The sequence below is a fragment of the Streptomyces gelaticus genome (genome assembly GCF_014649535.1).
Lineage (GTDB): Bacteria > Actinomycetota > Actinomycetes > Streptomycetales > Streptomycetaceae > Streptomyces > Streptomyces gelaticus.
Genome location: NZ_BMTF01000037.1, coordinates 1 through 43757 on the forward strand (window position 1 = coordinate 1; position 43757 = coordinate 43757).

Below are 43757 nucleotides of genomic sequence, written 5' to 3' on the forward strand. Positions count from 1 at the left end.
TCGATGCCGATCGGGAAGACCAGCGAGAAGTCCCCGAAGCCCTTCTGGAGGGCGAGCTCACGCACCGCCGCGTACGATCCCGCGAATCCGATCGCGGCGATGAGCACCGCACCGGCGACCACGAGACCGATGAGTATCCGGTGGGTGCGTGTCAGCTGCATCGCGGCCACCCGCGTTCCCCTCCCCGTTCTCCCGTATCCGGCGTCGTGTTCCGGCGCCGTGCTTCGACGTCCTGTTCGGCGTCCTGCTGCGAATTCTGGCGGGCACAGCCTGGCACACGGGAACGCGGCGTGTTGCGTGGGGAGGGGCGAAGCCCGGCGCTCGGGGGGAGCGCCGGGCTTCGTCGAGCCGCCTCTGGGCAGGGGTGTTGCTCGGGCTGTCCGGCGGATCAGGGCCGAACGGGTCCTAGCTCGTCTTCTTGACGGACGACTTGTTGGCGGAGGTCTTCCTGTTCGTCGACTTGCCGTCCGAGGAGTCCTTGTCGGAGGACTTGGGGGAGTCCTCCTTGTCCGTGGCCTTCTCGCTCGGAGCGGTCGAGCCGGACGGCTTGTCCGACTCCGTGCCGGCGACGGCGGCCACCGCTTCCTTGGCCGCCTTCTCGGCGCCCTTCAGGATGTCGGTGGCGGAGGGGGTCTTCGCGCCCGCGTAACCCGCGCCGTTGTAGGTGAGGGTGACGACGACGTTCTCGGTCCGGGCCACGATCGTCGCGTACTTGAAGTCCTCTTTGGTCTTGCTGAGGTCGTAGGTGATTTTGGTGGCCTGCTCGCCGATGCCGCTGACGGGCGCCTCGGCGATCTTCTTGGCGCCCTCGGCCACCTTGGCCTTGGCGACCTGCTTGTCGAAGTCCTGCCGGGCGCGCTCGGCGCCGCTGCCCAGGGACTGGTCCGAGTCGAAGCGGGTGAAGCCGACGTCGAGCCAGCGGTACTGCGAGCCCTTCACGCCGTTGTCGTCGAGGCCGTTCCAGGAGCAGCCGGCGCGGTACGAGGTGTCGCTGGAGGTGGCGGCCGTTCCGCTCTTGGACTTCGCCGAGGGAACCAGGGAGGTCACCGTCTTCTTGGCGATCGACTTGCACGGGTCGGGCAGCGCGGCGAACTTCGCGGGCTCGACGGTCGGTTCCGCCTTCTTGCTCGCGCTCGCCGATGCGGACGACTCGGACGAGTCCGGTTCCTTCTTGTCGCCGGAGTCCGACGAGCAGCCGGCGACGACGAGCATCACCGGGACGGCGGCGCAGGCGAGTATGCGGGAGAGTCGCGGGGCTGAACGGTGCATGGTTCCTTCACTCGGGTGGCGCGGCGGGCGGGCTGCCAGGCGGTCGGGCGGGTGGTCGGCAGGTGTTCCGGAGGGTGGCCCGGAAGATGCTCCGGAGGGTTTCCGGAGGGCCACGGTACGACGGACCGGGACCGGATGCCGCCTCGGCCGGGGTCCCGGCGACCGGTGGCGACGCGTGCCAGGGGCGCCCGGGACGGGGTTCATTCGCTGAACTCGTCGACCAGCTGCCGGGCCAGTGCCTGGGCCTTCTCCTGCAGTTCCTTGCTCTCGGGGACCACGGTGGAGACGGTCGGCTGCTCGGTGAAGTCGACGGTCACGATGACGTTCGATGTGCGGAATACCACGCTCACCGTGCGGTGCTGTGCGGTGGAACCTGCCCGGGTGAGCAGATCGTTCAGAAATGCGCTGTCACCGAGGTCGTCGAGGACGCGCGGCTGGAGGTCGCCCGGGTCTTCGTCGGTGTTCGTGACGCCGTCGGTGTCCCCGGTGTCCCCGGTGTCCCCGGTGTCCCCGGTGTTTCCGGCGTCGTCGGTGCTTCCGGTCTCGCTGCTTCCGGCTTCGGAGGAGAGGCCGGTCAGGGCGTGCGAGGGGGCGTCGGAGCCGGAGGTGGTGGCGTCGTCGTCGGAAGCCGCGGGGTGCGTCGGCTTCTTCGTGTCCTTTGCCTTCTCCGTGCTGCTGTCCGCGGCGTCGGGGGTCGGGGAGGGCGAGGACAGACCGGCGGCGGTCTCCTTCTTCGTGTACACCTCGCGGGCGCGGTCGTCGTCGCTCACCGCGGGGTCGTAGGACACGACACGCTCGAAGTCGATGGACAGGGAGCGTGAGGAGGAGGGGCCCTCGGACTTCCAGCGGCAGCCGACCCGGCGGTCGGTGTTGTAGGTGACGGCGGCGGTGCCCTCGTACACCTTCTTCTGCTGTTCCTCGGACAGTTCGGCGGCGCCCGGGAGCAGGTCCTTCAGCGTCGACGTCGCGATGGCGCGACAAGGGTCGGGAAGTGTCTGGTACTTGCCGGGGGCCGCTGCGGTGACGGCTGTCTCGCCGGACTTGCCGTCGCCGACGGAATCATCGGTTCCGGTGTCGGCGCTGCAGCCGACGACGAGCGATGCCAGCAGCGCGGTGCCGGATACATAGGCCATTCGTCGCACGGCCCTGGGCTCCCTTCGTGCGAAAAACGGTTGCCGCTCGATGGCGACCGGTGGACACAATGTGTATCGCACGCGCCGCTGTGATTGCCGGTCGACCGACTCGTTTGCCGACCTTGGCACCGGTTTTGCGCTTTCAGACTTTTCGGGGGAATCGAGGAACTATGTCTTATGTAGAGGTGCCGGGGGCGAAGGTCCCCATCCGCATGTGGGCCGACCCGGCTTCGGTCGAGGACGTCGCGATGCAACAGCTGCGCAATGTGGCCACGCTGCCCTGGATCAAGGGTCTCGCCGTCATGCCGGACGTCCATTTCGGCAAGGGGGCGACGGTCGGTTCGGTGATCGCGATGCAGGGCGCGGTCTGTCCTGCGGCGGTCGGGGTGGACATCGGCTGCGGAATGTCCGCGGTGAAGACCTCGCTGACGGCCAATGACCTGCCGGGCGACCTGTCCCGGCTCCGGTCGAAGATCGAGCAGGCCATTCCGGTGGGCCGCGGGATGCACGACGAGGCCGTGGCGCCGGACCAGCTCTACGGCTTCCGGGCGCCGGGCTGGGACGACTTCTGGGGACGGTTCGACGGGGTGGCCGATGCGGTCAAGTTCCGTCAGGAACGGGCCACGAAGCAGATGGGAACGCTCGGATCGGGCAACCATTTCATCGAGTTCTGCCTCGACGAGGCGGGTTCGGTCTGGCTGATGCTGCACTCCGGATCGCGGAACATCGGCAAGGAACTGGCCGATTTCCACATCGGGCAGGCGCAGAAGCTGCCGCACAACCAGGATCTGATCGACCGCGACCTGGCGGTGTTCATCGCCGACACCCCGCAGATGGCGGCGTACCGGAACGACCTGTTCTGGGCGCAGGAGTACGCGAAGTACAACCGCGCCATCATGATGGCGCTCTTCCAGAACGTGGTCCGCAAGGAGTTCAAGAAGGCCAAGGTCACTTTCGAGCCGGTCATCTCCTGCCACCACAACTATGTGGCGGAGGAGCGGTACGAGGGTATGGACCTGCTGGTCACGCGGAAGGGCGCGATCCGTGCGGGGGCCGGGGACTTCGGGATCATCCCGGGTTCGATGGGCACCGGCTCGTACATCGTGAAGGGCCTCGGGAACGAGAAGTCGTTCAACTCGGCCTCGCACGGCGCCGGCCGGAAGATGAGCCGGAACGCCGCGAAGCGGCGCTTCTCGACGCGCGATCTGGAGGACCAGACGCGCGGTGTGGAGTGCCGTAAGGACTCCGGTGTCGTGGACGAGATTCCGGCCGCGTACAAGCCGATCGAGAAGGTCATCGAGCAGCAGCGGGACCTGGTGGAGGTCGTCGCGAAGCTCAAGCAGATCGTGTGCGTGAAGGGCTGAGGTCCGCTGCGCACGGCTGACGGAAGAGCCTCGGACGCGGGTGGTGTGTCCGGGGTTCTTCTTTCTTTCTTTCTTTCCTGGTGTCTCCAGGTCTTTCCCGGTCGCGCTTGTCTCCGGGCGCCCTGCTTTCTGCGGTCGCCGGGGTCAGCTGGTGCGGTGGACCTTGGAGTTGGAGGCCTGGGCGCGGGGGCGGACCACCAGGAGGTCGATGTTGACGTGGCTGGGCCGGGTGACGGCCCAGGTGATGGTGTCGGCCACGTCGTCGGCGGTGAGGGGGGCGTCGACGCCCGCGTAGACCTTGGCCGCCTTCTCGGTGTCGCCGCGGAAACGTGTGGTGGCGAACTCCTCCGTCCTGACCATGCCGGGGGCGACCTCGATGACACGGACGGGGGTGCCGACGATCTCCAGGCGGAGGGTCTCGGCCAGGACGTGCTCGCCGTGCTTGGCGGCCACGTAACCGCCGCCGCCCTCGTAGGTGGAGAGGCCCGCGGTGGAGGAGAGGACCACGATCGTGCCGTCGCCGCTCCCGGTGAGGGCGGGGAGCAGGGCCTGGGTGACGTTGAGCGTGCCGATGACGTTCGTCTCGTACATCTGGCGCCAGTCGGCGGGGTCGCCGGTGGCGACGGGGTCGGCCCCGAGCGCGCCGCCCGCGTTGTTGACGAGGACGGCGAGGGTACGGAACGCCGTGGCGAACTCGTCCACCGCGGCGCGGTCGGTGACGTCCAGCGCGTAGGCCGTTGCCTGGTGGCCCGCCTCGTTGATCTCGGCGGCGAGCGCCTCGATGCGGTCCTTGCGGCGGGCGGTCAGTACGACGCGGTAGCCGGCTGCGGCCAGCTGCCGGGCGGTCGCGGCGCCGATGCCGCTGCTCGCTCCGGTGACGACGGCGATCGGGGTGGCGGCCATGGCGGACTCCTCGGACAGCTGATCGGTACCGGGCCAGGATAGGCAGGCGCGGGGTCAGTGGTTGCGAGGGGCGTACATGATCACGGCCATGCCGGCCAGGCAGATCAGCGCTCCGATCACATCCCACCGGTCGGGGCGGTAGCCGTCGGCGACCATGCCCCAGGCGATCGAGCCGGCGACGAAGACGCCGCCGTACGCGGCGAGGATGCGGCCGAACTCGCCGTCCGGCTGGAGCGTGGCGACGAAGCCGTAGGCGCCGAGGGCGAGGACGCCCGCCCCGATCCAGATCCAGCCCCGGTGCTCACGCACGCCCTGCCAGACCAGCCAGGCGCCCCCGATCTCGAAGAGTGCGGCGACGACGAACAGGGCGACGGAACGGGTGATGGGCATGGAGCCAGCGTTTCATGGGGGAAGCGAGGGGCCGAATGAGTGGGGGAGCATGACGAACCGGTCGGTGAATTCCTGAGCCCGGGTGGGTGGTGCGGGCCTCGTGGACGGTGATGCGGTCTCGCGGCCGGTGATGCGGATCCGGGGCTCATAGGGTGAGGGCGGCCCGCAGGTCCGCCGGGTCGGGGTGCTCGCTCGCCCAGGCGATATAGCCGTCGGGCCGGACGAGCAGGGCGGTGGTGCGGTTGCTCCGCCAGTGGGCGTGCACCAGCGGAGCCGGTGATGCCGGGGTGGCGGTGCCGGCGGGAGTGACGAGGACGAACGTCCCGTCGCGCAGCAGTTGGTGCAGACGGCCCTCGCGCAGGCTCAGGTCGGGGGCGCGCTTCGAGGTCAGGGGATGTGCGCCGCGCGGCGCCTGGTAGGCGATCGAGATGCCGGAGACCAGGCCGATGGCCTTGCCGGAGGCGGGCCGGACTATGGACAGCGCCGTGGCCGCGAGGGTTCTGACCGCCCGCTGGAGCGGGGTGCGGGCCATGGCGAGGCGGACGAGCGCGCCGCTGGAGCGGAGCACCTTCGTGCCGACCGGGTGCCGTTCGGCGTGGTAGCTGTCGAGGAGTGCCTCCGGGTCGGCCGTCCGTCCCCGCAGTACGGCGGCGAGCTTCCAGGAGAGATTGGCGGCGTCCTGAAGGCCGGTGTTCATGCCCTGGCCGCCCGCGGGCGAGTGGACGTGGGCGGCGTCCCCGGCGAGGAAGACCCGGCCGGTGCGGTAACGCGGAACTTGCCGTTCGTCGCTGTGGAAGCGGGAGATCCAGCGGGGATCGTGCATGCCGAAGTCGGTGCCGAGGGCGAGGCGGGCGATCTCGCGCACCTCTTCGAGATCGACGGGGTCGGAGGGGCTGCTGTCGGCGGCCTGGTGCCTGTGGCTCCACCCCATCACGCGGTACCAGCCGTCGCCGAAGGGCACGATGAAGGCGAAGGTGTTCCCGCGGCCGTTGACCGTGAGGATGTCGTCCGGCTCCTCGGTGAGCCGGACATCGGCGAGGGCCATCGACCGGATCACGGATTTGCCGGGGAAGGGCAGCCCGAGCGCCTGGCGCACGGGGCTGCGCATACCGTCGGCGCCCACGAGATAGCGGGCGGTGAGAGTGGTCCGGCCGCCGTCCGGCTCGCGCAGTTCGGCCGTGACGGATTCCGATGCGGCGCTCTGGTGCAGCCCGGTCAGCTCCGTGTCGTACCGGAAGCGGACCCCGGCGGTGCGGGCTCGGCGCTCCAGCAGCTGCTCCACCTCGTACTGCGGGGTGATCAGCACGAAGGGGAAGCGGGTGCGCAGCCGGTCGAGGTCGAGCGAGAGCCTGCCGAAGAAGCGCAGGGAGCTGAGGGGGGTGCCCGTCTTGATCAGCTCGTCGGCCAGGCCACGGCTGTCGAGCAGTTCGAGTGTGCGGGCGTGTACGGCGAAGGCGCGGGTCATATTGCTCGTCCGGTGCGGGCGGCGCTCCACGAGCGTCACGGAGACGCCCTGGGCGGCGAGATCTCCCGCGAGCAGCAGGCCGGTGGGGCCCGCGCCCACGACGAGTACGTCGACGAGCTCGGGTGCGGTGCTCGGGGTGGTGGTCATGGCTGCCTCCTGGGCCCGGTCATCGGCTGTCACCTTCATGCCAACGAGCGTTGGTCAACGCTTGTTGGCAACGGTACTCCCGGCGCGGCTGGCATGTCAACGCACGTTGGCCTACATTTGTTGGCATGACAAAGCCCGCCACCGCGCCCCGCCGTTCGGATGCCACCAAGGCCGCGATTCTCGTAGCCGCGCGTGAGCGGTTCGCCGCCGACGGGTACGAGCGCGCCACCATCCGGGCCATTGCCCGGGACGCCAGCATCGACCCGTCGATGGTCATGCGCTACTACGGCAACAAGGAGGGGCTGTTCGTCGCCGCCTCCGCGATCGATCTGCGGATTCCCGAGCTGGGGGCGTTGCCGGGCAAGCACGTCGGGTCGGTGCTCGTCACGCACTTCCTCGACCGCTGGGAGAACGACGACGTGCTCACGGCCATGCTCAGGGTCGGTGTCACCAACGAAGCGGGCGCGGAGCGGATGAGGGCCGTGTTCGCCGAGCAGATCGGCGCGGTCACGGTCGGCGTCTGCCCCGTTCCGGCCGAAGCGGCCCACCGTGCGGCGCTCGTCGCCTCGCAGATACTCGGAATGGCGCTCGCGCGCTACGTGCTGCGGTTCGGGCCCGCCGTCGAGATGTCGCGCGATGAGGTGATCGCCTGGCTCGCGCCCACCGTCCAGCGCTACTTGACCGCCGAGACGCCGTAGCCGGTCGGCAGGGCAGGCCTTGCTCATGGCCGCGTACGGACTCTGCGCCAGGCCGTCGCCGACCGTCTGCGGCTCCATCCGGCCGATCAGGCGTTGCGGGAGGCCACAGACGCGACCGCCGTGTGCGGTGCGACGGCTGCCGGGCCTTCGGACGCCGGCCCCGGGCGAGGCCGATTACGCGCCCCCGGCGAGGCTTATTACGCGCCATCCCCGGGCGAGGCCGGCGCGTCAGCCCTCCCCGGAACTACGCCCTGTCCGCCCGCGCGGGCGCGAATTCGTGGAGCGCCTTCGTGACGATCGCTTCCAGATGGGTGTGGTGGGCGCCCCGCCAGTAGACCCGGTCGCACTCCGTGCACTGCGCGAAGACGTCGTACGAGCGCCGGGTGCCGTGCTCCAGGTGATCGCTGACCGAGTCCTTGTCGGCCGTTCTCAGCGGGCCGTTGCAGGCGGTGCACCTGGTCCAGGGAGCCAGATGCGGGGCGAACCGCCCCAGCACATCGCGCAGTTGGTCCTCCGGGCGGTCGCTGTAGATGTACGCCCCGGCCCAGATCTCCCGGCGGTGCAGCAGCCCGCGGTCCCGCGAGAGCAGTACGCGCCGCTCGTCCGCCGACCGGGCGGCCAGCGCGGCATCGCCGATGTCCTCGCTCTCGTACGCCGCGTCGACGCCCAGCAGCCGCAGCCGCCGGGCCAGCGTGCCGAGGTGGACATCGAGCAGGAACCGCAGCGGCGCGCCCGGGACGTACTGGGGGCGCTGCACGGCCCGTACCTCGACCAGTTCGCCGGCCCCCGGGATGTGCGAGACGGGCACGGGCCGGCCGTCGACCAGGAGCTGTCCGGCCTCGGTGAGCGGGATGCCGAGCGACTCCACGACATGGCCGAGGGTGGAGGAGCCGTCGGTGATCACGGCCGTGCGTCCCCGGCGGCGTTCATGCGCGACGAAGAGCCGCAGCTCGGGGGCGACTTCGAGGTGGATCTCCGGTCCGTTCACCCCGTCAGCATGTCATCGGCCGGGGTGCGTCAGCCAGGGGGTTTCGACTGCCGCGTGCGCCGGGTGTGCCGGGTGCCCGCGGGCGTCGCGCGGTCAGGGGCGGAGCGGGGGCGCCCCTAGAGTTCCGGTATGAAGATCACCGACCTCGAACCCGGCGACGCCAGACTCACCGACGACCTGCTTCCCGTCCTGCGTGAACTCCGCCCCCACCTCACCGAGGACCTCTTCCGGGAGGTGTACGAGCGGGGGTACGGGCAGGGCCTGCGGTTCAGCGCCGCCTACGACGACCGGGGCGTCTGCGTGGGCGCGGCCGGGTGGCGCGTCGTCGACAACACCAGCCAGATCCGGCAGCTGTACGTCGACGACCTGGTCACCGCCGAGGGCGCCCGCTCCACCGGGGTCGGCCGAAGGCTCCTCGGCCACCTGGAGGAGCGGGCCAGGGAGGCTGGCTGCCTCCACCTCAACCTGGACTCGGGCACGCACCGCACCGATGCCCACCGCTTCTACCTGCGGGAGCGGCTGGACATCGTCGCGTTCAACTTCGACAAGGCCCTCGATTCGCACTGAGCGGCGGGCGCCGGACCCGGCCGGCGCTCAGCGCGGCGCGAACGCCGTCGGGGGTACGCCGACCGTGGTCGTGAAGTCCCTGGTCAGGTGGGCCTGGTCGCTGTAGCCGAGCTCCGCCGCGAGCGCCGCCCAGTCCACCTGCCGGTCCGACTCGGCCCGCTCCAGCGCTTCGTGGATGCGGTAGCGGAGGATGACCCACTTGGGTCCGACACCGACGTACGCGGCGAACAGCCGCTGGAGCGAGCGCGACGACACCCCTTCCACGCGGGCGAGTTCGCCGACGCGGCGCACCGTGCGGTCCGTACGCACCAGGTCGACCAGGGCCATCGCGCGTTCGGCCTGCGGGTCCGGTTCCGGGGCGAGCGCCAGCAGGTATGCGTCGAGCGCCGCCACCCGCGCGTCCTCGTCCGCCGGGCCGAGCACCGCCGACGGCGGGGCGGGCGGGGTGAACACCTCGTCGGCGGGAAGCCGCCGCCCGGTCCACTCCGCGACCGGTCGGTCCGGTGCGAACGGCCGGAATCCGCCGGGCCGGAACTGCACGCCGCAGACCCGGCCCCGGCCTGACAGCTTCTGCGTGAACAGCTCAAGACCGATGCCCGAGACCTCCGCGAAACCGTCCTCGCCCCCGTACCGCTGGAAGACCAGGTTCACCGACGGGTGGGGCACCAGGTGGGAGGCGTACGGCTGGGACAGGTCCCAGTCGATCAGCCAGTAGTGCTCCAGGTACGGCCGCAGTCCGGCGGCGGGTTCACGGCGGCGGAAACGTACCTGGGCGAAGAGCTCGGGGGCGTCGACGATGCCCCGGGTGTCGCGTCGAGGACCGGCCATGACGGCGATCCTACGGGCGCCGCCGCCGGCTTTCGCACTGCGCGGAAGCCGCTGGAGACCGTTCTTCGGCCCCATGAACGGCCGGACGGGGCGTGCCTGCCCCGCCCCGTGCCGCCGGGCTACCGGCTCCACACGTACAGGGTGTCGCCCGCCTCCGACACCGTGTACCAGGTGCCGTCGCCGAGGGCCGTGGGGGCGCCGGACACCGGGAACGGGTACGTGAGCTGCGCGGCCGGCCGCATCCGCGCCCCGGCCGTGCTCACCAGCCAGTGGCGCGCCTCGCCGTACTCCTCGTCCCGCTCCGACGTACCGGCGACGACGGTCTCCTCGTCGAGGAAGCCGCACGCGTAGTCCCAGAGCGTCTCGTCGGCGTCCTGGTCGTCGGGGTCGGCCCCGGGGTGGCGGGGGACGGTGTGCTCGGTGTCGAGTTCGGACAGCACGGAACCGTCGTCCACCCGGTGCACGCCGAGGGTCTCCTGGTAATGGGTCACCGTCAGGAAGCGGTCGCCCGAGGGACTCACATCCGTGAGGATCCGCTCGTCGTCGCAGAACCGCCGGACGGAGAGCTGCTCGCCGTCCCAGCGGCCCCACAGCATCGGCACCCCGTCCTGCCCCTCGCCGACGCACAGTCCCATCCGGGCGGGGTCGGGGTGCGGGACGTGGTCCGATCCGACCGCCGCGGTCTCCGCCTCCGCCCGGCCGAGCACCCGTCCGTCGGCGGCGTCGAGGACCAGCCACTCGTCCAGCGCCTCCGGATCGGGCCCGAACGCGGCGACCGGGCCGCGGACATGGGCCCACACAAGGCTTGCGTCCGCGGAGAACACGGCCGAGCCGCTGTCCGCGTAGAGATGGCGGCGGTCGGTCGCGTACTCCTCGTACGTGGTGTGGAGGGCGCGGCAACCACCCTCCCAGCAGCCGTGCCGGACCTCCCAGCGCACCGCCCCTGTCGGGTCCACCGCACGGACCGCGTGCACCCCGGCGAAGACCGCGAGGTCACCGCCCGGGGCCACCGCGCAGGTGCCGAAGCCGCGGGGCCACGGCGCGGGGAAGCGGACCGCCGCCGCGCCCGGGGAATCGGGGTCGAGAGCGATCAGTTCGGTGTCACCGCGCTGGACGAGCAGGCGCCGGCCTTCTGCTGACCGCCCGTCACCGGGTGCGGGCCACCGCAGGAGATCCGGGGCGTCCGCCGCGTCCCGCACGCGGTCCAGCGGTGCGGCGAGCGTGGCGACAAGACGTGCGACGGCGGCATCGGCCATGGGACGGGTCCTCCCCCTCGTGCATGAGTGCAGCGACTCGAACGTGAGTGCATCGGTACGAGGAGAACCGTACGGCCGTGGCCCGGCCCGCATCAGCTCCGGTACGCCTCCGGGACGACGGCGACCGGGCAGGGCGCGTAATGCAGCACCGCGTGGCTGACCGGGCCCAGCTGGAGTCCGTGCCGTCCGCTGCTCCGCCGGGCGCCGACGACCAGCAGTTCCGCCCCCTCGGCGGCCTCGACGAGTACCTGGTGCGCCGGTCCCTGCGCGACCGAGCGGTGGACGACCGTTCCGGAATCGTCCCCTTCGGTCAGCGCCCCCAGGACCTCTTCGAGATGTTCCTCGGCCCGTCGGCGCTGAGGGGAAGCGGGAGCGCCCGGGAAGGGCGGGTGGGTCAGGAGCTCGTGCGCCGGGCGGCGCCAGGCCCGTACGGCGACCAGTTCGCCGTGGCCTGCCGCGGCCTGGGCCAGCGCGAAGACGGCGGCCGCCGACGGTGCGGGGGCGTCGCTGATCCCGACGACGACGCGGCCGGGTTCCGCCCGTGCGCCAGGCCGGACCGCGGGAACCACCACGACCGGGCAGTGGGAGCGGCCGGCCAGCGAGAGTCCGACGGACCCGAGGAGCATTCCGGCGATCCGGCCCCGGCCCCGGGACCCCAGGACGACGAGTGACGCCTTGTGGCTCTCCCGTACGAGTGCGGCCACCGGGTCCTCGGGCTGAACATCGGCCACCACGACCACCTCGGGCCTGAGGTCCCGGACGCGGTCCCGGGCCGAGGCGACGAGATGCTCGGCGAGGGCCTGCTCCCCGGGGTGATCGTCGTCGAGGCCGGGCCGCAGCCCCTCGTAGCGCTCCCACAGCGAGGCGTGCACGATGCGCAGGGGGAGCCGGGAGCGTGCCGCTTCCGTCGCGGCCCAGTCCAGGGCCCGCAGGCTGCCCTCCGATCCGTCCATTCCGACGACCACGGGGAGCCGCATCGCGCACACCGCCTTCTCTCGGTGCCCCTCTCGGGCGTTCTACGGTTCGATCGTCAGCACCCGGTCCAGGGGGCGGCGCGGCGTGTGCGGCCCGGTGGGTCCGTATCCCAGGCGGATGATCATCTGGGGGTGGCCGGTGCCGTGGACCGGTTCGCGCAGGACCCAGCGCAGCTCCGGCCATTCCAGGGGCTGGGTCGCGAACGAGGTGGACACCTGCTCCAGCGTGGCGGCGAGCAGGACGCGCTCCAGCGCCTGGCCTGCGCGCAGCCAGTCCGCGGGGCGGTCGCCCTCGGTGCTCAGCAGGGCCAGCTGGGGCCGCTGTTCGAACAGGACGCGGGCCCGGCCGGCGAGGGAGGAGGTGCCGTCGAAGTCGCGGTTGGTCGCCCGCTCGGTGGCGTCGCGGGGGCCGAAGGCGTAGTCGGGGATGCCGTCGACCGGCGCGTCGGACTTCGTGTACCGGACCCAGTGCTCCTGCTCGGCCTCCCGTGCCGGGTCCGCCCGGTCGTATCCCTCGGCGTCCCGGATCAGGTCGAGCACGGTCCCCAGATGGGGCTCGGTGAGGAAAGCGAAGTCCGCGCCCTCGGCACGGGCCGCGTCGGAGAGGCGCGCCCGGACATCGTCGGGGATCGCCCGCTCGTCGAACGGGTAGCGGCTGGTGTGCCGGTTCGCGATCGCGGGATGGAGGGCGCGGAGCTCTTCGCCGGCTCGCCCGCGCGGGGTGTCGGGGAGATCGTCCAGGCGCACGGATGCCAGGAGGGCCGGCTCCGACGGTGCGGGCAGCAGGGTGGTGACCGCGTCCAGGCCGTGGTGGGCGGCGGAGACCCGCAGGTTGAGCAGGGCCGCGCCGCAGCCGATGTGGAGGGCACGGGTGGAGGGGTCGGCCTGTGGCATCCGGCGCTCGTAATCGGCCCGGAGGACGAGGGTGCGGCTGCGGCGCCCGTAGTGGAAGAGCCAGGGCTGGGCGTTGTGCATGGACGGCGCGGCGGTGGCGTCGGCGACCAGGCCGGTCACCACGGCGTCGGTGAGTGTCTCGGTGGACATCGGACCCCCGGGGGTCGGGAACTGTCGATGTCTCTCCAGCATGTATCAAGATCCGCCGCGGCGATATGGGTCTTTCCTCTCGAAGCTTGCATTTCCCGCGATTTCGGGTTCCGCCGGGCGGCGGCCGGGGGAGAGGCGGCGGGGCGCCGGGTGGCTATGCGGTCGCTCCGAGCCGGGTGACCAGGTGGTGCCAGGCTTCCTCCAGGCGCTCCAGGGGCATGCCGCGCTCCACGGTGAGGTGGTGGACGAGGGCGGTGTCGATGAAGCCGAGCAGGGTGTGGGCCAGCAGTTCCGGATCGCCGGTCGCGTTCGCCTGCCGCAGCAGCATCGCGATGTGGTTGATGCGCAGATGGAGCGCCGGGACGGCGTAGTTGCGCAGCGGGTCGGTCCGGCTGGCCAGGATCAGCGCGTGCTGATCGCGTTCGTGACGCAGAACGGCGGGCCCGAAGGCGTGCAGCCGCTCCGCCGCGGAGGCGCCGGGGCCCAGCGGTGGCGGACCGGAGAGGAAGGCGGCCTGGAGCTGCTTCTCCCGGTGGTCCAGGAGCGCGATCAGGAGGCCGGCCCGGTCGCCGAAGCGCCGGAAGACAGTTCCCTTGCCCACCCCTGCGGCGGCGGCCACCGACTCCATGGTCAGGTCCGCCGCTCCGCACCCGGACAGGAGCCGGGAGGCGGCGTCCAGCAGGAGCGTGCGGTTGCGTGCCGCGTCCGCTCGTAGCTGATGGGGCTCGTCGGTCGGTGCGAGCGGGAGATTCCTCCGCTCTTCTCCTGGTTCGGGCAGTTTCGAGGTAGGGGCGACGGAGTCGGTCATGGCCTCAGCGTAACGTCCGGGAAGAATAAGTGGACCGTGGTCCGTTTAGGTGGTAGAAATTCAACCGGACCGCGGTCCGTTTGTTTGGATCACCTGCCTCTCCGCCTCCCGGGAGTTCCCATGTCTGTACGCATCCTCGCCCTCGTCGGCAGCCTCCGCGCCGGCTCGCACAACCGTCAGCTCGCCGAGGCCGCCGTCAAGCACGCCCCCGAGGGCGCCGAGATCGAGCTGTTCGAGGGCCTGGCCGATGTGCCCTTCTACAACGAGGACACCGACGTCGAGGGAAGCGTCCCGGCGGCCGCCGTCCGGCTGCGTGAGGCGGCGGCAGGGGTCGACGCCTTCCTGCTGTTCTCGCCCGAGTACAACGGCACCATGCCGGCCGTCCTGAAGAACGCCATCGACTGGCTGTCGCGCCCGTTCGGCGCCGGTGCCATCTCCGGCAAGCCGGTCGCCGTGGTCGGCACCGCCTTCGGCCAGTACGGCGGCGTCTGGGCGCAGGACGACGCCCGCAAGTCCGTGGGGATCGCGGGCGCCGTGGTCCTGGAGGACGTCAAGCTGTCCATCCCCGGCTCCGTGACCCGCTTCGCCGACACCCACCCCGCCGACGACGCCGAGGTCGTCACCGCGATCACCGAGGTCATCGCCCAGGTGCGCTCGGCCGTTCCGGTGGCCGCCTGATCTCCGGGCCCGTCCGACCGGGGCCGGACGGGCCCTGCGCATGCGGCGGCGGCCGGGCGAGGACGCCCGGCCGCCGCCGTCGTCATGTTCCGGGGAGTCCCGGGGCGGGCGCGCCCGGGACGGCAACCCGCCGAACGCGCGCCGGTCAGGGCCACACCAGGCAGTACGCCTGGTGCCCCGCATCGTGCAGCCGGTGCGAGAAGTCCTGCCACTCGTGCAGGAGCTGGTAGACGTTGAACGCGTCGCGCGGGCCGCCGCGGTCCGGGACCGTGGACCAGATGAAGGCCGCGGCGCCCACTGACTCCTCGCCGACGCCGCGCAGCGGGTCGACGACCGTCATCGGCAGCTTGACCACCGCGTAGTCGGGGTGCAGCACGACCAGCTCCAGCGGGGGGACCCGGTGCAGAGGTATGCCCTGTATTCCGGTGAGGACCATCGCCGCCACCGTCTCCGGCTTGATCTTGGTGAACATGCCGCCCATGCCCAGCTCGTCGCCGCCGAGCTCCTCGGGGCGCATCGAAATGGGCACGCGTGCCGCGGTGGCCCCGTCGGGAGCACCGAAGTACTTGTAGGTCACCCCCACCCGGCCACCACTCCTGCTTCCGGCTTCGCCACCCTGCGCACCACTGGCCCGTACGCCCTGCTCGCGCTCCGCCTCACGCCGGTGCCTACCCCGCCGGGCAGGCTCGGGCCCCGGGCCGCCGGTCCCTTCGCCCACTCCGCCACCGCGATGCATATCTCATCCACCCGACTACTACTTAGGAGACACAGCCCCCGCCGCGCAACCCGATCATCGTGTCAGTGACCTCCCCCGCGGGCGGGCGGTGAAACACCTGCCCGCAAGACCGTCCGGGGCTCTGACACCATGGCTTGTGTGAGCTTTCCCTATGACGCCCCAGTTTCGCAGACGCTTTTCGACCGCGCGTCCCTCGTGACGCCCGGCGGCGTGAACTCCCCCGTCCGTGCCTTCCGGGCGGTGGGCGGTACGCCCCGCTTCATGGTTTCCGGCAGCGGGCCGTACCTCACCGACGCCGACGGCCGCGAGTATGTCGACCTCGTGTGCTCGTGGGGGCCGATGATCCTCGGCCACTCCCACCCGGAGGTCATCGCCGCAGTCCAGGAGGCCGTCGCCCGCGGGACCTCGTTCGGTACGCCCGGTGAGGGCGAGGTCGCGCTCGCCGAGGAGATCGTGGCCCGGGTCGAGCCCGTGGAGCAGGTGCGGCTGGTGTCGTCCGGCACCGAGGCGACCATGTCCGCGATCCGGCTGGCCCGCGGGTTCACCGGCCGGGCCAAGGTGGTGAAGTTCGCCGGCTGCTACCACGGCCACGTCGACGCGCTGCTCGCCGCCGCCGGTTCCGGGGTCGCGACCTTCGGCCTCCCGGACACCCCCGGGGTCACCGGCGCGCAGGCCGGCGACACGATCGTGCTGCCGTACAACGACCTGGACGCCGTCCGCGAGGCGTTCGCCGCGCACCCCGGCGAGATCGCCTGTGTGATCACCGAGGCGTCGCCGGGCAACATGGGTGTCGTACCGCCGCTGGACGGTTTCAACGCCGGGCTCAAGGAGCTCTGCGCCGCGAACGGTGCGCTCTACATCTCCGACGAGGTCATGACCGGCTTCCGTACGTCGAAGGCCGGCTGGTTCGGCGTCGACGGGGTGCGGCCCGACCTGATGACCTTCGGCAAGGTCATGGGCGGCGGCTTCCCGGCCGCGGCCTTCGGCGGACGCGCGGACGTGATGGCCCACCTCGCTCCGGCCGGCCCCGTCTACCAGGCGGGCACCCTCTCCGGGAACCCCATCGCCACCGCCGCCGGTCTCGCCCAGCTGCGGCTGCTCGACGACGCGGCCTACGCCAAGGTGGACGCGGTCTCCGCGGAGATCCGCGGCCTGGTCAGCGAGGCGCTGGCCAAGGAGGGCGTGGCGCACACCGTGCAGGCGGCGAGCAACATGTTCTCCGTCTTCTTCACCGACCGCCCGGTGCGGAACTACGAGGACGCCAAGCAGCAGGAAGCTTTCCGCTTCACCGCCTTCTTCCACTCGCTGCTGTCGCAGGGTGTCTACCTCCCGCCGTCGGCCTTCGAGTCCTGGTTCGTCTCCACCGCCCACGACACGCAGGCAGTCGAGCGCATCGCCGCCGCTCTGCCCGCCGCCGCCCGCGCCGCCTCGGAGGCCACCGCATGAGCGAGAACGGAAACCGCACGGACGACGGAGGCCGCAAGGACAAGGACATCACCGTCGTCCATCTGATGCGGCACGGCGAGGTGCACAACCCGGAGGGCGTGCTCTACGGCCGCCGCCCCGGCTACCACCTCTCCGAGCTCGGCCGGCAGATGGCCGGCAGGGTCGCCGAGCACCTCGCGGGCCGCGACATCACCCATGTCGTCGCCTCCCCGCTGGAGCGCGCCCAGGAGACGGCCACGCCGATCGCCGAGACGCACGGCCTGGACCTGGCCACCGACGAGCGGCTCATCGAGGCGGCCAACGTCTTCGAGGGCAAGACCTTCGGCGTCGGCGACGGCGCGCTGCGCAAGCCGGACAACTGGAAGCACCTGACGAACCCGTTCCGGCCCTCGTGGGGCGAGCCGTACATCGAGCAGGTCGTACGGATGATGGGCGCGCTGGACGCCGCGCGCGACGCGGCCCGCGGCCACGAGGCGGTCTGCGTCAGCCACCAGCTGCCGATCTGGATCGTGCGGAGCTTCGTCGAGCGGCGGCGGCTGTGGCACGACCCGCGCAAGCGGCAGTGCACCCTCGCCTCGCTGACCAGCTTCACGTACCAGGGCGACAAGATCGTGTCGGTCGGGTACTCGGAGCCGGCGCGGGACCTGGTGCCGGCGCATCTGCTGGCCGGAGCGAAGCCGGTGAAGGGGAAGTCGAAGGCGTTCGGCGCGTAGCCGGCCCACGGGGCCGGCGGGGCGGGGCGCGGGGGCCCCGGGCCCGGGTGCCGGATGCTGAGTCGTCCTTGGTTCGCGTTTTGTCCTCGATCGCCGGACGGGCTTGATCTTTTCGCCCGTCCGGCGATTGCTGTCTTCGGGGGTGGTTGAAGCGATGCTCCCACGCCACCTGCTGGGCCATGTGGTCGATCGCGACTGAGGCCTAGTCATACAAAGAATCATGTGTTAATTCGCGGAACCCCCGTGTTGATTCCATCATCTAAGTGATCGCCAGTTTGTATGGACTTTAGGCAAAACGACCGCAGATGGGGTAATCATGCGTGACATCAGCCGGAGGGGTCTGCTCGGAGCCGGACTGGGAGCCGCCGCCGCCGTCGGGGTGGCGGGCTGCGGCACCTTCGGCTCCTCGGACACGAGCCGGTCGGGGACCACGGGGGAGAAGGGTTCCGACGGAAGCACGCGCGGAACCGGGTCCGAGAAGAAGGACGTCCGGAAGATCGGTGACGGTTCCACCGCGGACACCGGGAAGCAGCCGCACCAGCCCGCCAAGCCGGTCCCGCTCGAACCCGGGCAGACGCCGCCGCAGTTCGTGATCTTCTCCTGGGACGGGGCGGGCGAGGTCGGCAACGGACTCTTCCCGCGCTTTCTGGAACTCGCCAAGGATCACGACGCGGCGATGACCTTCTTCCTGTCCGGGATCTATCTGCTGCCCGAGTCGAAGAAGTCCATGTACCGGCCGCCCAACAACCGCATCGGTGCTTCCGACATCGGATATCTCACCGACGGTCACATCAAGGAGACGCTGAAGAACGTCCGTCAGGCCTGGCTCGACGGGCACGAGATAGGAACCCACTTCAACGGGCATTTCTGCAGCGGTTCCGGATCGGTCGCGAACTGGTCCTCCGCCCAGTGGCGGAGCGAAATCGATCAGGCGGTCTCCTTCGTCACCGAATGGCGTACGAACACCGGCTGGACCGACCTCGATCCGCTTCCTTTCGACTACCGCAAGGAACTGATCGGCGGTCGCGCCCCCTGTCTGCTCGGCCAGGAAAATCTGCTGCCCACGGCGAGCAAGCTCGGCTGGCGCTACGACGCCAGCTCCCCCGGCGGCACCCAGATCTGGCCCAAGAAGCGGGAGGGCGTCTGGGATCTGCCGCTCCAGGCCATGCCGTTCCCGGGGCACAGCTTCGAGGTGCTCTCGATGGACTACAACATCCTCGCCAACCAGTCGCTGAATTCGACCAAGGGCATGCCGTCGCGCTACCCCGAATGGCGCGAGCAGGCCACCCAGTCGTACCTCGCCGGTTTCAACCGCGCGTACTCGACGAATCGCGCACCCTTCTACATCGGAAACCACTTCGAGGAGTGGAACGGCGGCATCTACATGGACGCCGTAGAGGCAGTGCTCAAGAAAATAGCGGGGAAGCCGGATGTGCGCCTCGTCTCCTTCCGGCAGTTCGTCGACTGGCTCGACGTCCAGACCCCGGCCGTGCTCGACAAGCTCCGCACGCTGGGGGTCGGACAGTCCCCCGAAGGCGGCTGGAACGCCTTCTTTAAACAAGCCTGACAACGGGCTTTACGGGCACCGAGGGGGGTGCCCGAGATCGTCGAAACAGCCATGCGAAACTTTTCACATGAGCTATGGCCGCGCACCCCGACGCCGCTTCACCCTGCTCGCCGCCCCCGCAGCGGCCGCCGCCCTCGCCCTCACGCTGACCGCGTGCGGCGGGGACGGCAACAAGGCCGGCGGCGGTGGCAACACGAACTTCGTCACGGGCAGCGGCGGCATCTCCACCGTGGACAAGGGCGACCGCAAGCCCGCCCCGAAGCTGGACGGCGAGACCCTCGAAGGCAAGCAGCTCGACGTCGCCGACTACAAGGGCAAGGTCGTCGTACTGAACATGTGGGGCTCGTGGTGCGGGCCCTGCCGCCTGGAGGCCCAGTACTTCACGCGGGTGGCGAAGGAGACGAAGGACAAGGGCGTCCAGTTCGTCGGGATCAACACCCGGGACCCCAAGAAGGGCCCCGCGATCAGTTTCGAGAAGGACTACGGGGTCCCCTACCCGAGCCTCTACGACCCGACCGGCAAGCTCATGCTCCGCTTCCCCAAGGGCACGCTGCGTCCGCAGGCGATCCCGTCGACCGTGGTGCTGGACCGGGACGGGAAGATCGCCGCGCGTTCGCTGACCGCGCTCGACTCCGACAAGCTGCACAAGATGATCGACCCGCTGATCGCGGAGAAGTGATTCCGTGCACACCCTTGCCGCGCTCCAGGGCGAGAACCCGACCATCGTGGACGGGGCGCTGATCGTCGCCCTGCCCCTGGCCGCACTCGCCGGTCTGGTTTCGTTCTTCTCGCCGTGCGTCCTGCCGCTCGTCCCCGGATACCTCAGTTACGTCACCGGGGTCAGCGGCACGGACCTGGCGCAGGCCCGGCGCGGACGGATGGTCGCGGGCGCCTCGCTCTTCGTGCTCGGCTTCACCGCCGTGTTCGTCTCCGGCGGCGCCCTCTTCGGCTTCTTCGGCCAGACCCTCCAGGAGCAGAGCGGGATCCTCACCAAGATCCTCGGCGTGCTGATGATCCTGATGGGGATCTTCTTCATGGGCCTGATGCCCTGGATGACGCAGCGTGAGTTCCGCATCCACAAGAGGCCGGTGACCGGGCTGGCGGGCGCACCGCTGCTGGGCGCCCTCTTCGGGATCGGCTGGACCCCGTGCCTCGGCCCGACGCTCAGTTCGGTGAGCATGCTCGCCCTGGAACAGGGCACCGCCGTACGCGGGGCGATACTGACCGTCGCGTACTGCCTCGGCCTCGGCGTCCCCTTCGTGCTCGCCGCCGTCGCCTTCCGCAAGGCGCTCGGCGCGTTCGGCTGGGTCAAGCGGCACTACGCATGGGTCATGCGCATCGGTGGCGTCATGATGATCGCGACCGGTCTGCTCCTGCTGACCGGCGTGTGGGGCACGATGATGCAGCAATTGCAGGGCTGGTCCGACGGCTTCACGGTGGGGATCTGAGTTCCATGAGCAACACCAAGTCCAACCCCCCCGCCCCCGAGCGCGAGCGCCCGGACGAGCGGGACCGGGAGAACGCCCCCGAACTGGGCGCCGCCGGCTCCCAGCTCTCCACCGCCCCGCGCGAGGAGAGCGCGGCCGGACTGCCCGCCATGGGCGTCATCGGCTGGGCCCGCTGGTTCTGGCGGCAGCTCACCTCGATGCGGGTCGCGCTGATCCTGCTCTTCCTGCTCTCGCTCGGCGCCGTCCCCGGCTCGCTGATCCCGCAGAACAGCGTGGACGAGATGAAGGTGGAGACCTTCAAGAAGGCCCACACCACCGTTTCGCCGATCTACGAGAAGCTCCAGTTCTTCGACGTCTACAGCTCGGTGTGGTTCTCCGCGATCTACATCCTGCTGTTCATCTCGCTCATCGGCTGCATCGTGCCGCGCACCGGCCAGTTCATCGGCCAGCTGCGCAGCCGGCCGCCGGGCGCCCCCAAGCGCCTCACCAGGCTGCCCGCGTACACCACCTGGCGCACCGAGGCCGGGCCCGAGCAGGTCCGCGAGGCCGCGCTCGCGATGATGCGCAAGCGGCGCTACCGCGCGCACATCGTGGGCGACGCGATCGCTGCGGAGAAGGGCTATCTGCGCGAGGCCGGGAACCTGGTCTTCCATGTCGCCCTGATCGTGATGCTGGTGGCGTTCGCCTTCGGACAGCTCTTCAAGTCCGAGGGCGGCAAGCTGATCGTCGAGGGCGACGGCTTCTCCAACACGCTCACCCAGTACGACGACTTCAAGTCCGGCTCGCTCTTCGACGACGACTCGCTCGTCCCGTTCAGCTTCACGCTCGACAAGTTCACCGGTACGTACGAGCGCAGCGGCCCCCAGATCGGTACGCCCAGGACCTACGAGGCCCATGTGACGTACGAGAAGGGCGCGTACGGCAAGCCGCAGAAGACCGTCATCAGGGTCAACGAGCCCCTCGTCGTCGACGGCACCAAGGTCTATCTCAACGCGCACGGCTACGCGCCCATCGTCTCGGTCAAGGACGGCAGGGGCAAGGAGGTCTACCGCAACGCGGTGCCGCTGCTGCCCATCGACAACAACGTCACCTCGACCGGTGCGATCAAGGTGTTCGACGGCTACCGCGACAAGAACGGCAAGAAGACCCAGCTGGGCTTCCAGGCGTTCTTCGTGCCGACCTTCGCGGGCAACGGCAAGGGCACGATGTTCTCGCAGTTCCCGGCTCCCGACATGCCCGTACTGGCCCTCAACGGCTACTACGGCTACCTCGGTCCCGACTCCGGCCTCGCGCAGAACGTGTACCAGCTGGACAAGACCAAGATGAAGGAGTTCAAGGACGCCGACGGCAACCAGCTCAAGCAGCGCCTGCTGGTCGGCGAGACGATGAAGCTGCCCGACGGCGCGGGCTCCATCACCTTCGAAGGCATCCAGGAGTGGGCCAGCTTCCAGATCTCGGAGCAGCCGGCCAGTGGCTGGGCGCTCACCGGGGCCGTCGCCGCGATCGCCGGACTCGCGGGCTCGCTCTTCATCCAGCGGCGCCGGGTCTGGGTACGGGCGGTCACCGGCGCGGACGGTGTCACGGTCGTCGAAATGGCGGGTCTCGGCCGCAGCGAGTCCGCCAAGCTTCCCGAGGAGCTGGCCGATCTCGCGGTCACGCTCATCGCCTCGGCGCCCGCCGCGCCCGAGGCCGATACCGCGCCCGGCACCGATACCGAGCCCGGTTCATCCCCCGAACCGGATTCCGACTCCGTCGAAGAATCCTCCGAAGAACCTGCCGAAGGGGCTGAGAAGTGAATCTCGCCGCCGCAACCAACGAGAACCTGGCGCACACCAGCAATGTGCTGATCTATTCGTCGATGGCCGTCTACACCCTGGCGTTCTTCGCGCACATCGCGGAATGGGTGTTCGGCAGCCGCAGCAAGGTCGGCCGCACCGCCGCCGCGCTGACCGGGGCCGAGGGCGCGGGCGCCGGCGGCTCGGTGAAGGTGCAGGTCGCGCAGAAGGGCGGCGGCACCGCCGTACTGGACCGCCCGAAGATCGTCACGCGCTCCGCGGCCGGTACCCGCGACGTGCCGGACGGGCCCGGCGCGGCCGGCGGCACGTTCAAGGGCGACCTCTACGGGCGCATGGCGGTCTCCATGACCGTGCTCGCCTTCCTCGTCGAGGCCGGCGGAGTCATCACCCGCGCGATGTCCGTGCAGCGTGCCCCCTGGGGCAACATGTACGAGTTCTCCATCACCTTCTCCACGGTGGCGGTCGGCGCGTACCTGACCCTGCTCGCGCTGAAGAAGAACGTCCGCTGGATGGGACTGCTCCTGGTCACCACCGTCCTGCTGGACCTCGGCATCGCGACCACCTGGCTCTACACCGACAGCGACCAGCTGGTGCCCGCGCTGCACTCGTACTGGCTGTGGATCCACGTCTCCACCGCCATCCTCTGCGGCGCCGTCTTCTACCTCGGTGCGGTCGCCACCCTGCTCTACCTCTTCCGCGACAGCTACGAGAGCAAGCTCGCGAACGGCGGTCAGCCCGGTTCGTTCGCCCAGTCCGTGCTCTCCCGGCTGCCCGCCGCCGCGACGCTCGACAAGTTCTCGTACCGCATCAACGCCGCCGTCTTCCCGCTGTGGACGTTCACGATCATCGCGGGCGCCATCTGGGCGGGCGACGCATGGGGCCGCTACTGGGGCTGGGACCCCAAGGAGGTCTGGTCCTTCATCACCTGGGTCGCGTACGCCTGCTACCTGCACGCACGCGCCACCGCGGGCTGGAAGGGCCGCAAGGCCGCCTACCTGGCGCTGATCGCCTTCGGCTGCTGGCTCTTCAACTACTACGGCGTGAACATCTTCGTCACCGGCAAGCACTCCTACGCCGGCGTCTGAGCAGGTCCTGTACGGGTGCGGATCCCGCACCGCCGGGCCACGCTGGAACCATGACCGATGCGCCCCCCGTCATCGAGCCCGGAACCAGCGAGACCCATGGTGACCTGCACACTCTGAGGTTCGTGCTACGGCTGCCCCACCCCGTTCCGCGGGTGTGGGCAGCCGTTGCCAGTTCCAGGGGGCTGCCCGGCTGGCTCGCCGCCGCCGATCCCTTCGAACCGCGGGTGGGCGGCGCGATCACGCTCCGCTGGCTCAACACCGGCCCGGAGGGCCGGGCCACGGTCGCCTCCGGCAGGGTCACCGCCTGGGACGTCGAGCGGGTCGCCGAATACACCCTCGAAGGGATTCACGGCCGCATCCGCTTCCACCTGGAACCCCCGCGCGGCGACCATGTGCTGCTGCGGTTCACCAATGGGTTCCGGGGCGACGACGAGCTGCGCCTGGACTGCCTGGCGGGCTGGCACGACCACTTCGGCTACCTCGTGGACGCGCTTGACGGATACCCGGCCGACTGGTCGAAGTGGACCCCGGTGCGGTGGGCCGGGCTGCGCGAGGAGTACGTGGCGGCCGAGCGGTGAGAGGCGGCCTCACGGCGCCGAGGACGGCGGCATGCACTTCGCGTCCGGCGGCCTGCCCTCCGGCCAGGCGATCGACACGAACCGCTGACCGGCGTCCTCGGGCGCCAGCTCCACCACCGGAACCGCCTTGTTGTACGGGTTGCCGTGGTTGTCCAGGCAGATCCACCCACCGGCCCCCGACACCCGCAGCGAGCCCTTCACCCGCGGCCACTGCTCGCCCACGTCCGCGAGCCGCGGCAGCCGCTTGCCCTCCGGGGTCGCCTGCCGGACGGCCTGCACCGCCAGCGTCATCGCGTCGTGCGCGGTGATCACCTGGCCGTCGGTCAGGGCCTGGTGATCCGTCGGACCGATCGGGCCCGCGGGCTTCTTCGACACCGTGGCCAGCAGGTCCAGGAAGGCGCGGTAGTCCGCCGCGGAACCGCCCGTGGCGGCCCCGCCCTTCTCCGTCGCCCAGGCGTCCGGATGCGCCAGCGAGGCGTAGCGGACGGTCACCTTCCGGCGCAGCGCGCTCCGGTCGAGCTTCTTGTCGATGCCGAGGTACGAGCCCTCGTCACCGGTCAGGATCGTGAACGCGCGGCTCTGGCAGCCGCGGGCCCCGAGCGCGTTGATGAACTGCCGCAGCTGGACGTGGCGTCCGGCGAAGAACACCGTCTCCGCGTCCGTGTCGCAGATCAGGTGCGTGATCTGCTGGAAGGTGTTGGCCGTGGTGCCCTCGTCATTGGGGTCGCTGCGCGAGGTGAACAGCTCCGGCTGGTACCGGGTGCCCTTCACCAGCGAGGTGAAGGCGGCCCGCAGTGTGTCCGTGTAGTGGTCCCCGGTACGGGTGTCCTGCACCAGCAGTGCCTTGTCCGCCTTGACCTGGCCGAAGTGGGCCAGGGCGCGCGCCTCGTCCCGGTTGGTCGGGGAGACCCGGGCCAGGCCGGGGAACGGGTCGCCCTTCGGGCCGTTGGCGATGTCGTCGGCCGTGATCGTGGTGCCGACGACCGCGATGTGCGCGGCGGTCAGCGCCTTGACCGCCGACTTGACCTGCGTACTGCTGGTCGCGACCCCCGACACGGCCCGCAGGTTGTCCGGGGCCCCGGTCATCCTCTTCAGCCGGTCCACCGTCGGCCGCCACAGCAGGTTGTTCTTCCCGGTGTTGGCGAGCACCAGCCGGATCTTCGGCACCTGATCGTTGGAGAGGCGGTTGGCCCGGTACTGCTCGGCGAACGCGCCCTGGAGCTCGCGCTGCATCTTCGTCTGCATCGCCGCGTCCGTCGACGTCAGCGGCAGCAGCAGCGCGACCGTCGCGTACCGGCCGGGCTTCAGGGTGTCGTTCTCGCGGGCGATGGCCGCGGCGACCTCGGTCAGCTTCGGCCGTCCGAAGTCGTAGCCGTCAGCGGAGACGCCGACGCACTCGTCGCTGCCCAGCGGCCGCTCGACCCCCGGCGCGCAGGAGCGGTCCTCGGGGGCGGTGAGCCGGCCGATGCCGTACCAGCCGGACGTGATCACCAGGGCGGCGGCCACGACCGAGGTGACGACCTTCTGCCGGGCCGTGTACCAGAGGCGGTAGCGCAGTGGATTACGCATCGGGGCCGCCGTTCTCCCGGCGCCGTCCCGGCCCGCCGTCGCCCGTGCCCGGTTCCCCGGGTGGCATGGACAGCGGACGCCAGGCCCTGATGTCCCGCGGCCAGTGCGTCGCCGCGTCCCACAGCAGGCTGTTGCCCGTCGGATGCCTGCCGGACAGTTGCCGCAGTTCGTGCGCCATCTTGTCGATCACCTCTTCGTCCGGCAGGGCCAGTGGATCGGACAGCAGCCATACGGCGTGCAGCAGCCGGCGCAGCTGCACATGGAGCTCGGCGGCCGCCGGTTCGAGCCTGCTCGGCGGCGCGTTGTCGGCCCGGCCGAGCGCGACCGCGCGCCGCGGGTCGGGGCCGGCGGATCCGCGCGTACGCGGGTACGGCGCCGAGGCGATGAAGCGCAGCGAGTCGAGCCACACCGCCACGTCCGGCTCGTCGAACCGCAGCCGCAGATGGCCCACGCACGCCTCCGCGTCGCCCAGCACCAGCTTCTGGTGCAGCAGATGCGGGACGCTCGGGCGGCGACCGCCGGGGCCGTACGCCCCGCGCAGCGTGACATGCACGGCCTGCCACACCGCGTACGACGGATGGTCGCCGTCCTGGAACCGGAGACGGTGCAGCAGCAGCGCCCGCAGCAGCGGATCGGCGACGAAGTGGACGGGCCCGACCGGCCAGTCCTCGGCCCGCAGCGCATCGCGCATTCGCAGCGCCACATCGCCGTCCGGCGACCCCCGGCCCAGCCGGCTCTCGGCCAGCAGCCGTGCCGAGTCCTCGCCGTGCGCGGCGGCCAGCACGCCGAGGAAGTCCAGCCGCTGCTCGGGTCCCGGCAGCAGCCGTGCCAGCAGCTCGTCCGCCACCAGGGCCGGCGCCCGGTCCTCGCGCACCTCCACCGTGCGGTCCAGCAGCGACCCCGGCACCAGCGAGGCGGACTCCGGCGCCCCGCCCGCCGCCAGCGCCAGCAGCTCCACCGCCAGCGGACGCCCGCCCGTCAGCCGGTGCACCCCACGGGCCAGCCCGGCCGGGACACGGCCCGTCCGGTCGTGCCGGTCGAACGCGGAGCGCACCTCCTCCGGGCCCAGCGGGGTCAGCTCCACGGCCAGGATCCCGGAGGTCACCCCCGTACCCCTGGACCAGTGCGAGCCGTGCGCCACCTCCGGCAGCCGCCGCCGCACCGCATGGCTCAGCCCCTCGTGGTCCCGGACCCGCGAGGAGGCGAACACCGCGATCCGGTCGAGCACCCCGGCGGCCCGCTGCCGCAGCAACGGCTCCACCAGCTGCCGGCCCAGCGGCGTGTGCGCGTTGTCGACGAGCAGCACCGGACGGCCCCGGCGGGCGCCCCAGGACAGACCCCCGTAGGCCGCGACCAGGTCCGCGGCCAGCGCCAGCACCAGATGGTCCTCGGCCCGGCGGCGCAGATCGCCGCCGCGCTCGAAATCGACCGCCAGCTGCCGCAGCCCTATCCGGCCGTTGCCGCCCGCGTGCGGGTAGCCGCCGTACCAGTCGGCCGAACGGCGCTGGAAGCGGCTGAACGACTCCTCCAGGACCGTCTCGACGGTGGCTTCCGCGATCATCCCGGCCATCGGGGCCACCGAGTCGAAGGCGCTGGCGGCCAGCTTGGTCAGCACCTTGGTGACCCAGCCGGTCGCCGCGTCCCCGCGGCCGTCGACCGTTGCCAGCATCGGGCCGAGCGACTGGAGGTCCCGCCGGGCCCGGGTCTCGTCCTCACGGGTCCAGGAGATGGAGGCGACCGCCACGAGCCCGAGGCTCAGCCGGGGGAACTGCACCGGACGCGCGGCACGCACCCTGGCCGTCAGCTGGGTGGCGAGCTCCGGCAGCGCGCCGGTGACCGGGGTCCAGCCGGGGCCCGCGTCCTCGGGCGCCACCACGGCCTCGCAGTCGACCAGGGCGACCGGGGTGATCTCCCGGTACAGATGGCGCAGTTGCTTGAGGACGGCCGTCTTGCCCATGCCGCGGCCACCGGTCAGCACGGCGACCGGGAGATCGTCGCGGTGCTCGTAGACGACCCGGGCGGAGCCGTACGGAGTGAGGCCGGTCAGGCGCGCCGCAAGTCCGTCGTTGCCGAAGATCGCCTCGCGCCCGTACAGCTCTCTCTCCACAGCACCCCCAGCCTCGACGCTCCATCCGATCTGTCACACCGTCAACACAAGGGTATCGCCCGGGTGTTGGGGAGTGGAGAGGAATTTCGAACGATCGAGCGGGTTCGGCGGAAGGCCGCTGTCTCCGCGTGCAGCGAGGGATCGCCGTCCCGGTCCGCGGGGAGCTACTCGCCCGAAGGGCTCGGGCTCTCCCCGTTCTCACGGCGCTTCAGCTCCTCCTCGCGGCGGCGCAGATCGGCCTCCCAGTCCTTGAGGAGCGACTCGTCCTTCTTGTTCTCTTCCTTCAGTGCCTTCAGGAACTCCGGATTGTCGTCCGGCGCCACCCACTGCGAGCGGTGGTTGCGGTGCCATTCGGACGGTGTACGGCCTCCGGCGGGCGCGTGGCGCATCTTGCCGGCGGCCAGCCAGACGATCGGGCCCACGATCCAGAACAGCAGGATGATGAAGACCCAGGCGATCTTCGGAAGGTGCTTGGCCTCGTCCTCGGGGGTGTTCAGGCAGTCGATGAACGCGTAGATCGTCAGCGCCAGAGGCACGAGATAGATCAGGGCCCGGAACATGATGGAAAGGTCCCCCTGCGGAGAGTTGGCGGGGCTTGTCCCGCCCCGGTTCGGGCCCAGAGTAGCCGGTGTCCGTGACATATCACGTCGAGCAGGGTGAACCGGCCGCGGGACGCGGGGGCGGCCGGGTCGCGAACCGGTCGGGTGGGGTCCGCGGGGTGATCGGCGACGGTGATGACAAACTGGACGGCATGGCTTACGACGATCTTCGTTCCCTCCTCCGGGCCCTGGAGCGCGAGGGCGAGCTCAAGCGCATCAAGGCCGAGGTCGACCCCTACCTGGAGGTCGGCGAGATCGTCGACCGGGTGAACAAGGCGGGCGGCCCCGCACTGCTCTTCGAGAACGTCAAGGGGTCCTCGATGCCCCTGGCCATGAATGTCTTCGGGACCGACAAGCGACTGCTCAAGGCGCTCGGGCTGAAGTCGTACGCCGACATCAGCGACAAGATCGGCGGGCTGCTCAAGCCGGAGCTGCCGCACGGCTTCGTCGGGGTGCGCGAGGCCTTCGGCAAGCTCGGCTCGATGGTGCACGTGCCGCCGAAGAAGGTGAAGCAGGAGAGCGCCCCGGTGCAGGAGGTCGTCCTCACCGGCGACGACGTGGACCTGGACCTGCTGCCCGCGCTCTTCACCTGGCCCGAGGACGGCGGCTCCTTCTTCAATCTGGGCCTCACGCACACCAAACACCCGGAGACCGGCGTGCGGAACCTGGGGCTGTACCGGCTCCAGCGCCACGACCGCCGCACCATCGGGATGCACTGGCAGATCCACAAGGACAGCCGCAACCACTACCAGGTCGCCGCCAAGCGCGGCGAACGGCTGCCGGTCGCCATCGCGTTCGGTGCGCCGCCCGCGGTGACGTACGCCTCCACCGCGCCGCTGCCGGGGGACATCGACGAGTACCTCTTCGCCGGGTTCATCCAGGGCAAGCGGATCGAGATGGTCGACTGCAAGACCGTGCCGCTCCAGGTCCCGGCCCAGGCGGAAGTGGTCATCGAGGGGTGGCTGGAGCCCGGGAAGATGCTTCCCGAGGGGCCGTTCGGCGACCACACCGGCTTCTACACACCGCAGGAGCCGTTCCCCGCACTGACCATCGACTGCGTGACCATGCGGAAGCGTCCGCTGCTCCAGTCGATCGTGGTGGGCCGGCCGCCGACCGAGGACGGGCCGCTGGGACGGGCCACCGAGCGGTTCTTCCTGCCGCTTCTCAAGATCATCGTGCCGGACATCGTGGACTACCACCTGCCGGAGGCGGGCGGCTTCCACAACTGCGCGATCGTCTCGATCGACAAGAAGTACCCGAAGCACGCCCAGAAGGTGATGAGCGCCATCTGGGGTGCGCACATGATGTCGCTGACCAAGCTGATCGTGGTCGTCGACTCCGACTGCGACGTCCACGATCTGCACGAGGTGGCGTGGCGGGCGCTCGGCAACACCGACTACGCACGGGACCTGACGGTCACCGAGGGCCCCGTCGACCATCTCGACCATGCCTCCTACCAGCAGTTCTGGGGCGGCAAGGCGGGCATCGACGCGACGAAGAAGTGGCCCGAGGAGGGCTACACCCGGGACGGAGGCTGGCCGGACATGGTCGAGTCCGACCCCGAGACGGCGGCGAAGGTCGACCGCCGGTGGAAGGAATACGGACTGTGAGCGCCGCCGAAGCAGCACTGGGCTCAGGGCCCGTACAGCCGAACAGCAGGGTCAAGGCGTTCCTGCGGCTCGTGATGATCGAGCACTCGGTCTTCGCGCTGCCCTTCGCGTACATCGCCGCCCTGACCGCGATGTTCCAGGCGGACAGGGCCATCCACTGGGGCACCCTGCTGCTCGTCACGGTCGCGATGGTGGGGCTGCGGACCTTCGCGATGGCCTGCAACCGGATCATCGACCGGGAGATCGACGCCCGTAACCCGCGTACCGCGAGCCGGGAGCTGGTCACCGGGGCGGTCTCGGTGAAGTCGGCGTGGACGGGGGCGCTCGTCGCCGTCGTCTTCTTCCTCGGCGCGGCAGCGCTGCTGAACCCGCTCTGTCTGGCACTCGCGCCGGTCGCCGTCGTGCCGATGGTGGTCTATCCGTACGGGAAGCGGTTCACCCACTACCCGCACGCCATACTCGGCATCGCACAGGCCATAGGGCCGATCGGCGCCTGGCTCGCGGTGACCGGCAGCTGGTCGTGGGACGCGGTGATTCTCGGTCTCGCGGTCGGGATCTGGATCGGCGGCTTCGACCTGATCTTCGGCTGCCAGGACGTCCAGGCGGACCGGGCGCACGGGGTGCTCTCGGTGCCGGCCCGCTTCGGCATCCCGGCTGCGCTGTGGGGGGCGCGGGTCTGCCATGTGGTGACGACCGGGCTGCTGGTCTGGTTCGGGCTGGCCACGCAGGCCGGGCTGTTCTACTGGCTCGGCATGGCGATCGTCGCCGTCGCGTTCGTGTACGAGCACCGGGTGGTGCGGCCGCACGATCTGTCCCGGCTGAACCGGGCCTTCTTCTCGGTCAACGGCTTCATCGGGATCGCGCTCTTCGTGTGCGCCCTGCTGGACCTGCTGGTGCGGGGCCTGACCGCCTGAGCCTGCCCGGGGGCCGTGTCCGGCCGACCCAGGACCTCGTCCTGGACGGACGTCCGCCCCGGGCGCGGGCGGGGCGGGCCGAGGCATGTCACCTGTTGTGGTCAAGGACCGTTGCGTTACGAGTCCGTCCCAGCGGGCCGCGGTGGTGAAGAGGTGCGCAACGGTGGCGGGAACCGTCGGCGGCGGGGGGCGGACGGCGGCAGGGGAGGGGCGCGGGCGGGGTGTGCCCGGTGGTGGTGCGCGCGGTGCCCGGCTGTGTGTGTAACAGCGGTGTATTAGCGGGTGGTTGGGCGGAACGCCTCGCAGGGACGGCCGCCTCTTGGTGATCAGAAACGTTCGCTGGTACCGACCGTGCCGAGCGGCCGACACCCCCCACCGACACCGAGGAAGAAACCATGCGCGTACAGAAGCTCACTTTCGCCGCCCTGGCCGTTGTCGCCGGTCTCTCGCTCACGGCCTGTCAGAACGGCGAGGACGACCTGGGACGGACCGCCCCGTCGTCCGCGTCCTCCACGAGCGGCGGTTCGGGCTCGGGTGCTTCGGACCAGAGCGACGGGAAGGCCTCCGCAGGGAAGGGGTCCGGCGGACAGGGCACGGCCGCCGGGACCGGTTCCAACATGAACGGCAAGGTCGGCAAGTGCCGCACCGACGAGCTGGAGATCACAGCGACGGACAGCACCATCGACGGCGACCCCGACGGCACCGTCGCGGTGGAGCTGAAGAACGGCGGCGGCCGGGACTGCGTGCTCTCCGGGTACGCGGGCGTCGACCTGAAGACCAGCTCGGGGTCGCTGTCGGCGGAGCGCACCGGTGAGAAGGCCACTCCGATGACCCTCAAGGACGGGAAGTCGGTGTACTTCGGCATCAACTACCCGATCAACGAGTCGGGCGGCTCCGGCGTCCGCATCACGGGCCTGGTGGTGACCCCGCCGGACGAGACGAAGTCGGTCACCCTCGACTGGCCGGGCGCCGCCACGCTGCCCGTCACGGACGGCTCCGGCTCCCAGGTGAAGGTCGGCCCGATGGGGAGCGCCGGCCAGGGCGAGGGCTGACCCGGACACCACGGGATCCGTCCGCGCTCTACGGTACGAGCGGCGGGGCAAGCGTCGCCGAACCCCGGCCACGCGCGTGGCGGCGGAAGACGAACGCCGCCGCCACGCCCGCCGCGAGCCCGAACAGATGGCCCTGCCAGCTGACCGAGGTGTTGGCGGGGGAGAGCCCCACCAGGATCGACGAGCCCCATATCGCGCCGACCACCAGACCGGCGGCGATGTCGAGCGCCCTGCGGTCGACGAAACCCCGGACCAGCAGATAGCCGAAGAGGCCGAAGACCAGCCCGGACGCGCCGGCCGTGTTGGAACCGTCCGGTGAGACCAGCCAGACGCCGAGCCCGTCGACCACGATGATCATCGCGGCCACGGCGGCGAATCTGCGGACGCCGCTCAGCGCCGCCAGGAAGCCGAAGACCAGCAGCGGCACGCTGTTGGAGGCGACATGGCCGAAGCCGAAGTGGATGAAGGACGCGGGCACCACGTCCAGCAGCTCGCCGGCCCGGCGGGGCTCGATCCCGAACGAGTCCAGTGAATGGCCGGTCGCGGCGTCGACGACTTCGAGCAGCCAGAGGAACGCCACCCAGCCCAGCATCAGCTTGGCCGCGCTCTTCGCGCGCTCGCCCGCGGTCCATGCCGGCGCGGACCGGTCCGACGATGCGGTCATCGTGCCCCCCTGCCGTCCTCTGTCGTTCCTTGCCGTTGCCTGCTGTCCCTGTTCCCTCCCCTGGAACGCCCGAGGCACCTTGCTCAGTTCCGGTTTCGTACCGCCGGATAGGCTCAGGAGTGTGGATTCCGGGACTTCAGTGAGTCAGCACCAGCGACAGCCTTGGATTGTTGGGGTTTCAGGCGCTTCAGGCACCCCATTTGCCGCCGCCGTGCTGCGCGGTCTACTGGCCGCAGGGGAGAGCGTCGACCTGGTGGTGAGCCGGGCCTCGCGGCTGACGCTGCTGGACGAGACCGGGATCGCGTTCCGCGACGGGCACTGGCAGGAGGATCTGCGCAGCTGGCTGGCGCGCGGGGCGGACGGGAAGCCGCACACCTTCGACGTGGACATCGAGGGCGTACGTTACTGGGCGGCCGGTGATCTGGGAGCGGGGCCGTCCTCGGGGTCGTACCCGGCGAAGGGGATGCTGATCGTCCCGGCCTCGACGGCCTGTGTGGCCGGAGTGGCGCTCGGGCTCTCGAAGGATCTGCTCCAGCGGGCCGCGAGCGTGACGCTCAAGGAGCGGCGGAGGCTGGTCGTCGCGGTGCGGGAGACTCCGCTGAACGGACAGACGCTGAAGCATCTGGTGAGCCTGGACGAGGCGGGCGCCGTGGTGCTGCCCGCCTCTCCGGCGTTCTACGCGGGGGCGACGCACATCCAGGATCTGGTGGACTTCGTCGCCGGGCGGGTACTGGACGCGGCGGGCGTGCCGCACGATCTGTACCGCCGGTGGGAGGGAGAGCTCGGTGGCGGCTCCCGTGACTCCCGTGGCTGAGCCTGTGGTCAGCGCTTCTTCATGGCGCGCGGCTTGCGGGCCCGGTCGACCCGGTGCGCGGCGGCGGGCTGGTGGGCACGCGAGCGGTTGGCCAGGTCCTGCAGCTCGCGCATCCGGGCGTAGGCCATCTCGATCGTGTACACGGTGTTCTCACTCCTGAAGATTCGAAAGCGTTTTTTGGATGTTCGGGAAGATTTGCAGGCGCTGGAGCCTGCATGCCTTAGATTCTACACGTAAACTCGCGATACTGCTGAACAATGGAAGGTTTCAGTCATATGGACGCGGTGGACAGGCAGCTCATCCAGGCCCTCAGGGAGAACGGCAGGGCCTCGTATGCCGAGCTGGGACGGCTCGTCGGGCTCTCAGGGCCCAGCGTCACCGACCGCATCAACCGGCTGGAAAGCGCCGGTGTCATCACCGGCTACCGCGCCACCGTCGACGCCGCGTCCCTGGGGCTCGGGGTCACGGCCCTGATCGGCATCTCGCTCTCCGACGCGGCCGATCACGAGGACGTGGCGCGTCGGCTGAAGGACCTCGCGGAGATCGAGGACGCCTGGTTCATCGCGGGCGACGACTCGTACATGCTCAAGGTGCGCGTCGGTGACGTGGACGGCCTGGAGAAGACCATCCGCCGGCTCAGCGGCACCAGGGGTGTCTCGCGCACGCGTACCACGATCGTGCTCTCCACCAAGTGGGAGAACCGGGTCGGAGAACTCCCCGAGCAGCCGTAGGCGTAACGTGGTGGGGCCCCCGGGTGACCGGGGGTTTCATCTGGTATCACCCGTCACCGGGAAACGCACAGCACGTCGACAACTGGGAGGCAGCCGCATGGACGTCGGGCTCAAGCGCGAGCTGGAGGAGAAGGTCCGCGCAGGGGAGCGGCTGACCCGTGAGGACGGCATCGCCCTCTACGAGTCGGACGACCTGGCCTGGCTCGGCGGCCTGGCGCACGAGGTACGCACGCGCAAGAACGGCGACGTCGTGCACTTCAACGTCAACCGGCACCTCAACATGACCAATGTGTGCACCGCGTCGTGCGCCTACTGCTCGTTCCAGCGCAAGCCGGGCGAGAAGGACGCGTACACCATGCGCATCGAGGAGGCCGTCCGTCTCGCGAAGGCGATGGAGGGCGAGAACCTCACCGAGCTGCACATCGTCAACGGGCTGCACCCCACCCTGCCCTGGCGGTACTACCCGCGTTCGCTGAGCGCGCTGAAGGAGGCCCTGCCGCAGGTCTCCCTCAAGGCGTTCACAGCCACCGAGATCCACCACTTCGAGACCATCTCCGGGCTCTCGGCCTCCGAGATCCTGGACGAGCTGATCGAGGCCGGTCTGGAGTCGCTGACCGGCGGCGGTGCGGAGATCTTCGACTGGGAGGTCCGCCAGCACATCGTGGACCACGACACCCACTGGGAGGACTGGTCGCGCATCCACCGCCTGGCGCACGAGAAGGGGCTCAAGACCCCGGCGACCATGCTGTACGGGCACATCGAGGAGCCCCGGCACCGCGTCGACCACGTGCTGCGGCTGCGTGAGCTCCAGGACGAGACCGGCGGCTTCCAGGTCTTCATCCCGCTGCGCTACCAGCACGACTTCGTGGACATGAAGGACGGCAAGGTCCGCAACAAGCTCCAGGCGCGGACGACCATGGCGACCGGCGCCGAGGCGCTGAAGACCTTCGCGGTCTCGCGGCTGCTCTTCGACAACGTCCCGCACGTCAAGGTCTTCTGGGTGATGCACGGTGTGCAGACCGCCCAGCTCGCACTCCAGCACGGTGCGGACGACATGGACGGCTCGGTCGTCGAGTACAAGATCACGCACGACGCGGACAACTACGGCACGCCGAACAAGCTCGGCCGCGAGGATCTGCTGGACCTGATCCGCGACGCCGGCTTCCGGCCGGTCGAGCGCAACACCCGGTACGAGATCATCCGCGAGTACCCGGGCCCGGACGCCGGGCGGCGCGAGTCGCCGCAGCCGATGCGCGTCTGACCCGCGCGTCGTCAGCGGTTCGGTTTCACGGGAGCCCCGGCCTCGGCCGGGGCTTTCTCGCGTTCCGGACCTGGTTTGAGGCGCCAAGCCGGTAATGGTTAATCTGCATCTATGGCACTTACATTCGAACTGGACCCCGCCTTCGACCGCGCGCTGCGGGACGGCATCGCCGAGCTGTGGGCCGATGTCTCCAACGCGGGCGGCGCGGTCGGCTTCGTACCACCCGTCACGACCGACGACGTGCGGCCCGAGCTGGTCAGGCACCTGGTCGCCATGGCCGAGGGGCGCACCCGCCTGCTGATCGGGCGCGACGAGGACGGTGCCGTCGCGGCCACGGCCTTCCTCGCCCTCAACAGCCACCGGCTGATGGCCCACTGGCTCTGGCTCTACACGGTGATGGTCCACCCGCGCCACCAGGGCAAGGGCTACGGGCGCGACCTGATGGACGCCGCGGCGCGGGCCGCCCGCGGGATCGAGGGGATCGAAGCCGTCCGGCTCACCTGCCGCGGCGGCACCGGCGTCGACCGGTTCTACGCCTCGTGCGGATACAAGGAGGTCGGGCGGGTTCCCGATGCGATCCGGGTGGCCGAGGGGGACGATCGCGACGACATCATCATGCTGCTGCCGCTCGGCGTCTGAGGCGCTTCCGTCCCCTTTGGTGCAGCCCTCCGAAGTGATCGATTCCGGGGCATGCTTCACTGGTCGGGCAGGATCGAAGGACCGTCATACCCTGAGAGAGAGGCCAACTGTGTCCGCTGCCAAGCCGAGCGCGACAATCCGGTACACCGCGATGCGCCTCAGTATCTTCGTCGGCTGCCTCGTCGTCGCGGCCGTGGCCGTCCACTTCGGCCTGCTGCCTGCCGGGACGAACGGCTCCAATCCCATTTGGGTCATTCTGCTCGCCCTGATCCTGTCCGCGCCGCTCAGCTTCGTACTGCTGCGCAAGCAGCGCGACGAGATGTCCGAGCAGATCGTGGCCACGGTCGACCGCGCCAAGGGGCGCCTCGACGCGAACCGGACCCGTGAGGACCACGTCACCCAGTGACGCGGTGACAACGGCGTGAGGGCTGCGTAAGCTTCCTCACACCCACAGAGTTTTCCTTCGAAACCCCAGCACCGGAGCGCCCGCTCCTGTACTGGGGTTTTGTCGTTCCCGCGGATTCCGGGGCGGTCCAGGGCGGGAGAGCGGCGGCCGTGCGGGCCCCTCGGGGTCAAAGAAGAGCTTTGAGCTTCTCAAAGTTCAAGTGTTAACGTGTTCGGCATGAAGACAGCAGTGCGCCATCGACACGCCGCGAGCGTCCCGCTCGTGGAGCGCCTGCATGTCGACCTCTGCCGCTGTATGTCCGCGGTCTGTTGCCGCAAGGTCTGAACGGCACCATGCAGCGGCGCCGCCCCTGACGCGGGCGCCGCACCCCCGTCCCCGCACAGTCGTCCCCGTGCGCCCCGATGCGTCACATCTGGAGTGTGTCCGTGTCCGCGAACCCCGCGTCCACCGCTGCCGGCAGTCCGTCCGGCACCGGTTTCCGTATACCCAAGGTCCCGTTCTGGGCCCAGATAGTCGCCGGTCTCGTCCTCGGTGTCGTACTCGGCTGGCTCACGCGTACGTACGACATCGGCTGGCTCTACACCACGCTCGACAAGGTCGGCCACATCTTCGTCCAGCTGCTGAAGCTGGCCGTCGCGCCCCTCGTCTTCTTCGCGATCCTGGTGTCGATCACCAACCTGCGCAAGGTCAACAACGCCGCCCGGCTGGCCACCCGCACCCTGCTCTGGTTCATGATCACCTCGCTGATCGCGGTCGCCATCGGCCTCGCGATCGGCCTGGTCACCAACCCGGGCTCCGGAACGGGCCTCACGCCGAAGGACGGCAAGCTGCCCGAACACGCGGGCTCCTGGCTCGACTTCCTCACCGGCATCATCCCGGACAACGTGATCACGCCGTTCACCGAGCTGAACGTGCTCCAGATCGTCTTCATGGCCGCCGTCGCCGGCATCGCCGCGCTCCAGCTCGGCGAGAAGGCACAGCCGATCCTCACCCTCAGCGAGTCCGTCCTGGAGCTCCTCCAGAAGGCCCTGTGGTGGGTCATCCGTCTCGCCCCCATCGGCACCGTCGGCCTCATCGGCTACGCGATCGCCGACTACGGCTGGGACCTGATCGGCAAGTACGCGACGTTCACCGCCGATGTCTACATCGGCTGCGCCCTGGTGCTGTTCGGTGTGTACCCGCTGCTGCTCGCCACCGTCGCCAAGCTCAGCCCGGTGCAGTTCTTCAAGGGCGCCTGGCCGGCGATCCAGCTGGCCTTCGTCTCCCGCTCCTCGGTCGGCACCATGCCGGTCACCCAGAAGGTCACCGAGCGCCTCGGCGTCCCGAAGGAGTACGCCTCCTTCTCCGTCCCGTTCGGCGCCACCACCAAGATGGACGGCTGCGCCGCGATCTACCCCGCGCTGGCGGCGATCTTCATCGCGCAGATCTTCGACGTGCAGCTCGGCGTCGGCGACTACGTCCTGATCGCCTTCGTCTCGGTGATCGGCTCGGCGGCCACCGCCGGTCTCACCGGTGCGACGGTCATGCTGACCCTCACCCTGTCGACGCTGGGTCTCCCGCTGGAGGGCGTCGGCCTGCTCATGGCCATCGACCCGATCCTGGACATGATGCGCACGGCCACCAACGTGGCGGGCCAGGCGCTGGTCCCGGTGATCGTCTCGGCCCGCGAGAAGATCCTCGACCACGACGCGTACAACTCGGCCTCCTCCTCCCCGGTCGACGGCGACGAGGTGCGCGACACCGAGCCGGAGCGGGTGCCCGTCGCCGCGTGACCACGCGCACGCACGGCATGCAGGAGCGCCCCCGGACCGCCTCACGGCAGGACCGGGGGCGCTCCTGCGTCGTACCGGCCCCGGGTGGGGCAGCGGGACGGGCGGCGTTCGACGACCGCGGCCTCGTTCTTGATGACCACGCACAGGCAAACAGACGGTTTCACGGAAACACCAATTCCCCGGCGGACAGGCGCGCGTGACGTTACGTACGGAGCCGGGCGGTGCGACTGCGGCACGCCGGATGCGCCACGGTGTCGACACCCGACCGGACGTGGCCGATAGGCCAATGCGTTACACAGTGCCGCCCGGCTGTAAAGCGACTCCTTCCGAGATCCGATGAACCGACCGGAGCGTGAACACGCTTCGTTGTGGCTTCACTTGATTCAGCTCTGGAAGGAGCAGCGAATGAGTCCTGACAACAGGACGCGGTCCTCTCTCGGTCCCATTCCCCGGCGGCGTGCATGGCTGACCGGGACCACGGTCGCCTCGATCGCCCTCATCGTCACGGGGTTCGCAAGCCCCGCGGTGGCCGCGGCGCAGCAGGTGCGTCCGGTTGCCGGCAGCAGCGTCGCAGTTCCGTCGGGCAGTGACAAGTGCCGGGTCGAGAAGCCCAAGAAGACCAAGAAGCCGAAGAAGCAAAGGTCGGTCGCGGAGCAGGCGTCGGTTGCGCTCGGCGGCGGTGACAAGGACAGGTGCAAGGTGGGTCCCACCGGGCCGACGGGTCCCACCGGGCCCAAGGGTCCGAAGGGTGACACGGGCCCCACGGGCCCCACGGGTCCGAAGGGTGACACGGGCCCCACGGGTCCGAAGGGTGACACGGGTGCCACGGGTCCGAAGGGCGACACGGGTGCCACCGGCGCGACCGGTCCCACGGGTCCGAAGGGCGACACGGGTGCCACGGGTCCGAAGGGCGACACGGGTGCCACCGGCCCCACCGGCCCCACCGGCCCCACCGGTCCCACGGGTCCGAAGGGCGACACGGGTGCCACCGGCCCCACCGGTCCGTGTGCTGACATCGATTCCCTTGACCCCAACAACGCGGAGGAGTTCAGCGCCGTACTCAGCAACGGGAGCGCGTTCGTCGGACGCCGGGACACCAACCCCGCGCCTCCGCAAGGGGACTACTCGTGGGTGGACCTGTCGAACAACGAGAACTTCCCCGAAACCGCCTGTGCCATCTCCCTGGTGGACCACGGCAACGACTCGTACGTGAAGGTGTTGACCACCGAGGGTGAGGTCTGGGAGACGCACGGCGACACCAACGATGACAACTTCATCTGGGACGAGCCGTGGTTCCTGGTAGTTGCGCAGCCCTGATCCCGTAGGACGGTACGGCGCGGGGCTCCGTGAAGCGGAGCCCCGCGATCGGGGGCTGGATCCTGTCGGAATCGAAGAATGACACCGTGTGCTGCGTCCGAGGCCGTACCCCCCGGGCGCAGCACACGCTTGCCTGCGTACGACGGGGGGAGTAGGCCCACGCCGTACCCTTACCGGGGAGTGGCACACCGGGGGCGGGAGGAAGTCGGCGTGGGCGCGGTGAAGAGCAAACGGATGCCGCGGGCGGTGCGTGAGCAGCAGATGATGGACGCCGCCGTGCAGACCTTCGGGCAGCGTGGCTACCGGGCCGCCTCCATGGACGAGATCGCCGAGCTGGCGGGGGTGTCCAAGCCGCTCGTCTATCTGTATCTGAACTCCAAGGAGGAACTCTTCACCTCCTGTATCCGGCGCGAGGCGAAAGCGCTGGTCGAAGCGGTGCGGGCGGGGGCGGAGCCGGGATTGCCGGCCGATCGGCAGCTGTGGTCCGGGCTGCGGGCGTTCTTCACGTACACGGCGGAGCACCCGGACGGGTGGGCGGTGCTGCACCGCCAGGCGCGTACGCACGGCGAGCCCTTCGCCGACGAGGTGACGGCGATGCGGGACGAGATCGTTGCTTTCGTGACGGAGCTGATCGGGGCCGCGGCACGCGAGGCGCACCACGATCCGGCGCTGCCCGACCGTGATGTGTCGGGGCTCGCGCAGGCGCTCGTGGGAGCCGCGGAGTCGCTCGCCGGGTGGGCGAACGAGACCCCGGGCGTCTCGGTGAAGGAGGCCGCGGCCACCTTGATGAACTTCTCCTGGGCGGGGCTGGAGAACCTTATGAACGGCCGTCCCTGGCAGCCGCCGGGCCCGTCCGCCCGGTGAGGTGGATCCGGCCGACGCAGCGCACTTCGAAGCCGGTGGCGTCCGCGGCGTAGGTGGCGGTGGCGGGCAGCCGGACGGGGCCCTGAAGTCGGCCCGTACCCAGGGGAGTTCATCGGGGTGCCGTGTCTTGGCCGGAGAGCGGGCGACGGTCCGGATGCCGTGGGCGATGGCGCGGGGGAAGCCGAAGAGCCGGGCGGTGAGCGGGTACAGGCGGATGGGATTCCGGTCGCCCGACGCGGCGCCGTACCGCCGGCCGCGCCGGTGGGGGGCCAATCCTTCGAGGAGGAGACCGAGGCGCTGTCACCGGAAGTGAGCGCCCCGGCCGCGACACGGTGCCGCCGAGGCGGCCTGTTCCGTGTCGCGGCCGGAGCCCCTCAGCTGTCCCGCGCGTCCGTCATGCGGTCCGTGGGCGGGCAAAGGTGGCAGGTGCCGACCGGCCGGTTCCCGCGGCGACACGATCGGCGGCGAATCTGCGGTTGCTGATGGTCTGCTCACGGAAGTTGGCCGGGAGGTCGGGCATGGCGAGGAGGCGATCGCAGGAAGCCAGCGATCCGTGCGCGTCACCGGTCCAGTAGGCGGTGATGGAGTGCTCGAAGAGCAGGCCCCAGCTGTATACCCAGGGTTCCATGAACAGCCAGTCCTGGGGCGCGGGGCGGTTGAGGCCGGCGACGGCGAAGGCATGTGCGGCTTGATAGCGCCCCTTCTTCCTCAGCCGGGAGACCAGCTCGTAGCAGGCCTCCAGCCGCTGCGGCCGGGATTCCCACGCATGGGTGAGAGCCTCCAGGGCGCCGGGCCAGTCGCCGCTGTCGGCCTTGAGCACCCCCACCTGGAGCAGGGCGTAGTACACCTCCTCGGCCCATCCGCCCATGCCGGCCCGGCGTTCGTATGCCGCGATCGAGTCCCGGGTCTCACCCATGTCGCGGAGGGTCTGCGCGAGGTAGAAGACGGCGCGGGAATTGTCCGGGTCGCGCTTGAGGTCCTCGCGCAGCAGACGGACGTCCCGGGTGAACTTGTCCCCGCGTGAGCCGCCGTCGGCGAAGTGCTCGATGCTGAGGACCTGGAGATCGGCGACGGTGTGCTGCTGGTCGGTGGTCAGGTATTCGTGGGTCGCGCCCTCGTACCGCCACAGGATGTCCCCCTTGACCAGCCGGGGGATGCGGTATTCGAGGGCGCCCAGGTGGCGCAACATGTAGGAATCGGCGCTGAGTTCGGAGAGCGCGGACAGCTTTCCCTCTCGTCGGACAGCCATGTCGGCGTCGATGAGGAGGAGGTAGTCGGCCTTGCCGCGTGCGCGCTGGATGTTCAGGGTGCGGTTGTGGCCGAAGTTGGTCCAGGGATCCTCATGGAGCTCCCCCGGAATGTCCTTGAACGTGGCGCGGATCAGTTCCTGGGTGCCGTCACGGGAGCCGGTGTCGGAGATGACCCAGGTATCCACCAGGTCACGCACGGAGTTCAGGCATCGCTCGATGACCTTCGCCTCGTCCTTGACGATCATGCACAAGCAGATCGACGGCTTGCGGGGCGGGGCGGCCGGCAGCTTTTCGGTAGGGCGGTCGATCAGATTTGACACCTGGATCTTCCAATCTTGCGTTTATGGAATAACGCCCCACGCGAATTGGTGCGGCGTACGGGGTCGGCCGTTGCGGCCACCGGAGGAGAGCGACGCCAACGCGCCGAAAACAGGGGACCGTGTCGCGACGCGGAATGCTCGGAGGCGCACAGGCGGTCCGGCCGAAATGACCAATAGGTCCAATTAGACTGAAAACAGGGACAGATGGATGCGTCTGCCTCACCCACAAGGGGTGCCGTCTGCGCTCGTACGGCATATCAGCGCGTGGCGCATATGCCGATCACTCGCTGCACCTGCCACATTCACGGCTCCAGTCCACGCAGAACCGGTAAGGAACCGAGATGTATAAAACGAGAAGTTGGGACATTCTGTCTCGCTCGACTCTGGGTGCCATGTCGCTGGGTATGACTCTGGCGCTGTGCCCCATGGGCATCGCTCACGGAGCGCCGAACCCCACGGGTATGCAGGCGGCCGACCGAGTGATGGCCAGCCGAGTTCTGGCCAGCGTGTCCGGGAAGGTCATCTCCAACAACTCTCAGAGCATCCGCAGCGCTCCCACCACCCAGTCAGCCATCGTGGGCAGCGTGCCTCCCGGCGGGCTTGTATCCATCGCTTGCCAGGTGGTCGGCCAGAACGTCAGCGGCAACAACCTGTGGTACCTGCTGTCCGACGCCAGTGGCTGGATGAGCGCCCGATACATCTTGACGCAGGGCACCGTGCCGTTCTGCGACGGCTACCCGGGGACGGGTCCCACCGGTCCCACCGGTCCCACCGGTCCGACGGGTCCGACGGGTCCGACGGGTGCGACGGGTCTGAAGGGTTCAACGGGGCCGACGGGTCCGACGGGTCCGACGGGTGCGACGGGTGCGACGGGTCCGACGGGTGCGACGGGTCTGCAGGGTGCGACCGGCGCGACGGGTGCGACTGGTGCGACGGGTCTGCAGGGCGCCACCGGTGCGACGGGTCCGACGGGTGCGACGGGTCTGCAGGGTGCGACCGGTGCGACCGGTGCGACCGGGGCCACTGGTGCTAATGGTGCGACGGGCCCGACGGGTCCGACGGGTGCCACTGGTCTGCAGGGTGCGACCGGTGCGACGGGTGCGACTGGTGCGACGGGTCTGCAGGGCGCCACCGGTGCGACGGGTCCGACGGGTGCGACGGGTCTGCAGGGTGCGACCGGTGCGACGGGTCCGACGGGTGCGACGGGTCTGCAGGGTGCGACCGGTGCGACCGGTGCGACTGGTGCGACCGGTGCTGATGGTGCGACGGGCCCGACGGGTCCGACGGGTGCCACTGGTCTGCAGGGTGCCACTGGTGCGACCGGCGCTGATGGTGCGACGGGTCCGACGGGTGCGACGGGTGCCCCGGGTGCGCCGGGTGCCACTGGTGCGACCGGCGCTGATGGTGCGACGGGTCCGACGGGTGCGACGGGTGCGACGGGTCCGACGGGCGCGACGGGTCTGCAGGGTGCGACCGGTGCCACTGGTGCGACCGGTGCGACCGGTGCTGATGGTGCGACGGGTCCGACGGGTCCGACGGGTGCGACGGGTCTGCAGGGTGCGACCGGTGCCACTGGTGCGACTGGTGCGACCGGTGCTGATGGTGCGACGGGTCCGACGGGTCCGACGGGTGCCACTGGTCTGCAGGGTGCCACTGGTGCGACCGGCGCTGATGGTGCGACGGGTCCGACGGGTGCGACGGGTGCGACGGGTCCGACGGGTGCGACGGGTCTGCAGGGTGCGACCGGTGCCACTGGTGCGACCGGTGCGACCGGTGCTGATGGTGCGACGGGCCCGACGGGTCCGACGGGTGCGACGGGTCTGCAGGGTGCGACTGGTGCGACCGGTGCCAATGGTGCTGATGGTGCGACGGGTGCTACCGGGCCGACGGGTCCGACGGGTGCCACTGGCCTGCAGGGTGCCACGGGTGCGACCGGTGCCAATGGTGCTGATGGTGCGACGGGACCCACGGGCCCGACAGGTGCGAC

43 protein-coding genes and 1 pseudogene are annotated in these 43757 nt (G+C 70.1%); 23 read left to right on the forward strand and 21 right to left on the reverse strand.

The features are described 5' to 3' along the window. The 3 genes from IE107_RS32070 to IE107_RS32080 all read right to left on the reverse strand — a co-directional run. The coding region (locus tag IE107_RS32070) for a DUF2637 domain-containing protein (RefSeq protein WP_229867419.1) at positions 1 to 161 on the reverse strand (161 nt) is incomplete at its 3' end. Between the two features lie 244 nt (positions 162 to 405). Beyond that, positions 406 to 1269, reverse strand: a complete 864-nt coding sequence (locus IE107_RS32075; RefSeq protein ID WP_189547872.1) for a DUF3558 family protein — start codon at positions 1267 to 1269, stop codon at positions 406 to 408. A 200-nt stretch (positions 1270 to 1469) separates the two neighbouring features. After that, entirely contained in the window at positions 1470 to 2402 is a 933-nt protein-coding gene (locus IE107_RS32080; RefSeq protein ID WP_189547873.1) for a DUF3558 domain-containing protein, read from the reverse strand. Between the two features lie 170 nt (positions 2403 to 2572). Between IE107_RS32080 and IE107_RS32085 the strand changes: the two genes are divergently transcribed. Next, the gene (locus tag IE107_RS32085; RefSeq protein ID WP_189547874.1) at positions 2573 to 3766 is read left to right on the forward strand and encodes an RtcB family protein; all 1194 of its coding nucleotides are present in this window, start codon (positions 2573 to 2575) and stop codon (positions 3764 to 3766) included. A 144-nt stretch (positions 3767 to 3910) separates the two neighbouring features. On the opposite strand, the gene IE107_RS32090 is transcribed toward IE107_RS32085, so the two are convergent. The 3 genes from IE107_RS32090 to IE107_RS32100 form a co-directional block, all read right to left on the reverse strand. Continuing rightward, a complete protein-coding gene (locus IE107_RS32090) occupies positions 3911 to 4669 on the reverse strand; it encodes an SDR family NAD(P)-dependent oxidoreductase (protein ID WP_189547875.1) in 759 nt (252 codons plus the stop codon). Between the two features lie 54 nt (positions 4670 to 4723). Further along, the gene (locus IE107_RS32095) at positions 4724 to 5059 is read right to left on the reverse strand and encodes a YnfA family protein (protein WP_189547876.1); all 336 of its coding nucleotides are present in this window, start codon (positions 5057 to 5059) and stop codon (positions 4724 to 4726) included. 145 nt (positions 5060 to 5204) lie between these two features. Beyond that, positions 5205 to 6671 carry an FAD-dependent monooxygenase gene (locus IE107_RS32100; RefSeq protein WP_189547877.1) on the reverse strand — a complete coding sequence of 489 codons (1467 nt, stop codon included), beginning with the start codon at positions 6669 to 6671 and terminating at the stop codon, positions 5205 to 5207. A 125-nt stretch (positions 6672 to 6796) separates the two neighbouring features. Between IE107_RS32100 and IE107_RS32105 the strand changes: the two genes are divergently transcribed. Beyond that, entirely contained in the window at positions 6797 to 7369 is a 573-nt protein-coding gene (locus IE107_RS32105; protein WP_189547878.1) for a TetR/AcrR family transcriptional regulator, read from the forward strand. Between the two features lie 244 nt (positions 7370 to 7613). Here IE107_RS32105 and IE107_RS32110 read toward each other — a convergent pair whose 3' ends face one another. Then, positions 7614 to 8357 (reverse strand): Mut7-C RNAse domain-containing protein, encoded by a 744-nt coding sequence (locus IE107_RS32110; protein WP_189547879.1) that lies wholly within the window; start codon positions 8355 to 8357, stop codon positions 7614 to 7616. A gap of 129 nt (positions 8358 to 8486) precedes the next feature. Here IE107_RS32110 and IE107_RS32115 point away from each other — a divergent pair, with 129 nt between their 5' ends. Then, positions 8487 to 8924 (forward strand): GNAT family N-acetyltransferase, encoded by a 438-nt coding sequence (locus tag IE107_RS32115; RefSeq protein ID WP_189547880.1) that lies wholly within the window; start codon positions 8487 to 8489, stop codon positions 8922 to 8924. 27 nt (positions 8925 to 8951) lie between these two features. Here the strand turns inward: IE107_RS32115 and IE107_RS32120 are convergent, their stop codons facing one another. From IE107_RS32120 to IE107_RS32140, 5 genes are all read right to left on the reverse strand, one after another. Beyond that, positions 8952 to 9752, reverse strand: a complete 801-nt coding sequence (locus IE107_RS32120; RefSeq protein ID WP_189547881.1) for a helix-turn-helix domain-containing protein — start codon at positions 9750 to 9752, stop codon at positions 8952 to 8954. Positions 9753 to 9871: 119 nt separating this feature from the next. After that, positions 9872 to 11008: a hypothetical protein gene (locus IE107_RS32125; RefSeq protein WP_189547882.1), complete on the reverse strand. Its 1137-nt coding sequence runs from the start codon at positions 11006 to 11008 to the stop codon at positions 9872 to 9874. A gap of 92 nt (positions 11009 to 11100) precedes the next feature. After that, entirely contained in the window at positions 11101 to 11985 is an 885-nt protein-coding gene (locus IE107_RS32130) for a universal stress protein (protein ID WP_189547883.1), read from the reverse strand. Positions 11986 to 12024: 39 nt separating this feature from the next. Then, positions 12025 to 13026, reverse strand: a complete 1002-nt coding sequence (locus IE107_RS32135) for an Acg family FMN-binding oxidoreductase (RefSeq protein WP_189547884.1) — start codon at positions 13024 to 13026, stop codon at positions 12025 to 12027. Between the two features lie 154 nt (positions 13027 to 13180). Beyond that, complete coding sequence (locus IE107_RS32140; protein WP_189547885.1) at positions 13181 to 13834, reverse strand: TetR/AcrR family transcriptional regulator; 654 nt, start codon at positions 13832 to 13834, stop codon at positions 13181 to 13183. A gap of 120 nt (positions 13835 to 13954) precedes the next feature. Here IE107_RS32140 and IE107_RS32145 point away from each other — a divergent pair, with 120 nt between their 5' ends. Next, positions 13955 to 14512, forward strand: coding sequence for an NADPH-dependent FMN reductase (locus IE107_RS32145; protein ID WP_189547886.1), 558 nt, complete (start codon positions 13955 to 13957; stop codon positions 14510 to 14512). Positions 14513 to 14657: 145 nt separating this feature from the next. On the opposite strand, the gene IE107_RS32150 is transcribed toward IE107_RS32145, so the two are convergent. Next, the gene (locus tag IE107_RS32150) at positions 14658 to 15248 is read right to left on the reverse strand and encodes a hypothetical protein (protein WP_189547887.1); all 591 of its coding nucleotides are present in this window, start codon (positions 15246 to 15248) and stop codon (positions 14658 to 14660) included. 129 nt (positions 15249 to 15377) lie between these two features. Here IE107_RS32150 and hemL point away from each other — a divergent pair, with 129 nt between their 5' ends. From hemL to IE107_RS32190, 8 genes are all read left to right on the forward strand, one after another. After that, positions 15378 to 16694 (forward strand): glutamate-1-semialdehyde 2,1-aminomutase, encoded by a 1317-nt coding sequence (gene hemL, locus IE107_RS32155; protein ID WP_373302546.1) that lies wholly within the window; start codon positions 15378 to 15380, stop codon positions 16692 to 16694. Next, entirely contained in the window at positions 16691 to 17407 is a 717-nt protein-coding gene (locus IE107_RS32160) for a histidine phosphatase family protein (RefSeq protein WP_189547889.1), read from the forward strand. The genes hemL and IE107_RS32160 overlap by 4 nt, the downstream gene beginning before the upstream one ends. 316 nt (positions 17408 to 17723) lie before the next feature. Then, positions 17724 to 18974: a polysaccharide deacetylase family protein gene (locus IE107_RS32165; protein WP_189547890.1), complete on the forward strand. Its 1251-nt coding sequence runs from the start codon at positions 17724 to 17726 to the stop codon at positions 18972 to 18974. A gap of 67 nt (positions 18975 to 19041) precedes the next feature. Continuing rightward, positions 19042 to 19653, forward strand: coding sequence for a TlpA family protein disulfide reductase (locus IE107_RS32170; protein ID WP_189547891.1), 612 nt, complete (start codon positions 19042 to 19044; stop codon positions 19651 to 19653). 4 nt (positions 19654 to 19657) lie between these two features. Next, positions 19658 to 20422, forward strand: coding sequence for a cytochrome c biogenesis CcdA family protein (locus tag IE107_RS32175; protein ID WP_189547892.1), 765 nt, complete (start codon positions 19658 to 19660; stop codon positions 20420 to 20422). A 5-nt stretch (positions 20423 to 20427) separates the two neighbouring features. Beyond that, on the forward strand, positions 20428 to 22218 hold the full coding sequence (gene resB / locus IE107_RS32180; protein ID WP_189547893.1) for a cytochrome c biogenesis protein ResB: 1791 nt from the start codon (positions 20428 to 20430) through the stop codon (positions 22216 to 22218). Continuing rightward, positions 22215 to 23303, forward strand: a complete 1089-nt coding sequence (ccsB, locus tag IE107_RS32185; RefSeq protein WP_189547894.1) for a c-type cytochrome biogenesis protein CcsB — start codon at positions 22215 to 22217, stop codon at positions 23301 to 23303. Before resB ends, ccsB begins: the two co-directional genes overlap by 4 nt. Positions 23304 to 23353: 50 nt before the next feature. After that, entirely contained in the window at positions 23354 to 23881 is a 528-nt protein-coding gene (locus IE107_RS32190; protein ID WP_189547895.1) for an SRPBCC domain-containing protein, read from the forward strand. Between the two features lie 9 nt (positions 23882 to 23890). Here IE107_RS32190 and IE107_RS32195 read toward each other — a convergent pair whose 3' ends face one another. The 3 genes from IE107_RS32195 to IE107_RS32205 all read right to left on the reverse strand — a co-directional run bounded on the left by IE107_RS32195 (position 23891) and on the right by IE107_RS32205 (position 28117). Further along, positions 23891 to 25450: a type 1 periplasmic-binding domain-containing protein gene (locus tag IE107_RS32195; RefSeq protein WP_189547896.1), complete on the reverse strand. Its 1560-nt coding sequence runs from the start codon at positions 25448 to 25450 to the stop codon at positions 23891 to 23893. Next, a complete protein-coding gene (locus IE107_RS32200) occupies positions 25443 to 27557 on the reverse strand; it encodes a hypothetical protein (protein WP_229867416.1) in 2115 nt (704 codons plus the stop codon). Before IE107_RS32200 ends, IE107_RS32195 begins: the two co-directional genes overlap by 8 nt. 164 nt (positions 27558 to 27721) lie before the next feature. Further along, on the reverse strand, positions 27722 to 28117 hold the full coding sequence (locus IE107_RS32205; protein ID WP_189547897.1) for a PLD nuclease N-terminal domain-containing protein: 396 nt from the start codon (positions 28115 to 28117) through the stop codon (positions 27722 to 27724). Positions 28118 to 28308: 191 nt separating this feature from the next. On the opposite strand from IE107_RS32205, the gene IE107_RS32210 reads away from it, so the two are divergent. The 3 genes from IE107_RS32210 (at position 28309) to IE107_RS32220 (ending at position 31732) form a co-directional block, all read left to right on the forward strand. Beyond that, complete coding sequence (locus IE107_RS32210) at positions 28309 to 29766, forward strand: menaquinone biosynthesis decarboxylase (protein ID WP_189547898.1); 1458 nt, start codon at positions 28309 to 28311, stop codon at positions 29764 to 29766. Continuing rightward, positions 29763 to 30680, forward strand: coding sequence for a menaquinone biosynthesis prenyltransferase MqnP (gene mqnP, locus IE107_RS32215; protein ID WP_189547899.1), 918 nt, complete (start codon positions 29763 to 29765; stop codon positions 30678 to 30680). Before IE107_RS32210 ends, mqnP begins: the two co-directional genes overlap by 4 nt. 395 nt (positions 30681 to 31075) lie before the next feature. Continuing rightward, positions 31076 to 31732 (forward strand): DUF4232 domain-containing protein, encoded by a 657-nt coding sequence (locus IE107_RS32220; RefSeq protein WP_189547900.1) that lies wholly within the window; start codon positions 31076 to 31078, stop codon positions 31730 to 31732. Positions 31733 to 31760: 28 nt separating this feature from the next. Here the strand turns inward: IE107_RS32220 and IE107_RS32225 are convergent, their stop codons facing one another. Continuing rightward, the gene (locus IE107_RS32225) at positions 31761 to 32396 is read right to left on the reverse strand and encodes a rhomboid family intramembrane serine protease (RefSeq protein WP_189547901.1); all 636 of its coding nucleotides are present in this window, start codon (positions 32394 to 32396) and stop codon (positions 31761 to 31763) included. A gap of 139 nt (positions 32397 to 32535) precedes the next feature. On the opposite strand from IE107_RS32225, the gene IE107_RS32230 reads away from it, so the two are divergent. Then, on the forward strand, positions 32536 to 33210 hold the full coding sequence (locus IE107_RS32230) for a UbiX family flavin prenyltransferase (RefSeq protein ID WP_189547902.1): 675 nt from the start codon (positions 32536 to 32538) through the stop codon (positions 33208 to 33210). Between the two features lie 8 nt (positions 33211 to 33218). Here IE107_RS32230 and IE107_RS35835 read toward each other — a convergent pair whose 3' ends face one another. Beyond that, complete coding sequence (locus IE107_RS35835) at positions 33219 to 33353, reverse strand: hypothetical protein (RefSeq protein WP_268246631.1); 135 nt, start codon at positions 33351 to 33353, stop codon at positions 33219 to 33221. Positions 33354 to 33485: 132 nt separating this feature from the next. Between IE107_RS35835 and IE107_RS32235 the strand changes: the two genes are divergently transcribed. The 5 genes from IE107_RS32235 (at position 33486) to IE107_RS32255 (ending at position 38019) form a co-directional block, all read left to right on the forward strand. Next, positions 33486 to 33941, forward strand: coding sequence for an Lrp/AsnC family transcriptional regulator (locus IE107_RS32235; RefSeq protein ID WP_189547903.1), 456 nt, complete (start codon positions 33486 to 33488; stop codon positions 33939 to 33941). A 97-nt stretch (positions 33942 to 34038) separates the two neighbouring features. Further along, on the forward strand, positions 34039 to 35202 hold the full coding sequence (gene mqnE, locus IE107_RS32240) for an aminofutalosine synthase MqnE (RefSeq protein ID WP_072488132.1): 1164 nt from the start codon (positions 34039 to 34041) through the stop codon (positions 35200 to 35202). Positions 35203 to 35313: 111 nt separating this feature from the next. Next, positions 35314 to 35841: a GNAT family N-acetyltransferase gene (locus IE107_RS32245; protein ID WP_189547904.1), complete on the forward strand. Its 528-nt coding sequence runs from the start codon at positions 35314 to 35316 to the stop codon at positions 35839 to 35841. Between the two features lie 151 nt (positions 35842 to 35992). Next, a complete protein-coding gene (locus IE107_RS32250; protein ID WP_189547905.1) occupies positions 35993 to 36247 on the forward strand; it encodes a DUF4229 domain-containing protein in 255 nt (84 codons plus the stop codon). Positions 36248 to 36672: 425 nt separating this feature from the next. After that, a complete protein-coding gene (locus tag IE107_RS32255) occupies positions 36673 to 38019 on the forward strand; it encodes a dicarboxylate/amino acid:cation symporter (RefSeq protein ID WP_189547906.1) in 1347 nt (448 codons plus the stop codon). A 41-nt stretch (positions 38020 to 38060) separates the two neighbouring features. Here the strand turns inward: IE107_RS32255 and IE107_RS35840 are convergent, their stop codons facing one another. Next, complete coding sequence (locus tag IE107_RS35840; RefSeq protein ID WP_268246632.1) at positions 38061 to 38183, reverse strand: hypothetical protein; 123 nt, start codon at positions 38181 to 38183, stop codon at positions 38061 to 38063. Positions 38184 to 38424: 241 nt separating this feature from the next. On the opposite strand from IE107_RS35840, the gene IE107_RS35845 reads away from it, so the two are divergent. Together IE107_RS35845 and IE107_RS32265 are read left to right on the forward strand one after the other, a co-directional pair. Next, the gene (locus tag IE107_RS35845) at positions 38425 to 39336 is read left to right on the forward strand and encodes a collagen-like domain-containing protein (RefSeq protein WP_189547907.1); all 912 of its coding nucleotides are present in this window, start codon (positions 38425 to 38427) and stop codon (positions 39334 to 39336) included. A gap of 234 nt (positions 39337 to 39570) precedes the next feature. Further along, positions 39571 to 40200 carry a TetR/AcrR family transcriptional regulator gene (locus IE107_RS32265; RefSeq protein WP_189547909.1) on the forward strand — a complete coding sequence of 210 codons (630 nt, stop codon included), beginning with the start codon at positions 39571 to 39573 and terminating at the stop codon, positions 40198 to 40200. Here IE107_RS32265 and IE107_RS32270 read toward each other — a convergent pair. Next, positions 40154 to 40494: pseudogene (locus IE107_RS32270) on the reverse strand (MaoC/PaaZ C-terminal domain-containing protein); the annotation flags it as partial. The gene IE107_RS32265 and the pseudogene IE107_RS32270 sit on opposite strands and share 47 nt — an antisense overlap. 100 nt (positions 40495 to 40594) lie before the next feature. After that, positions 40595 to 41770, reverse strand: coding sequence for a tetratricopeptide repeat-containing glycosyltransferase (locus tag IE107_RS32275; protein ID WP_229867418.1), 1176 nt, complete (start codon positions 41768 to 41770; stop codon positions 40595 to 40597). Positions 41771 to 43757 lie beyond the last annotated feature (1987 nt).

Coding starts and splice junctions, on each gene's coding strand:
- IE107_RS32190 (WP_189547895.1), top strand. CDS start 23,354: ATGACCGATGCGCCCCCCGTCATCGAGCCCGGAACCAGCGAGACCCAT.
- IE107_RS32130 (WP_189547883.1), bottom strand. CDS start 11,985: ATGCGGCTCCCCGTGGTCGTCGGAATGGACGGATCGGAGGGCAGCCTG.
- IE107_RS32250 (WP_189547905.1), top strand. CDS start 35,993: ATGCGCCTCAGTATCTTCGTCGGCTGCCTCGTCGTCGCGGCCGTGGCC.
- IE107_RS32125 (WP_189547882.1), bottom strand. CDS start 11,008: ATGGCCGATGCCGCCGTCGCACGTCTTGTCGCCACGCTCGCCGCACCG.
- IE107_RS32245 (WP_189547904.1), top strand. CDS start 35,314: ATGGCACTTACATTCGAACTGGACCCCGCCTTCGACCGCGCGCTGCGG.
- resB (WP_189547893.1), top strand. CDS start 20,428: ATGAGCAACACCAAGTCCAACCCCCCCGCCCCCGAGCGCGAGCGCCCG.
- IE107_RS32105 (WP_189547878.1), top strand. CDS start 6,797: ATGACAAAGCCCGCCACCGCGCCCCGCCGTTCGGATGCCACCAAGGCC.
- IE107_RS32205 (WP_189547897.1), bottom strand. CDS start 28,117: ATGTTCCGGGCCCTGATCTATCTCGTGCCTCTGGCGCTGACGATCTAC.
- IE107_RS32100 (WP_189547877.1), bottom strand. CDS start 6,671: ATGACCACCACCCCGAGCACCGCACCCGAGCTCGTCGACGTACTCGTC.
- IE107_RS32225 (WP_189547901.1), bottom strand. CDS start 32,396: ATGACCGCATCGTCGGACCGGTCCGCGCCGGCATGGACCGCGGGCGAG.
- IE107_RS32115 (WP_189547880.1), top strand. CDS start 8,487: ATGAAGATCACCGACCTCGAACCCGGCGACGCCAGACTCACCGACGAC.
- IE107_RS32135 (WP_189547884.1), bottom strand. CDS start 13,026: ATGTCCACCGAGACACTCACCGACGCCGTGGTGACCGGCCTGGTCGCC.
- IE107_RS32265 (WP_189547909.1), top strand. CDS start 39,571: ATGCCGCGGGCGGTGCGTGAGCAGCAGATGATGGACGCCGCCGTGCAG.
- IE107_RS32160 (WP_189547889.1), top strand. CDS start 16,691: ATGAGCGAGAACGGAAACCGCACGGACGACGGAGGCCGCAAGGACAAG.
- IE107_RS32210 (WP_189547898.1), top strand. CDS start 28,309: ATGGCTTACGACGATCTTCGTTCCCTCCTCCGGGCCCTGGAGCGCGAG.
- IE107_RS35845 (WP_189547907.1), top strand. CDS start 38,425: ATGAGTCCTGACAACAGGACGCGGTCCTCTCTCGGTCCCATTCCCCGG.
- IE107_RS32085 (WP_189547874.1), top strand. CDS start 2,573: ATGTCTTATGTAGAGGTGCCGGGGGCGAAGGTCCCCATCCGCATGTGG.
- IE107_RS32090 (WP_189547875.1), bottom strand. CDS start 4,669: ATGGCCGCCACCCCGATCGCCGTCGTCACCGGAGCGAGCAGCGGCATC.
- IE107_RS32095 (WP_189547876.1), bottom strand. CDS start 5,059: ATGCCCATCACCCGTTCCGTCGCCCTGTTCGTCGTCGCCGCACTCTTC.
- IE107_RS32145 (WP_189547886.1), top strand. CDS start 13,955: ATGTCTGTACGCATCCTCGCCCTCGTCGGCAGCCTCCGCGCCGGCTCG.
- hemL (WP_373302546.1), top strand. CDS start 15,378: ATGGCTTGTGTGAGCTTTCCCTATGACGCCCCAGTTTCGCAGACGCTT.
- IE107_RS32075 (WP_189547872.1), bottom strand. CDS start 1,269: ATGCACCGTTCAGCCCCGCGACTCTCCCGCATACTCGCCTGCGCCGCC.
- IE107_RS32170 (WP_189547891.1), top strand. CDS start 19,042: ATGAGCTATGGCCGCGCACCCCGACGCCGCTTCACCCTGCTCGCCGCC.
- IE107_RS32140 (WP_189547885.1), bottom strand. CDS start 13,834: ATGACCGACTCCGTCGCCCCTACCTCGAAACTGCCCGAACCAGGAGAA.
- IE107_RS32120 (WP_189547881.1), bottom strand. CDS start 9,752: ATGGCCGGTCCTCGACGCGACACCCGGGGCATCGTCGACGCCCCCGAG.
- IE107_RS32220 (WP_189547900.1), top strand. CDS start 31,076: ATGCGCGTACAGAAGCTCACTTTCGCCGCCCTGGCCGTTGTCGCCGGT.
- mqnE (WP_072488132.1), top strand. CDS start 34,039: ATGGACGTCGGGCTCAAGCGCGAGCTGGAGGAGAAGGTCCGCGCAGGG.
- IE107_RS32165 (WP_189547890.1), top strand. CDS start 17,724: ATGCGTGACATCAGCCGGAGGGGTCTGCTCGGAGCCGGACTGGGAGCC.
- IE107_RS32150 (WP_189547887.1), bottom strand. CDS start 15,248: ATGCATCGCGGTGGCGGAGTGGGCGAAGGGACCGGCGGCCCGGGGCCC.
- IE107_RS32195 (WP_189547896.1), bottom strand. CDS start 25,450: ATGCGTAATCCACTGCGCTACCGCCTCTGGTACACGGCCCGGCAGAAG.
- IE107_RS32235 (WP_189547903.1), top strand. CDS start 33,486: ATGGACGCGGTGGACAGGCAGCTCATCCAGGCCCTCAGGGAGAACGGC.
- IE107_RS32080 (WP_189547873.1), bottom strand. CDS start 2,402: ATGGCCTATGTATCCGGCACCGCGCTGCTGGCATCGCTCGTCGTCGGC.